General features: G+C 71.7%; 47 protein-coding genes and 2 pseudogenes (1 of these 49 only partly in view). 12 read left to right on the top strand and 37 right to left on the bottom strand.

Features of this window, described 5'->3' with window-relative positions:
• On the top strand, positions 1 to 798 hold the 3' portion of the coding sequence (locus ACFYWY_RS25495) for a DUF2252 domain-containing protein (RefSeq protein ID WP_389190332.1). It extends 621 nt beyond the left edge of the window; the window shows 798 of its 1,419 coding nt (coding positions 622–1,419); its start codon lies off the left edge, out of view; the stop codon is at positions 796 to 798.
• A 69-nt stretch (positions 799 to 867) separates the two neighbouring features.
• On the opposite strand, the gene ACFYWY_RS25490 is transcribed toward ACFYWY_RS25495, so the two are convergent.
• From ACFYWY_RS25490 to ACFYWY_RS25435, 12 genes are all read right to left on the bottom strand, one after another.
• Entirely contained in the window at positions 868 to 1,923 is a 1,056-nt protein-coding gene (locus ACFYWY_RS25490) for a cytochrome d ubiquinol oxidase subunit II (RefSeq protein ID WP_389190331.1), read from the bottom strand.
• The gene (locus tag ACFYWY_RS25485; protein ID WP_389190330.1) at positions 1,920 to 3,401 is read right to left on the bottom strand and encodes a cytochrome ubiquinol oxidase subunit I; all 1,482 of its coding nucleotides are present in this window, start codon (positions 3,399 to 3,401) and stop codon (positions 1,920 to 1,922) included. The genes ACFYWY_RS25490 and ACFYWY_RS25485 overlap by 4 nt, the downstream gene beginning before the upstream one ends.
• A gap of 35 nt (positions 3,402 to 3,436) precedes the next feature.
• Positions 3,437 to 4,276 carry an SDR family oxidoreductase gene (locus tag ACFYWY_RS25480; protein ID WP_389190329.1) on the bottom strand — a complete coding sequence of 280 codons (840 nt, stop codon included), beginning with the start codon at positions 4,274 to 4,276 and terminating at the stop codon, positions 3,437 to 3,439.
• A gap of 196 nt (positions 4,277 to 4,472) precedes the next feature.
• Positions 4,473 to 6,065, bottom strand: a complete 1,593-nt coding sequence (locus ACFYWY_RS25475; protein WP_389190328.1) for a GMC oxidoreductase — start codon at positions 6,063 to 6,065, stop codon at positions 4,473 to 4,475.
• A gap of 141 nt (positions 6,066 to 6,206) precedes the next feature.
• Positions 6,207 to 7,121, bottom strand: a complete 915-nt coding sequence (locus ACFYWY_RS25470) for a cyclase family protein (RefSeq protein ID WP_389190353.1) — start codon at positions 7,119 to 7,121, stop codon at positions 6,207 to 6,209.
• Positions 7,122 to 7,243: 122 nt separating this feature from the next.
• Positions 7,244 to 8,173, bottom strand: coding sequence for an aldose 1-epimerase family protein (locus ACFYWY_RS25465; RefSeq protein ID WP_389190327.1), 930 nt, complete (start codon positions 8,171 to 8,173; stop codon positions 7,244 to 7,246).
• Positions 8,174 to 8,317: 144 nt separating this feature from the next.
• A complete protein-coding gene (locus ACFYWY_RS25460) occupies positions 8,318 to 8,752 on the bottom strand; it encodes a hypothetical protein (RefSeq protein WP_389190326.1) in 435 nt (144 codons plus the stop codon).
• A gap of 130 nt (positions 8,753 to 8,882) precedes the next feature.
• Positions 8,883 to 10,265, bottom strand: a complete 1,383-nt coding sequence (locus tag ACFYWY_RS25455) for a chloride channel protein (RefSeq protein WP_389190325.1) — start codon at positions 10,263 to 10,265, stop codon at positions 8,883 to 8,885.
• A 34-nt stretch (positions 10,266 to 10,299) separates the two neighbouring features.
• On the bottom strand, positions 10,300 to 10,593 hold the full coding sequence (locus tag ACFYWY_RS25450; protein WP_389190324.1) for an SHOCT domain-containing protein: 294 nt from the start codon (positions 10,591 to 10,593) through the stop codon (positions 10,300 to 10,302).
• 68 nt (positions 10,594 to 10,661) lie between these two features.
• On the bottom strand, positions 10,662 to 11,117 hold the full coding sequence (locus tag ACFYWY_RS25445; protein ID WP_389190323.1) for a DUF6325 family protein: 456 nt from the start codon (positions 11,115 to 11,117) through the stop codon (positions 10,662 to 10,664).
• A gap of 145 nt (positions 11,118 to 11,262) precedes the next feature.
• Positions 11,263 to 12,552, bottom strand: coding sequence for an ATP-binding protein (locus ACFYWY_RS25440; RefSeq protein ID WP_389190322.1), 1,290 nt, complete (start codon positions 12,550 to 12,552; stop codon positions 11,263 to 11,265).
• Positions 12,553 to 12,679: 127 nt separating this feature from the next.
• On the bottom strand, positions 12,680 to 14,026 hold the full coding sequence (locus tag ACFYWY_RS25435) for a pyridoxal phosphate-dependent aminotransferase (RefSeq protein ID WP_389190321.1): 1,347 nt from the start codon (positions 14,024 to 14,026) through the stop codon (positions 12,680 to 12,682).
• Positions 14,027 to 14,103: 77 nt separating this feature from the next.
• On the opposite strand from ACFYWY_RS25435, the gene ACFYWY_RS25430 reads away from it, so the two are divergent.
• Positions 14,104 to 14,841 carry a class I SAM-dependent methyltransferase gene (locus ACFYWY_RS25430; protein ID WP_389190320.1) on the top strand — a complete coding sequence of 246 codons (738 nt, stop codon included), beginning with the start codon at positions 14,104 to 14,106 and terminating at the stop codon, positions 14,839 to 14,841.
• A gap of 48 nt (positions 14,842 to 14,889) precedes the next feature.
• Here the strand turns inward: ACFYWY_RS25430 and ACFYWY_RS25425 are convergent, their stop codons facing one another.
• The 5 genes from ACFYWY_RS25425 to ACFYWY_RS25405 all read right to left on the bottom strand — a co-directional run bounded on the left by ACFYWY_RS25425 (position 14,890) and on the right by ACFYWY_RS25405 (position 21,723).
• Positions 14,890 to 16,041, bottom strand: coding sequence for an XdhC family protein (locus ACFYWY_RS25425; protein WP_389190319.1), 1,152 nt, complete (start codon positions 16,039 to 16,041; stop codon positions 14,890 to 14,892).
• Between the two features lie 61 nt (positions 16,042 to 16,102).
• Positions 16,103 to 17,584, bottom strand: coding sequence for an NCS2 family permease (locus tag ACFYWY_RS25420; RefSeq protein ID WP_389190318.1), 1,482 nt, complete (start codon positions 17,582 to 17,584; stop codon positions 16,103 to 16,105).
• A gap of 229 nt (positions 17,585 to 17,813) precedes the next feature.
• Positions 17,814 to 20,222: a xanthine dehydrogenase family protein molybdopterin-binding subunit gene (locus ACFYWY_RS25415; protein WP_389190317.1), complete on the bottom strand. Its 2,409-nt coding sequence runs from the start codon at positions 20,220 to 20,222 to the stop codon at positions 17,814 to 17,816.
• 2 nt (positions 20,223 to 20,224) lie between these two features.
• Complete coding sequence (locus ACFYWY_RS25410) at positions 20,225 to 20,833, bottom strand: (2Fe-2S)-binding protein (RefSeq protein ID WP_389190316.1); 609 nt, start codon at positions 20,831 to 20,833, stop codon at positions 20,225 to 20,227.
• Positions 20,824 to 21,723 carry an FAD binding domain-containing protein gene (locus ACFYWY_RS25405; RefSeq protein WP_389190315.1) on the bottom strand — a complete coding sequence of 300 codons (900 nt, stop codon included), beginning with the start codon at positions 21,721 to 21,723 and terminating at the stop codon, positions 20,824 to 20,826. The genes ACFYWY_RS25410 and ACFYWY_RS25405 overlap by 10 nt, the downstream gene beginning before the upstream one ends.
• A 288-nt stretch (positions 21,724 to 22,011) precedes the next feature.
• Here ACFYWY_RS25405 and ACFYWY_RS25400 point away from each other — a divergent pair, with 288 nt between their 5' ends.
• Positions 22,012 to 23,733 carry a PucR family transcriptional regulator gene (locus ACFYWY_RS25400; protein ID WP_389190314.1) on the top strand — a complete coding sequence of 574 codons (1,722 nt, stop codon included), beginning with the start codon at positions 22,012 to 22,014 and terminating at the stop codon, positions 23,731 to 23,733.
• A 309-nt stretch (positions 23,734 to 24,042) separates the two neighbouring features.
• On the opposite strand, the gene ACFYWY_RS25395 is transcribed toward ACFYWY_RS25400, so the two are convergent.
• The 11 genes and pseudogenes from ACFYWY_RS25395 to ACFYWY_RS25345 all read right to left on the bottom strand — a co-directional run bounded on the left by ACFYWY_RS25395 (position 24,043) and on the right by ACFYWY_RS25345 (position 37,168).
• A complete protein-coding gene (locus ACFYWY_RS25395; protein WP_389190352.1) occupies positions 24,043 to 25,698 on the bottom strand; it encodes an ABC transporter ATP-binding protein in 1,656 nt (551 codons plus the stop codon).
• A gap of 284 nt (positions 25,699 to 25,982) precedes the next feature.
• Entirely contained in the window at positions 25,983 to 27,719 is a 1,737-nt protein-coding gene (locus ACFYWY_RS25390) for an ABC transporter ATP-binding protein/permease (RefSeq protein WP_389190313.1), read from the bottom strand.
• Positions 27,716 to 29,134, bottom strand: coding sequence for a nitroreductase (locus tag ACFYWY_RS25385; RefSeq protein ID WP_389190312.1), 1,419 nt, complete (start codon positions 29,132 to 29,134; stop codon positions 27,716 to 27,718). The genes ACFYWY_RS25390 and ACFYWY_RS25385 overlap by 4 nt, the downstream gene beginning before the upstream one ends.
• 7 nt (positions 29,135 to 29,141) lie before the next feature.
• Positions 29,142 to 30,509 carry a YcaO-like family protein gene (locus ACFYWY_RS25380; RefSeq protein WP_389190311.1) on the bottom strand — a complete coding sequence of 456 codons (1,368 nt, stop codon included), beginning with the start codon at positions 30,507 to 30,509 and terminating at the stop codon, positions 29,142 to 29,144.
• Positions 30,506 to 32,014, bottom strand: coding sequence for a CocE/NonD family hydrolase (locus ACFYWY_RS25375; RefSeq protein ID WP_389190310.1), 1,509 nt, complete (start codon positions 32,012 to 32,014; stop codon positions 30,506 to 30,508). The genes ACFYWY_RS25380 and ACFYWY_RS25375 overlap by 4 nt, the downstream gene beginning before the upstream one ends.
• Positions 32,011 to 32,889, bottom strand: a complete 879-nt coding sequence (locus ACFYWY_RS25370; RefSeq protein ID WP_389190309.1) for a hypothetical protein — start codon at positions 32,887 to 32,889, stop codon at positions 32,011 to 32,013. The genes ACFYWY_RS25375 and ACFYWY_RS25370 overlap by 4 nt, the downstream gene beginning before the upstream one ends.
• Before the next feature lie 78 nt (positions 32,890 to 32,967).
• On the bottom strand, positions 32,968 to 33,102 hold the full coding sequence (gene amiA, locus ACFYWY_RS25365) for a streptamidine family RiPP (RefSeq protein WP_389190308.1): 135 nt from the start codon (positions 33,100 to 33,102) through the stop codon (positions 32,968 to 32,970).
• A gap of 64 nt (positions 33,103 to 33,166) precedes the next feature.
• Positions 33,167 to 34,040 (bottom strand): annotated as a pseudogene (locus tag ACFYWY_RS25360) (ABC transporter ATP-binding protein).
• Between the two features lie 142 nt (positions 34,041 to 34,182).
• A complete protein-coding gene (locus tag ACFYWY_RS25355; protein WP_389190307.1) occupies positions 34,183 to 35,217 on the bottom strand; it encodes a FecCD family ABC transporter permease in 1,035 nt (344 codons plus the stop codon).
• The gene (locus ACFYWY_RS25350) at positions 35,214 to 36,191 is read right to left on the bottom strand and encodes a FecCD family ABC transporter permease (RefSeq protein WP_389190306.1); all 978 of its coding nucleotides are present in this window, start codon (positions 36,189 to 36,191) and stop codon (positions 35,214 to 35,216) included. Before ACFYWY_RS25350 ends, ACFYWY_RS25355 begins: the two co-directional genes overlap by 4 nt.
• Positions 36,188 to 37,168 carry an ABC transporter substrate-binding protein gene (locus tag ACFYWY_RS25345; RefSeq protein WP_389190305.1) on the bottom strand — a complete coding sequence of 327 codons (981 nt, stop codon included), beginning with the start codon at positions 37,166 to 37,168 and terminating at the stop codon, positions 36,188 to 36,190. The genes ACFYWY_RS25350 and ACFYWY_RS25345 overlap by 4 nt, the downstream gene beginning before the upstream one ends.
• A gap of 90 nt (positions 37,169 to 37,258) precedes the next feature.
• On the opposite strand from ACFYWY_RS25345, the gene ACFYWY_RS25340 reads away from it, so the two are divergent.
• Both ACFYWY_RS25340 and ACFYWY_RS25335 read left to right on the top strand, forming a co-directional pair.
• Positions 37,259 to 38,512, top strand: coding sequence for a hypothetical protein (locus tag ACFYWY_RS25340; RefSeq protein WP_389190304.1), 1,254 nt, complete (start codon positions 37,259 to 37,261; stop codon positions 38,510 to 38,512).
• 56 nt (positions 38,513 to 38,568) lie between these two features.
• Positions 38,569 to 39,423 carry a hypothetical protein gene (locus tag ACFYWY_RS25335; protein WP_389190303.1) on the top strand — a complete coding sequence of 285 codons (855 nt, stop codon included), beginning with the start codon at positions 38,569 to 38,571 and terminating at the stop codon, positions 39,421 to 39,423.
• 15 nt (positions 39,424 to 39,438) lie between these two features.
• Here the strand turns inward: ACFYWY_RS25335 and ACFYWY_RS25330 are convergent.
• The 3 genes and pseudogenes from ACFYWY_RS25330 to ACFYWY_RS25320 form a co-directional block, all read right to left on the bottom strand.
• A pseudogene (locus ACFYWY_RS25330) lies at positions 39,439 to 39,866 on the bottom strand (pyridoxamine 5'-phosphate oxidase family protein).
• 67 nt (positions 39,867 to 39,933) lie between these two features.
• On the bottom strand, positions 39,934 to 40,293 hold the full coding sequence (locus ACFYWY_RS25325; RefSeq protein ID WP_389190302.1) for a hypothetical protein: 360 nt from the start codon (positions 40,291 to 40,293) through the stop codon (positions 39,934 to 39,936).
• A 260-nt stretch (positions 40,294 to 40,553) separates the two neighbouring features.
• Positions 40,554 to 41,030: an RrF2 family transcriptional regulator gene (locus tag ACFYWY_RS25320; RefSeq protein ID WP_389190351.1), complete on the bottom strand. Its 477-nt coding sequence runs from the start codon at positions 41,028 to 41,030 to the stop codon at positions 40,554 to 40,556.
• Between the two features lie 152 nt (positions 41,031 to 41,182).
• On the opposite strand from ACFYWY_RS25320, the gene ACFYWY_RS25315 reads away from it, so the two are divergent.
• Positions 41,183 to 41,911 (top strand): SDR family oxidoreductase, encoded by a 729-nt coding sequence (locus ACFYWY_RS25315; protein WP_389190301.1) that lies wholly within the window; start codon positions 41,183 to 41,185, stop codon positions 41,909 to 41,911.
• Between the two features lie 115 nt (positions 41,912 to 42,026).
• Here the strand turns inward: ACFYWY_RS25315 and ACFYWY_RS25310 are convergent, their stop codons facing one another.
• Complete coding sequence (locus tag ACFYWY_RS25310) at positions 42,027 to 43,658, bottom strand: alpha/beta hydrolase (RefSeq protein ID WP_389190300.1); 1,632 nt, start codon at positions 43,656 to 43,658, stop codon at positions 42,027 to 42,029.
• Positions 43,659 to 43,793: 135 nt separating this feature from the next.
• A complete protein-coding gene (locus ACFYWY_RS25305; protein WP_389190299.1) occupies positions 43,794 to 44,621 on the bottom strand; it encodes a GntR family transcriptional regulator in 828 nt (275 codons plus the stop codon).
• 148 nt (positions 44,622 to 44,769) lie between these two features.
• Here ACFYWY_RS25305 and ACFYWY_RS25300 point away from each other — a divergent pair, with 148 nt between their 5' ends.
• Together ACFYWY_RS25300 and ACFYWY_RS25295 are read left to right on the top strand one after the other, a co-directional pair.
• Positions 44,770 to 45,615, top strand: a complete 846-nt coding sequence (locus ACFYWY_RS25300; RefSeq protein WP_389190298.1) for a (2Fe-2S)-binding protein — start codon at positions 44,770 to 44,772, stop codon at positions 45,613 to 45,615.
• A gap of 211 nt (positions 45,616 to 45,826) precedes the next feature.
• Positions 45,827 to 46,900, top strand: a complete 1,074-nt coding sequence (locus ACFYWY_RS25295) for a DUF2637 domain-containing protein (RefSeq protein ID WP_389190297.1) — start codon at positions 45,827 to 45,829, stop codon at positions 46,898 to 46,900.
• A 45-nt stretch (positions 46,901 to 46,945) separates the two neighbouring features.
• Here ACFYWY_RS25295 and ACFYWY_RS25290 read toward each other — a convergent pair whose 3' ends face one another.
• From ACFYWY_RS25290 to ACFYWY_RS25280, 3 genes are all read right to left on the bottom strand, one after another.
• Positions 46,946 to 47,404: an ATP-binding protein gene (locus ACFYWY_RS25290; RefSeq protein ID WP_389190350.1), complete on the bottom strand. Its 459-nt coding sequence runs from the start codon at positions 47,402 to 47,404 to the stop codon at positions 46,946 to 46,948.
• 137 nt (positions 47,405 to 47,541) lie between these two features.
• The gene (locus ACFYWY_RS25285) at positions 47,542 to 49,284 is read right to left on the bottom strand and encodes a pyruvate dehydrogenase (protein ID WP_389190296.1); all 1,743 of its coding nucleotides are present in this window, start codon (positions 49,282 to 49,284) and stop codon (positions 47,542 to 47,544) included.
• Positions 49,285 to 49,344: 60 nt separating this feature from the next.
• On the bottom strand, positions 49,345 to 50,775 hold the full coding sequence (locus ACFYWY_RS25280; protein ID WP_389190295.1) for a protein phosphatase 2C domain-containing protein: 1,431 nt from the start codon (positions 50,773 to 50,775) through the stop codon (positions 49,345 to 49,347).
• 263 nt (positions 50,776 to 51,038) lie between these two features.
• Here ACFYWY_RS25280 and ACFYWY_RS25275 point away from each other — a divergent pair, with 263 nt between their 5' ends.
• The 3 genes from ACFYWY_RS25275 (at position 51,039) to ACFYWY_RS25265 (ending at position 53,026) form a co-directional block, all read left to right on the top strand.
• Positions 51,039 to 52,031, top strand: coding sequence for a helix-turn-helix domain-containing protein (locus ACFYWY_RS25275; protein WP_389190294.1), 993 nt, complete (start codon positions 51,039 to 51,041; stop codon positions 52,029 to 52,031).
• 23 nt (positions 52,032 to 52,054) lie between these two features.
• Complete coding sequence (locus tag ACFYWY_RS25270; RefSeq protein WP_389190293.1) at positions 52,055 to 52,537, top strand: DUF456 domain-containing protein; 483 nt, start codon at positions 52,055 to 52,057, stop codon at positions 52,535 to 52,537.
• A gap of 120 nt (positions 52,538 to 52,657) precedes the next feature.
• Positions 52,658 to 53,026, top strand: coding sequence for a PPOX class F420-dependent oxidoreductase (locus tag ACFYWY_RS25265; RefSeq protein ID WP_389190292.1), 369 nt, complete (start codon positions 52,658 to 52,660; stop codon positions 53,024 to 53,026).
• Between the two features lie 270 nt (positions 53,027 to 53,296).
• Here ACFYWY_RS25265 and rsgA read toward each other — a convergent pair whose 3' ends face one another.
• On the bottom strand, positions 53,297 to 54,397 hold the full coding sequence (gene rsgA / locus ACFYWY_RS25260) for a ribosome small subunit-dependent GTPase A (protein ID WP_389190291.1): 1,101 nt from the start codon (positions 54,395 to 54,397) through the stop codon (positions 53,297 to 53,299).
• Positions 54,398 to 54,908: 511 nt separating this feature from the next.
• Between rsgA and ACFYWY_RS25255 the strand changes: the two genes are divergently transcribed.
• Positions 54,909 to 56,006: a sugar ABC transporter substrate-binding protein gene (locus tag ACFYWY_RS25255; RefSeq protein WP_389190290.1), complete on the top strand. Its 1,098-nt coding sequence runs from the start codon at positions 54,909 to 54,911 to the stop codon at positions 56,004 to 56,006.
• Positions 56,007 to 56,069 lie beyond the last annotated feature (63 nt).

The following is a 56,069-nucleotide window of genomic DNA, read 5'->3' as shown; positions in this document are numbered from 1 at the left end:
GGCCGGGAACGTCTGTCGGCGGCCATGACGAAGGCGCGGACCCGGGACAACCTCAAGGCGTACGAGAAGCTCACCGAGATCGTCGGCGGTGAACGCCGGTTCGCCGCCGATCCGCCGTTGGTCGTACCGATCGAGGACACCATGCCCGGCGTCGAACGCGACTGGATCCAGAACGAGCTCCGCGAGCTCCTCGACCGGTATGCCCGGACCCTGACGACAGACCGCAGGCACCTGCTGCGGCAGTACCGGTTGGTCGACATCGCGCGCAAGGTGGTCGGCGTGGGCAGCGTCGGGACCCGCTGCTGGATCCTCCTGATGCTGGGCAAGGACGACGAGGATCCGCTGATCCTGCAGGCCAAGGAGGCCGACCGGTCGGTGCTCGCCGCACACGTCGGCCAGAGCAGGTACGACAACCAGGGACAGCGCGTGGTCGCGGGGCAGCGTCTCATGCAGGCCGCCAGCGACATCTTCCTGGGCTGGGACCGGGTTCTGGGAGACGACGGCCGCCGACGGGACTTCTACGTCCGCCAGTTGCACGACTGGAAGGGCATCGCAGATCCCCAGAACATGGCGCCGAACGGTATGCGCGTCTTCGGCGAGTTCTGCGGCGCGACCCTGGCCCGGGCCCACGCCCGCTCCGGGGACCGGATCGCCATCGCCGCGTACCTGGGCGGCGGCGACGGTTTCGACCGTGCGCTGACGGAGTTCGCGGAGAGTTACGCGGACCAGAACGAGCGCGACCACCAGGCCCTGGTCGACGCGGTACAGGCAGGACGGGTGGCAGCCGCATTCGCGTGACACCCGCGTGACACCCCGCTGCACACGGGTCGCCGCGAACCTCCGTACCCTGCCGCGGGCGTCGGACGGTCAGTCGCCGTCGGCCGCGCCGCCGAGACCGGGCGCGTTCCGCTGCAGGTCGGCGTCGGTGAGGGGTTCCAGCTCTCCGTGGGTGTCCAGCCAGTAGAGCAGGACGAGGGCGGGCCCGATGAGCACCACGGCGACGAGCGTGACGAAGCCGAGCCAGCGCAGCGTCGTGGGAGCGCCGGCGCCTTCCGCCACGGTCAGGGAGGTGGGGATGAGGTAGGGGCGCTGGGCGACTCCCCAGGCGATGACGGCCGCCGCGACCGCGCCGACGGCCGTGACGCGGGACCAGGCGCCGGACGCCCGGAGCAGGAGCCAGCCCGTGGCGGCGGCGCACACTGCGGCCAGGACGACGAACGTGAGGCCGAGGCCGTCCGTGAGCCCGTTCCACACATAGGGGGCGTCGCCGCGGGTGACGGCGAGCGCGGCCACCCCCAGCAGGGTTACGACGGCGAGGCTGCCGAGGGCCCGCAGCCGGAAGTAGCCGACGAGGTCGGGCGCACCGAAGCGTACGGCGTCCTGGGCCAGGAACACGGCTGCGAGGAAGGCCGTCGATGCGACGGTGAGCAGCCCGAAGAGGATGGAAGTGGGGTTGGACCAGGCTTCCGTCGAGGCTTCGGTTCCCGGCGCCACCCGGCCGGAGGCGACGCCGCCGACGGCCGCGCCGAGGAAGAACGGGGTGAGCAGCGAGGCGACGGCGAACGCCGCCCCGAAGATGCGCCGACGGGCCAGTCGCCGGGCGGGTTTGCGCAGCGCGAACCCGGCGCCGCGCAGGACCATGCCGATGGCGGCGAGCGCCAGCGGCAGCCACATGGCGGAGAACACGGTCTGGAACAGCGTCGGGAATCCGGTCCACATGATGACGAAGACGAAGATCAGCCAGACGTTGTTGACCTCCCAGACGGGTGCCATGGCGTGGTCGATCAGCCATCTGGGGCGCTTGCCGCGTTCCGCGCCGCCGGCGGTCAGGTCCCAGAACCCGGCCCCGTAGTCGGTGCCGCCGGCGCAGGCGTAGGCGGCCACCGCGAGCAGCAGTACGGCGGCGATGACGTTCGCGGTCATGAGAGCCCGTCCTTGCCCGCTCCCGGCCCGGCGCCACGTGAGACGAGCGCGTCGTCGGCGGGCGGCCGGGAGCGGGGCCCGTAGGGCGTGTCCGTCTCCGGTCCCTCGCCCGGCTCCCCGGCCTCCCGGCGCTCGTCGGCAAGCCTCCAGCGGGTACGCATATTGAGCAGTACGGCGAGCAGTGAGCCGAAGACCAGCACGTACACCACGATGACCAGCCCAAGCATGATCCACAGGCTGGTGGACCGGGTCGCAGTCACCGCTTCGGCGACCCGCATGTTCTGGTAGACGATCCAGGGCTGGCGTCCCACTTCGGTCGTGATCCAGCCGCATTCGACGGCGACGACCGAGGCGACTCCCGCACAGGCCGCGCCGCGGAAGAACCACGGGGAGGCGGGCAGCCGGCGGTGCCGCAGCCAGACCAGGCCGTACCAGACTGCGAGGAGCACCAGCAGCGAGCCGATCACGACCATGATGTCGAAGGCCCAGTGGGCGATGGTGGCCTGAGTGGCCGTCGGCCGTGCGTTCGCCGGGACGGACGTCAGCCCCGTCACCTTGGTGTCGGGTCTGAACCCGGCGAGGATGGAGTCGAGTTGGGGGACCTTGATGCCGCCGGAGATGGTTCCGTCCGGGTGAAGGCGTCCGAACAAGTACTCCGGCACATGGGTGTCGGTCTTCCAGACGATCTCCATCGCGGCGAACTTCACCGGCTGCTTGTGGAAGACCGACCGTGCGATGGAGTCTCCCAGCATGAGCTGCACCGGGGTGAACGCCGCGGCAACGGTGAAGGGAAGGGTGAAACCCAGCCGGTGGTAGCGGTCCCTGCGGCCCCGCAGCCAGCCGACCGCGTAGACGCCGGCGACGACGTATCCCGCGGTCACCAGCATCGCCACGACGAAGTGCCAGTACTGCGGTCCGAACATCGGGGTGAAGATGGCCGACCAGATGTCGACGTCGACGGGGTTGCCGTCGGAGTCGAGTGAGAAACCCTGGGGCGTGTTCATCCACGAGTTGGCCGCCAGGATGCCGAAGGCTCCGAGCAGTGCGGCTGCGGGAAGCGGCAGGCCGAGCAGGAAGTGGGTACGCGGCTTCAGTCTGCGCCAGCCGTAGAGGTAGATGGCGATGAGCACCGCTTCGAGGAAGAAGGCCCACGCCTCGACGCCGAATCCGATCCCGAAGACGTCACCCCACTTGCCCATCAGGCCCGGCCAGAGCAGGCCGAACTCGAAGGACAGAACGGTGCCGGTGACGACGCCGACCGCGAACTGGACCGCCATGACGGCCGACCAGCGTCTGGCGAGGAGCAGGGCGACGGGGTCGCTGTGGCGCAGGCCGCGATAGTGCATCACCAGGGTGAGGAGCGGCAGCGCCACCCCCAAGGGCACCAGGATGATGTGGGAAGCGAGGGTGAAGGCCATGAGCTGCCTGGCCGGCAGCAGTTGGGCCGGGGCGTCCGCCAGCAGGAACGTGGTGTGCATACATGCCTTTGCTGCTCGCGACGTTCAGGAGAGGATCAGCCGCCGGTGGCGAATCCGGGGAAGAGGGTCATCCCGCCGTCCACGTAGAGGGTGGTCCCCACCACGTAGTCCATGAGGTCGGACGCGAGGCCGACGACCGCGTAGGCGATGTCCTCGGGGTCTCCGATGCGGTCGTAGGGGATCAGCTTCAGCAGATCCGCCTGGGCCTCGGGCGTCTCCCAGGCGCTGCGGTTGATCGGCGTCTTGATGGCTCCGGGGGCGACCGCGTTCACCCGGATCTTCTGCGGCGCGAGTTCCTGCGCCAGCGTCTGCATCATCATGTGCACGCCGCCCTTGGACGAGGCGTAGTTCACGTGCCCCGCCCAGGGGATGAGCTGATGGACCGAGCTCATGCAGATGATCTTCCCGGCCGCCCGCGACACCTCGGGGACGACACCGCGCCGCAGGAACTCCTTCGTCACCTCCCGGGCGCACAGGAACTGTCCAGTGAGGTTGACGTCCAGCACTTTCTGCCACTGGGCGAGTGTCATGTCGGTGAGCCGGGCGTCCCGTTGCAGGCCCGCGTTGGCCACCAGGATGTCGATCGTCCCGAGCTCCTGGACCATGGCCTCGACCATGGCGACGACCTGGTCCTCCTGGGAGACGTCGGCTTCGTACGCGGCGGCACGCACCCCGAACGCCTTGATCTCCTCGACGACTTGTTCGGCCGCGTCCCGGTCGGCCACGTAGTTCACGCCGACGTCGGCGCCGGCCCGGCCCAGACCGATGGCCGTCGCCTTTCCGATACCGGAATTGGCACCGGTGACCAGCGCCTTCTGGCCTTTCAGCAGCTGCGCGGTGATCACGCCCTGTGCCGCGCCGGTGTTGGGATTCACGATTGCCTGCCTCCTCGGTGCATGGCCCCCGGTCCCGCGGGCCGCAGCGCCGGTCGAGCCCGGCTCGTCACAGAATCACCGACGGGTGGGGGGTGACACGCTCTCCGGCTTCCCGTTGGGCCGTTGGGCCGACGATCTTCGCCCGGTCGGCCCAGCCATCGGCCCCCGGCCATCGCCAGGCGGTCAGGTCAGCCGGTCAGGTCAGCCGCTCGATGATGTGGTCGCCGACCCGCATGGCGTTGGCGATGGCCGTGAGCGACGGGTTGACCGCGCCGATGCTCGGAAAGAAGCTCGTGTCCACCACATAGAGGTTGTCGAGGTCGTGCGCCTTGCAGTTGACGTCCAGGGCAGAGCTGTGCGGATCGTCGCCGAACCGCACGGTGCCTGCCTGGTGCGCGGTGGCGCCGATGGGCATGCCCTTGTGCAGATAGATGCTGTGCGACAGCAGATGGTGTTCGTGCATGCCCAAGTGGCCGAGCATTCCCTGCAGTTTGTGCTGCAGGCGCTTCAGCCCGGCGACGTTGTTCTTCTCGTCGAGGGACAGGTGGATTCTGCCGTCCCCGTCCAGGGTGACGCGACTGTCCGGCAGAGGAAGATCCTCACCGCACAGCCAGAAGTCGACGGCGTGATGGGCCAGCACCTCGAACGGCATGTCAGGGGTCACGGCTCCGGCCCAGCGCGGGGCCTCGCCGTGGATCTGCTCGGCGTCCGATTTGCCGAGCATCTGGATGCCGCCCAGCGGGTAGTCCCAGTCGTCCGCTCCCAGGTACCAGTCGTGGAGCGCGAGGGTCTTCTGGAACTGCGTGTCGTTGGGTTCCTTCGACACGGCCATCAACGCCAGGTTGTTGTGCCGCATGTAGTGCCGGCCCACCACGTCGGAGCTGTTGGCCAGTCCTTGGGGGTGACGGTCGTTGGCCGATGCCAGCAGCAGGGCCGCGGAGTTGACCGCCCCGCAGGCGACGACCACGATGTCCGCCTCGAACCGGGCCTCCGAACCGTCCGCGATCCGGGTGACGACCGTGCTGACGCTGAGCCCGGACGGGTCGGTCTCCAGCCTGACCACCCGGGCGTTGATGATCATCTCGACGTTGGGGTGCCGCAGTGCGGGCTCGACGCAGATCACCTGGGCGTCGGACTTGCCCCGCACCAAACACGGGAAGCCATCCACCCGGTTGCAGCGGATACAGACGCTGGAATGGGTCGCCCGGCCGTCTCCGTCCTGGGTCAGATTGACGCCGATGGGCAGGTGGAACGGGTGAAGTCCGCGCTTCTCGAGGTCGTCGCTGAGCTGTTGGATGCGCGGCTCGTGGTCGACGGGCGGGTACGCGTACTGCGCGCTCACCGGCCCTTCGCCGGGGTCCTCGCCGTGCCGTCCGTGCACCAGGTAGAGGTGTTCGGCCTGGGTGTAGTACGGCTCCAGGTCCTCGTAGCGGATGGGCCATGCGGGCGAGATGCCGTCGTGGTGGCTCAGTTCGCCGAAGTCCTCGGGGCGCAGCCGGAAGAGGGCGGCGCCGTAGAACTTGGTGTTGCCACCGACGTAGTAGTTGACCTCGGGCGGGAACTCGTTGCCGTGCTTGTCCAACCAGAACTCCGGGGCACGGTACTTGCCCTTGACGAATACGGCGGTGGAGTCCCAGTTGTCCCGTTCACGCGGGAGGAAGTCACCGCGCTCGAGGATGAGCACGCGTTTTTTGGAGGGGGCGAGCCGGTGGGCGAGCGTACCGCCGCCGGCGCCGCTGCCGATGATGACTACGTCGTAGTGAGGGGCATCGCCCACGGGGACCACCATCCTTGCGCTCGCGGCCCTGCGCTCCCCGCCGGGACCTGTCACTGCGCGCTGCGGAAAAGCAGCCGTCCCACCCATTCGAACTTAGCGGCCCTTACGGTTCACGGCGACCGGAGAGGCGCTGCCGCGGCCGTCGGGCCGCGGTCACTGGACGGCGATCGGATTCACCGGAGAGCCGGTGGCGGCGGGCAGCCGCAGTGGGGCGACCACGCACAGGAAACTCCAGCGGCCCGCGCATTCGCACGCGGGAGCCAACTCCTCGAACTGCAGATAGTCCATCAGGTGCAGTCCCATGGCGTGTATGGCCAGCACATGCACGGGAAAGGCGATGTCCGCAACCGCACTTGGGGCGGTGTCGTTGTTGCCGTCGCCGCCGAGCACCGCGACCTCCCGCTCGGCCAGGAACCGCATCGCCGTCGGATGAAGGCCGGCTCTGGCCTTCGCCGCGTTCCAGGCCCCGAGCTCCCTGCGTCGGCGGCGGTGACCCACCCGGACGAACAGCAGGTCTCCCGGACCGGCCCGGACTCCCTGGGCGGCCTCGGCGGCGGTCAGGTCGGCGGCCGTCACATGATCGCCGGGCTCCAGCCAGGGCACGCCGCGCAGCCGTGGGATGTCCAGGAGCACCCCGCGGCCGACGATGCCGTCCCGGACGGTGTCGAGGGAGAGTGAACCGGCGCCGTCCGGTGTCACACTGCGCGCGGGAACGCCGTTGTAGAGCTCACCGTCGAACAGCACGTGGCAGAGCGCGTCGAGATGGCTGTCGGCGTCCCCGTGCACGTTCATCGTGAACCGGTCGAGGGCGAAGTGCAGGCCGCCCGCGCCGATGGCACCGGCAGCGGGTCCGGTCATCCGGTGGTCGGCGGGTTCAGGGTTGTCCGGTCCGGGCCGTGTCTCGATGGGCGCGGCGAGGGACACCGTACGGCCGGACCGGACCTCGGCGGCCGCCGCCACCACGCGCTCGGGCGTCAGATGGCCGAGCGCCCCGCGCCGGTCGCCGGGACCGCGCCGGGCCCCGTCGCGCAGGTGCTCGTAGAGCGCCCGGAAGGCGTCCGTGGTCATGGACTGCGGGGCCGGTGGTTGCGTGCGCGTGGCCATGAGGATGTGCCTCCCGCCGACGAGTTGTGCATACGGCCGTCTCATTGTCGATCGGCCGGTCCGGGGCCGCGACAGCGGCGCGGGCCTCAGCCGCCGGTCCCCCAGGGGCCGAGTCCCCACCGGAGCACATGGCTGCCGCCCGGCTCGAGGGTGGTGAGATCCCTGCCGCTGCGGAACGCGTCCGCCGGGCAGGACATGGCCTCCACGGCGACGCCGCGCCGCCGCCGCTCGGGCTCGGGCAGCGTGTCACCGGTGAACACCTGGACGTACCGGGTGCCTTCGCCGAGCCAGAGGTCGATGCCATGGCGGCCCGAGGGGTGGGCCAGCCGCACCACGGCCCGGCCGGAGCCGTCACGGTCGAGTCCGGCGAAGGCGGTGTCCAGCTGCTGGTCGCCGATGGGGCGGGCGGTGCGGAAGTCGTACGTCGTGCCCTCGACGGGTTCGCGGCCGGTCGGCAGGCCCTGCTCGTCGGTGCACAGCCGGTGGCTGGCGGGCACGGTCAGCAGTGCCGTGTCCACCGGACCGGTGCCCACGGTCAGATAGGGGTGCTGGCCCACGCCGAAGGGCGCCGCGGTGTCCCCCGCGTTGGTCGCGGTGACGGTGACCTCGAGGCCCTCGGGCCCCAGCCGGTAGTCGGCGAATACCTCCAGTTGAAAGGGATAGCCCGGCTGCGGGAAGAGGGTGGTGCCCACCCTGACGCCGTGGTCGCTGCGGGCGAGCAGCTGCCACGGGGTCCAGCGCAGCAGTCCGTGGATCGCGTTGCGCTTCTCCGGTTCGGTCAGCGGGAGTTGCAGGTCCTGGCCACCGAAGTGGTAGCGCCCGCCGCCCATCCGGTTGGGCCAGGGGACGAGAAGTTGCCCTCGGCCGCCGGTGATCCGCGCGTCGGCGGTGAACCCGTCCAGCAGCTGCCGGCCGTCCACCTCGTAGTGGCGCAGTGCGCCGCCCAGTTGAACCACGACGGCCCTCTGCCCGCCGTGGCGCAGCTGCCACTGTTCTCCGGTCGCGAACGGGGGCATGGGCGGCTCCTGGGTCGGTGCGGTGCGGGCGGCCGGTCAGGAGCGGATGAACTCCCGCGAACCGTGGACCGTGGACCGTGGACCGTGGGCCGCGAACCGCGGGCCGTGGGCCGTGGGCCGGCCGAGCCGGTGGAGTCCCGCGCGTCAGCTCTCCGAAGGACTCGGAGCCGCGCAGAGCGCCCAGATGATGAAACCGTCGATGGCGATCAGCACGATCGCCCAGAACGGCGTGTAGGGCAGCCACATGAAGTTCGAGATCATGCCCAGACCTACCAGCACCACACCGACGACCCTGGCCCATGTGGCGCCCTGGAACACGGCGAATCCGGCGAGGACGATCACGATGCCGAGGATCAGATGGATCCAGCCCCACCCGGTGAGGTTGAACGCGTAGACGTAGTTGTCGGTGGCGACGAACACGTCGTCGTTGGCGATGGCGGCGATGCCCGCGAAGAGCGTCATGAAGCCGCCGAAAACCATCAGGATGCCGGCGAAGACCAGCCACCCGCTCCCGAGGCCGCTCTTCGCCGTACTGCGCGCCTGGGCGCCCGTGTGGGTTCCGCTCACATGACTCGTCATGGTGCGCTCCTTCATCTCGTACGACCGGCCTGGACGGACTCCCGTACCGCCGATCGGGCTACCTCCAACATCGGTCCAAGTGATCGGGTTCGCACCTCGGGGACTGTTCCGCGGCGGTGCGACGCCGCTCTCAGGCCCGGTCGGCCGCGTCGGCGGGCACAGCTCCGGCGGGCTTGCCCACCGGCGCAACAGCGCGTCCGGGAGGAAGCAGCTCGGCGGTCACGAAGGCCACGACGGCCGCCAGGATCACCACGGGGCTCATGGCGGCACTGCCGAGCATCAGGGCGACGAGCACCACGCTGCTGACGGGCAGTCGCAGGGCACTGGCGGCCGCGGCCGCCATGCCCGCGGCCAGTCCCGGTACGAGCCCCAGACCCGGAAGGGGCGCGAGCAGCACGCCCGCCGCGGCGCCCAGGAACAGCGAGGGAAAGACGGGTCCGCCTCGCAGGCTGCCCAGACAGAGCGCGTAGGCCGCGCCCTTGCAGAGCATTACGGCGATCAGGGCGCCGACCCCCCAGGCGTGCGGATCGGCGGCGAGCCCTGCCATCATCGCCTGACCGGACGAGGCCACGTCCACGGGCGACCGGTCGGTGACGAGCGCGTACACGGCTGCGCAGGCGCCGGCGGCCAGTCCGCAGACGGCCGTGTGGACGACGGTACGCGTCGCGACGAACGCGGCGACCCGTCGGCCTGTGACCATCACCAGATGCACAGCGGCACCGATCGCGACGGCCATCAGCACCGACCAGACCACGTCTCCGGCGTCGAGACGCGGAAACGGTTCGCCCAGCTTCAGGGACAGACCACCGGTCGAGAGACCGGTCCACCGGCCGAAGCCTGTGAACACGAGCGACCCCACCCCGCTGGACAGCAGCGCCGGCAGCATGACCGCGAACAGTTGCGGACCGCCGATCCCCGCCACCTCCATGAGCAGCACCGCGGCGATCAGCGGGTTCCCGAAGATGGCGGAGAGAGCCGCCGCGGCCCCTGCCGCGCCGAGGAGCGCCGTGGTCGCCGGGGTGGCCGGCGCGCGCGCGAGGTCCCGGAACAGGATCGCCAGGCCACCGCCGAAGGCGATCAGCGGAGCTTCCGGGCCCAGGGTCGCGCCCAGCGGGAGGCTGGCCACGGCCGCGAGGACCACCCCGGGCAGGGCCCTGGCCGGGGCACCGCCCGCATGCAGTCCCGACGCGGGGATGTGACCGCCGGCGCCGGGCAGATGTGTGACCACCAGACCGACGCCGATGCCGGCCACCGGCAGCAGGGGCAGCGGCCACCACCACGGCGGGGTGTTCCAGCCCAGGGCCTGCGGCAGATCGGCCCACATCAGATGCTCCAGCTCGTGGAGCGCGACGAGGAACCAGAACGCGGCGAACGACACCGGAATACCGATGAGGGCGCAGAACACGAGCGTTTTCAGATAGCTCGGGTCGCGCAGCATGCCACGCAGCCGGTCCGCCTCCTCCGGCTGCGTTGCGCCGCCGGATGCGGCCGGCCGCGGGCTCGGCTCCGTCATGGGGTCGTCCCTTCCCAGTCCCCCATGTCCGGTGTCAGCCGAGGATCTGGCGCTTCTGCGCCTCGAATTCCTCTGCGGTCAGCGCCCCTTGGGCCTTCAGGTCGCTCAGCTGCTTCAGCTGGTCGATTTTGTTGGTCATGTCGTCGTCGGGGAGAGCCGGCGGCGGTGCGGCCTGGGTGGCAGGGGCCTGGGAGACGGGGGCCGAGGCCTGCTGGTCGTCCTGCTGTGCCCATCGGCCCGCCTGTCGCCGCGACACGCGATTGGACACCGCGGTTGCGGTGCCGGCAACGACGGCGGTGCGGGCGACGCCACGAAGAAGTCCGGGCATGTTCACTCATCTCCCACGGTGCGTACGGGGCGGACCGCCACGGCGGCGGTCCGCGGGTCGTCGCTCTCTCAGCCTGCGACCGGTCTGTCGGGCGCCGCCTCTACCGCGTCCAGCGAGGCCAGCAGGGCCTGGACGGGAATTCGGCCGCCCGCCACCAGCTGCGCACCGCTGCGCCGCATGGCGCGGGCGAAAGGTGCCGCCCAGAGGTTCTCGTACACCAGGATTCCCGCGGAGTTGCCCGGCTCCAGCGCGGCCCCGGCCTCGTCGATGTCGTCCTGGCCGAGCAGCCCGGACGAGGCGCCCTCGAAGACGGTCAGGTCGACCCCGTCGCCGAGGTCCGTCAGTTCCACCGCCGCTACCGAGCCGTCGCTGTCCTTGCGGACGAAGAGGAGGTCGAGGATGCGGATGATTCCGCGATCGACCAGATCGACGAGCAGGGGGAAGCCCTCGCCCGTCATGCGATTGCCGGGGAACTCGACAATCATGTAGTCGACGGGTCCCATCGCTTCGAAGTCGTCGCTCATCGCCACTCCTCACGAGCGGGTAGGGGTCCGGGACTCGCCCGCCGCTTGTGTCCCGCGGCGCTCGCCACGGCAGGCCGGTGGCGGACAGCCCTCCAGGTCATTGCAGCACCCCGTGGAGGGCTTCGCACTTCCAAAGGCCCTTGCGTCAGAACCGCGCGTGAGCCGTGATGTCCGCGCCGAACTCCTCGATCATCGCGGGCGTCACCGTCGGCCTGCACTGGGCGATCGCCGACAGATAGTCCTCCGTGCTCGCGCCGAAAGCCCGCTGGTCCCCCATGCCGCTGCCGATCGTCTCCAAGTCGCGCTCGAACGCCGTCTGGGCCGCGATCCGGGCGGCGTGCTCGATGTCGGCGGGGGTGAACAGTTCGGTGGCCGCCACCAGGACCGTCACATCCACGTCGGGGCGGCCGTCCGTGTACCGGGACCAGATCCCCGCTCGGGCCGCCGTGTCCGGGGTGCCGATCGGGATCAGGTAGTCGAATCGGCCGGGGCGCAGGAACGCCGGGTCGAGCGAGCGGATGGAGTTGGTGGCGCACACCAGCAGACGCTCGTCCCGCTCCCGGAAGCCCGGTATGAGCTTGAGCAGTTCATTGGTCACCCCGTGCATCCCGCCCGGCTGCGCGGGCTCGGTGCGTACCGGGGCGATCTCCTCGACCTCGTCGATGAAGACCAGGACCCGTTCGAGCTCGGCGATCCGGGCGAACGCGCTCCGCAGGGCGGCCGCCAGATTGCCCTCGTCGGCAAGGCGGGACGGGAGCAGTTCGACGAACGGCCAGCCGAGCTTGGAGGCGATACCCCGGGCGAACGTGGTCTTCCCGGTGCCGGGCGGGCCGAACAGGGCGATGGCCCGCGGCGGCCGCACCCCGTGCCGGGCGGCTCGCTCCGGTTCCGCGAGCGGCAGCACGACGCGCCGTTCGATGAGGTCCTTCTCCGCCTCCATGCCGGCGACCTTGGCCCACAGGTCGTTCGGCAGGAACCGGCCGCCGAGGTCCTCCAGCAGACTGGCCGCAGGGCCGTGGAGCGGCTCGACCTTCTCGAAGTAGGCCACTGCGGGCTGCCGCGTGTAGCCCGCGTTGAGCAGCCCCTCGCCGAGCAGTTCCTCCTCGGGCAGTACGTAGGCGACACGGCTCACCCGGGCGGCGACGAGCCGTCGCTCCAGCTCCACCAGGAGGGCGCTCGCCAGCCCCCGGCCGCGCCAGGCCGAGGAGATGGCGATACGCATCACCCAGGCGCGCTCACCGGCCACGCAGGCGAGGGCCGCGCCGATGGGGAGGCCCTGGTGGACGGCTACCACGGCGGGCTGCCGCGAGGTGAGCGCGCCGATGCATTCGGCGAGCGAGAACACCGACTCCTGGCCGAGTTCGGCCGTGGTGTCGATCAGGTGGACCACCGCCGCGAGATCGCTCTCGCGGTAGTCGTGGATGAGCCACTTCATCGGTACCGCCCCTCGTTGGTGGTGTTCCGGCGAGGCTAGGGGCGGCGGCGCGGCGGGTCCTGCTCCACTGTGCACAATGCCCGGCCCGGAACCCGACGTTCCGTCGGTAGCCAGGACGGACGGGGCACTATGCCTGGGCGATCAGGCGGTCCACCGCCGCCGTGCCCGTGGAACGGACCGCCCCGAGGCCCCGCGCCTCGACCGGCGGCTGGGCCAGCGCCAGCATCGGCATCGGCCCCGGCTGCTGCACCTGCACCTGTGGCTGCGGCAGCGGCAGCGGCTGCCGCCTGGGCTCTGGCGCCTGGGCCAGCATCGGCGCCAGCGGCTCCGGAAGCGGCTCTGGCACCTGGGTGCGCTGCCCGTACAGCACCTGCTCCATCGCCGACATCAGCCGCACCACATCCTGCTGCGGGCGCACCACCAGCCGCAGGAACCGGCTCGAACTGCCGATCTTGTTGCTGCACTCGCGCACCAGCACCCCGTGCTCGGCGAGCAGCCGGTCCCGCAGGACCGTCCCGTCCACGCCCTCCGGCAGGCGTACGTAGAGGAAGTTGCCCTGCGAGGGGTAGACGGTCAGGCCCGGCAGCTGGGAGAGCCGCCAGGTCATCTCCTGCCGGTCGCGGCCGGCCTGCTGAAGGCTCTCGGCGTACTCCTGGCGGTGCTCCTTCAGCATGAACACCACGGTCTCCGCGAAGGAGTTGAGGTTCCACTTCGGCAGTGCGGCCCGCACCTTGCCGGCCAGGCTGGGGTTCGACACGAGATAGCCGAAGCGCACGCCGTGCAGCCCGAAGTTCTTGCCCAGGCTGCGCAGCACGATCACATTCGTCCGCAGGACGGCCTCCGCTGCGACGCTCGGCTCCTGTTCTGCGTCCGAGAATTCGAGGAAGGACTCGTCGACGACGATCAGGTCCAGGTCCTGGAGCGCGTCGAGCAGAGCGATGACCTGCTGCTTGGGCAGGAAGCCGCCGTCGGGGTTGTTGGGGTTGCAGATGACCGCGGCCCGGGAGCCACGGGTCCGGACGAACTGTACGAAGGACGTCGGATCGAGGCGGAAGCCGTGCGCCTCGGGCAGCAGGAGCATGTCGACGCGCTTGCCGGTCTCCATCGGCTGGTCGGTCCACCGGCCGAAGGTGGGGACGGGCACGGCCAGCGACTCGTGCACCAGCAAGTGGTCGATCCAGGTGATCAGTTCGGTGGAGCCGTTGCCCATGGCGACGGTCTGCGGGTTGAGCCCCAGCACCTGGCACAGCTCGGCGGTGATGGTGTCGGCGCCGCTCGGGTAGTAGGTGAGGATCTCGCGCAGACTGCGGCCGAGCTGGTCGAACATCGCGGGGGTGGGGAAGTACGGATTGCACGGGATACAGAAGTCGGTGATCTCACCGGCGGGGCCACCGCCTGCCCGGTTCAGCGTGAAGTACGACGGGCTGTGCGCGGTGGACGCGCGGAAGAGTGCGGTGACATTGCTGCCGGCCATTGACCCTGCCTCCCCTGCATGGAACGGCCCGTACGGATGCGCAGGGACCCTCCACGTATACGGAGGAAGATGGGGTGATGTTCACTCCCTCGGGCCCCTCCTTCCGCGAGCTCGCCGTGCAGGCGCTCTCGTCCACCGAGCATGGTTACGACCTGCTCGCGCCCAAGTTCGACGAGACGCCCTTCCGGACGTCGGAGCGCCTGCTGGACGCGGTGGTTCACGCCGTCCGGCCGCTCGGCCCCTTCTCGTCGGGACTCGACGTCTGTTGCGGCACCGGCGCCGGTGTGGGCGTCCTGTCGCAGCTGTGCGAGGACCGGGTCACCGGTGTCGACTTCAGCGCGGGCATGCTCGCAGAGGCCAGGCGGTCGGCGCTGAGCCGGCCGGGCGCGCCGGACGGTCCGGCGGTGAGCTGGGTACGGGCCGACGCCCGCGCTCTCCCCTTCGAGCGGGCCTTCGACCTGGCCGTGAGCTTCGGGGCGTTCGGCCACTTCCTGCCCCAGGAGCGGCCGCTGCTGTTCGCCCAGGTCCACAGGGCCCTGCGGCCGGGCGGCCGGTTCGTCTTTCCCGTTCCGGCGCCGCCCCGGATCGGCTCGCGGCTCTACTGGACGCTGTGGGGTTTCGATGCGGCGATGCGCGTACGGAACCTGCTGTGGCGGCCGCGCTTCGTCATGTACTACCGCACCTTCCGGCTTCCGGATGTGCTGGCCGACCTGGGGCGGGCGGGGTTCTCGGTGGAGCTGCGGCCGATGAAGGATCTGGGCCGGTTGCCGGACGGCAGCCCGCGCTGCCGGCTGGTGGTGGCACGCCGCGGGTGAGGCCCGGGAGCGCCGGGCCGGACGCGGACCGCCCTGGCAGGGCGGTCGTCAGGCGACCGACCCGATCCGCCCCGTCAGCTCCTGCTCGGCGTCGTGGTGGATCGGGGTGTGTGCTCCCGTCAGGGAGACCCCGCTGCCGCCACGGCGGTTTGCCACGATCTCCGCCGCGATCGAGAGCGCCGTCTCCTCCGGCGTGCGCGCCCCCAGGTCCAGGCCGATCGGGCTGCGAAGACGGGCCAGTTCGAGTTCGGTGACGCCGACCTCGCGCAGGCGGGTGTTGCGGTCCTCGTGGGTGCGGCGGGAGCCCATGGCGCCGACGTAGGCGACGGGAAGCTTGAGCGCCAGTTCGAGGAGGGGGACGTCGAACTTGGCGTCGTGGGTGAGGACGCAGAGGACCGTGCGGCTGTCGACCTGAGCCGACTCCAGGTAGCGGTGCGGCCAGTCGACGACGATCTCGTCCGCCTCCGGGAAGCGGGTCCTCGTCGCGAAGACGGGGCGTGCGTCGCAGACCGTGACGTGGTAGCCGAGGAACTTGCCGACCCGTACCAGCGCGGAGGCGAAGTCGATCGCACCGAAGACGATCATCCGGGGAGCGGGGACCGAGGACTCCACGAGGAGGGTCAGCGGCTGCCCGCACCGGCTGCCGTCCTCGCCGATGACGACCGTGCCGGTCCGGCCGGCGTCCAGCAGGGCGCGGGCCTCCCCCGCCGCCGTGCGGTCCAGTCCGGGGTGGCCGCCGAGGGAGCCTTCGTACGTACCGTCGGGACGGACCAACAGCGCGCGGCCCATCACATCCGCGGGGCCGTCCGTGATCCGCGCGACCGCCGCCGCCTCACCTCCGGCGGCGGCGGACAGCGCGGCGGCGAACACCTCCCTCGCGGGCGCGTGAGCGCCCACCGGCGTGACGAGGATGTCGATGATGCCGCCGCACGTCAGGCCGACGGCGAAGGCGTCCTCGTCGCTGTAGCCGAAGCGCTCGAGGACGGTCCCGCCGTCCTCGAGCGCCTGCCGGCACAGCTCGTACACCGCGCCTTCCACACACCCTCCGGAGACCGACCCGATCGCCGTGCCCTCGCTGTCCACGGCGAGAGCCGCGCCCGGCTGCCGGGGCGCGCTCCCGCCGACGGCCACCACAGTGGCGACGGCGAACTCGCGGCCCTGCTCGACCCACCGGTTCAGCTCTTCGGCGATGTCCAGCATGTCGGTCTCCTCAAGTGTGTGTGAGGCGGGGGGAGTTGCCGGGCCCGCCCGGCTCCCGGGGCTACTTGACTCCCAGCCAGCCCTCGATCGGATGAAGGGCGAAGTAGGCCAGGAAGACGACGGACAGCACCCACATCAGCCAGCCGACGTCACGCGCCCTGCCCTGTACGGCCTTGATCAGGACGTGCGCGAGGACGCCCGCCGCGATGCCCGCCGTGATCGAGTAGGTGAAGGGCATCAGCACGGTGGTCAGGAAGACCGGGATCGCGGTCGCCTGGTCGTTCCAGTCGATGTGCTTGGCATTCGTCAGCATCATCGATCCGATGACGACGAGCGCGGCGGCCGCCACCTGCGTCGGGATGACCTGGGCCAGCGGGGTGAAGAACAGGCAGAGCGTGAAGGCAAGGCCGGTGACGACGCTGGCGAAGCCGGTGCGGGCACCGTCGCCGACGCCCGCGGTGGACTCGACGAACACCGTCTGGCCGGAGGCGCCCGCGAGGCCGCCCATCGCGCCGCCCGCGCCGTCGATGGCCAGGGCCTTGTTGAGTCCGGGCATCTTGCCCTTGTCGTCGGCGAGGCCCGCCTGCTGGCCGATGCCGATGATGGTGCCCATGGCGTCGAAGAAGCCGGCCAGTACGAGGGTGAAGACGATGACGCCGACGGTGATGCCGCCGACGCTGCCGATGCCGTCGAACGAGACGCTGCCGAAGAGGCCGAAGTCCGGCGTGCTGACGATGGAGCCGGTGATCTCGGGGGCGTTCAGTCCGCCCCAGGCCTTCCTGTCGAGCCCGGCGAACTGGTGGACCGCGGCGGCGAACACCGTGCCGCCGACGATCCCGATGAGGATCGCGCCGGGCACCTTGCGGACCTGCAGCAGGAAGATGAGCAGGACGGTGACGGCGAAGCAGAGCACCGGCCAGCCGGTGAGCATGTCGCTCGTACCGAGCTGGATCGGTTTGGCTCCCGCGATGCCGCCGTCTCCGGGCATGGAGGTGACGAAGCCGGCCTGGACCAGGCCGATGAGGCAGACGAAGAGACCGATCCCCATGGTGATCGCGTGCTTCAGCGCCAGCGGGATGGCGTTCATGATCAGTTCGCGCAGGCCGGTGACGACGAGCAGGACGATCACAAGACCGTAGATGACGCACATGCCCATCGCGTTTTCCCAGGTCATCTCCGGCGCGACCTGGAAAGCCATGACGGCGGAGACGCTGAGTCCCGCGGCGAGGGCCAGCGGCACATTGCCGAGGAGGCCCATCACGATGGTGGTTGTGGCGGCGGCGAAGACGGTCGCGGTGGTCAGCTGATCACCGTCGAGCCTGTGGCCGGCAGCATCGGGCACCGACAGGATCACCGGGTTGAGAAGGATGATGTACGCCATCGCCATGAAAGTGGTGATGCCGCCACGCACCTCCCTGCCGATGGTCGACCCTCGCTGGGTTATGTGGAAGTACCGGTCGAGCCAAGACCGGCCGGCAGGCAGGCGCGTACCCGCGCCGGCGTCCTCCGCCGTGGTCTTGGTCTCAAGGGACTGCTGGGTCATGGTGCCTACTCCCAAGGTTCACAGGGGCACCCGCGTGAGCGTTGTAGCTGCGGGATTTGGGATGGTGCGTGGGCTGCACGACCCGGGGGACGGCCCGAGACGAACTGGGTGAAGCTGGGGTACTGCGGTGTTGCTGGTGTTGCTGGTGTTGCGCAAGGACCGCGAGCGGTGCGGTACTTGAGTTCTCCGGGCGGTGGGGACCGCCCGGAGAGTTTGTGGGGGATGGGGATCAGGTGCCGGTGAGGTGCTCGGGGCGCACCGGTGTCCTGTTCAGCTCCAGACCCGTCGCGTTCCGGATCGCCGCGAGGACGGCCGGAGTCGAGGAGAGGGTCGGGGCCTCGCCGACGCCGCGCAGTCCGTACGGCGCGTGGTCGTCGGCGAGCTCGAGTACGTCGACGGGGATGGTCGGCGTGTCGAGGATGGTGGGGATCAGATAGTCCGTGAAGGACGGGTTGCGCACCTTCGCGGTCTTCGGGTCGACGATGATCTCCTCCATGACCGCGACGCCCAGGCCCTGGGTGGTGCCACCCTGGATCTGGCCGACGACGGACAGCGGGTTGAGCGCCTTGCCGACGTCCTGGGCGCAGGCCAGCTCGACGACCTTGACCAGGCCGAGCTCGGTGTCCACCTCCACCACCGCGCGGTGTGCGGCGAAGGAGTACTGGACGTGGCCGTGGCCCTGCCCGGTGACCAGGTCGAAGGCCTCGGTGGGGCGGTGGCGCCACTCGAGCTCCAAGTCCACCGCCTCACCCTCCAGGACGTCCACCAGGTCGGCGAGAACCTCGCCGCCGTCGGTGACGACCTTCCCGCCTTCGAGCAGCAGCTCGGCGGTGGCCCAGGCCGGGTGGTACGAGCCGAACTTGCGGCGGCCGATCTCCAGGACCTTCTCGCGGACGTTCTCGCAGGTGTGCTTGACCGCGCCGCCGGTGACGTACGTCTGGCGGGAGGCCGACGTCGAACCGGCGGAGCCGACCTGGGTGTCGGCCGGCTGGATCGTCACCTGCGTGACGCCGAGCTCGGTTCGGGCGATCTGCGCGTGGACGGTGACTCCGCCCTGGCCGACCTCCGCCATCGCGGTGTGCACGGTCGCGACCGGCTCGCCGCCCACGACCTCCATGCGCACCCGCGCGGTGGAGTAGTCGTCGAAGCCCTCGGAGAAACCGACGTTCTTGATGCCCACCGCGTAGCCGACGCCGCGGACGACGCCCTCGCCGTGCGTGGTGTTGGACAGCCCGCCGGGCAGGGCGCGTACGTCCGCCTGCTCGCCGGCCGCGAGCCACTGCTGCTCGGGCGGCAACGGCCTGGCCTTGATACGGCGCAGCAGCTCGGCGACGGGAGCCGGCGAGTCGACCGGCTGCCCGGTCGGCATGAGCGTGCCCTGCTCCATGGCGTTGAGCTGACGGAACTCGACCGGGTCGATGCCCAGCCGGGCCGCGAGCTTGTCCATCTGCGCCTCGTACGCGAAGCACGCCTGGACCGCGCCGAATCCGCGCATGGCGCCACAGGGCGGGTTGTTGGAGTAGAGCGCGAGCGCCTCGATGTCGACGTCGTCGAGGACATACGGGCCGACGCTCAGGGACGCGGCGTTGCCGACGACCGCCGGGGAGGCCGACGCGTACGCGCCGCCGTCCAGGACGATCCTGCACTTCATGTGCGTGAGCTTGCCGTCCTTGGTGGCGCCGTGCTCGTAGTAGAGCTTCGCCGGGTGCCGGTGCACATGTCCGAAGAAGGACTCGAACCGGTTGTAGACGATCTTGACCGGCTTGCCGGTACGGAGTGCGAGCAGGCAGGCGTGGATCTGCATCGACAGGTCCTCGCGGCCGCCGAACGCGCCGCCGACGCCGGAGAGCGTCATCCGCACCTTCTCCTCTGGCAGGCCGAGGACGGGAGCGATCTGGCGGAGGTCGGAGTGCAGCCACTGGGTGGCGACGTACAGCTCGACGCCGCCGTCCTCTGAGGGGACCGCGAGGCCGGACTCCGGGCCGAGGAAGGCCTGGTCCTGCATGCCGAAGGTGTACTCGCCCTTGACGATCACGTCGGCGCGCTTTGCCGCCTCCTCGGCATTGCCGCGGACGATCGGCTGGCGGTGCACGATGTTCGGGTGCGGGACATGGCCGATGTGGTGGTCGGTGCGGCCCTCGTGGACCAGGATCGCGTCGGGCGCTGTCGCGGATGCCTCGTCGGTGATGAGAGGCAGCTCGGCGTACTCGATCTTGATCTTGGCTGCGGCGCGCCGCGCGGTCTCCGGGTGATCGGCGGCGACCAGGGCCACCGGCTCGCCGTGGTGGCGGACCTTGCCGTGGGCGAGTACCGGGGTGTCCTGGATCTCCAGGCCGTAGTTCTTCACCTCGGTGGGGAGGTCGTCGTAGGTGAGCACGGCGTAGACCCCGGGGGTCGCGAGCGCCTCGGAGACGTCGATCGACTTGATCTCGGCGTGCGCGACCGTGGAGCGGAGCGTGTGACCCCACAGCATGTCCTCGTGCCACATGTCCGAGGAGTACGCGAACTCACCGGTGACCTTGAGCGTGCCGTCGGGCCGGAGCGTCGACTCGCCAATGCCGCCCTTGGTCTGGGAGCCCTGGGAGATGTTGGTGGGAGTGCCGGCCGGAGCGGTGGCGACTCTGGTGTTGCGTGCCATCGTCAGACCGCCTCTTCCTGGCGGGCCGCCGCGAGGCGGACCGCGTCGAGGATCTTCTCGTAACCGGTGCAGCGGCAGAGGTTGCCGGAGAGCGCCTCGCGGATGTCCGCGTCGGACGGCTCGGGATTGCGCTCGAGCAGTTCGTCTGCGGCGACCAGCAGGCCTGGGGTGCAGAAACCGCACTGGACGGCACCGGCGTCGATGAACGCCTGCTGGATCGGGGAGAGTTCTGCGCCCTCGCCGGTCTGCGAGTCCTGGGCCTGCGGGCGGAGCCCGCTGTCGGACGGCAGCGCCGCCCACTGCTGGGCGTCCTGGAGGGAAGTACCGCAGGCTCCGGTGCCGCAGCCGTGCTCGGCGCGCTGCTTGGCGAAGTCCGCCAAGCCCTCTACGGTGACGACCTCGCGGCCCTCGACCTGACCCGCGGCGACGAGGCAGGAGCAGACCGGCACGCCGTCCAGGCGGACCGTGCAGGAGCCGCACTCGCCCTGCTCACACGCGTTCTTGGAGCCAGGCAGGCCCATGCGCTCGCGCAGTACGTAGAGAAGGCTCTCGCCCTCCCACACGTCGTCGGCTTCCTGCTGACGACCGTTGACCGTGAAGTTCACGCGCACTGTGCGCCTCCCTTTGTGCCGTGGGCATTGCCCCGGTATGCCTCCCAGGTCCAGCCGAGGGTCCGGCGGGCCATGACGCCGACCGCGTGGCGGCGGTAGCTCGCGGTGCCGCGCACGTCGTCGATCGGGCTGCAGCCGCCGGATGCGAGCTGCGCGAACTGCTTGGCGATCGACGGGGTGATGATCTTCTTGCTGTCCCAGAAGCCGCCCTCTTCGAGCGCGGCGTTCAGGAACTCCTCTGCGGCCTTCGCCCGGACCGGGGTCGGGGCGGCCGAGCCGATGCCGGTGCGCACCGTGCGGGTCTCGGGGTGCAGGGCGAGGCCGAAGGCGCAGACCGCGATGACCATCGCGTTGCGGGTGCCGACCTTGGAGAACTGCTGCGGCCCGTCGGCCTTCTTGATGCGGACGGCGCGAATCAGCTCGTCCGCGGCGAGCGCGTTGCGCTTCACGCCGGTGTAGAACTCGTCGATCGGGATGAGGCGGCTGCCGCGCACCGACTCGACCTCGACCTCGGCGCCTGCGGCGAGCAGCGCCGGGTGGGCGTCGCCGGCCGGGGACGCGGTGCCGAGGTTCCCGCCGACGCCGCCGCGGTTGCGGATCTGCGGGGAGGCCACGGTGTGCGACGCCAGTGCCAGACCGGGCAGCTCGGCCCGGAGGTGCTCCATGATCTGGGTGTACGGCACGGAGGCGCCCAGGCGAACGCTCTCCTCGCCGGCCTCCCACTCGCACAGCTCACCGATGCGGTTCAGGTCCAGGAGGTACTCGGGCCGGCGGTGGTCGAAGTTGATCTCGACCATCACATCGGTGCCACCAGCAATGGGTACGGCAGTGGGGTGCTCGGCCTTGGCGGCGAGCGCCTCCTCCCAGCTGGCGGGGCGAAGGAAGTCCATGAGTGGCTCTCTTCTTCTTCATCGGACGCATCGGGGGTCGTTCGTCGCAAGCGGGCCCGGGACGGTTGGCCCTCGACTGGTTATTCATGTGCTGTTAACGCGGTGTGGCCCCAGTACACAAGCCGTGCCCCGCTCGGTGCAGTCACCGAAACCATGAAGGAGTTGGCTGGTCGCCTGTCTCGTCTTGTAGATTCGAACGAAAGGCGAGGCTCGGTAACCTCACCGTTTTCCCATGAAAACCGTGGCCACGGGCCACCGGCAACAACGAGACAGATCGGCGGCGACGAGATGCGGCTGCGCGCACTTCTGGAAACCGATGCGCTGGGGCTGCGGCTGCTCGGCGGCGAGGACGAACTCGACCGCGGTGTACGTGGCGTGATGACGACCGACCTGCGGGATCCGAGCCGGTACCTCTCTGGCGGCGAACTGGTGCTTACCGGTCTCGCCTGGTGGCATACGGCCGCCGACTCCGAGCCGTTCGTCCGGATCCTGGCGGGTGCCGGGGTGGCCGGCCTGGCCGCCGGCGAGGCGGAGCTCGGCGACATTCCCGGCGATCTGGTCGAGGCGTGTTCTCGCCATCGACTGCCACTATTTGCAGTCAATGAATCCGTTGCATTTGCGACGATCACCGAGTACGTCGTACGCCAGGTCTCGGGTGAGCGGGCCGGTGATCTCGCGGCGGTGGTGGACAGACACAGGCGGCTGATGACATCGGGGCCCGCGGGCGGCGGACCCGAGGTCGTACTGGACCTCCTCGGCTCCGACCTGGACCTGCGGGCCTGGGTGCTCTCCCCCACCGGACGTCAGATCGCGGGGGCGGACAAGCCGCTGCCGCCCGCGGTGAGCGCCGCGCTGGCGGGCGAGCATCTGGCCGCCACCCGCACCGGCCGCCGGGGGCCGCACCGGGCGACGATCGGCGGAGTCACGTACTCCCTCTTCCCTATCCGGAACACCGGGCGCGGGGCCGCCCCCGCCGCCAGGGACGTACGCGAGACCGTCCTGTCGGACTGGCTGCTGGCGGTCGAGGCGGACGCGAGCGACTGGCCCGCCGCCCGTCTTGACCTGCTGCAGGGCGTGACCCAGTTGATCGCCGTCGAACGGGACCGGCGCGAGGCGGCCCGTACGGTACGGCGCCGGCTCGCCCAGGAAGTCCTGGAACTGGTCCAGGCGGGCGCCGCGCCCGCCGAGATCGCGGCCCGGCTGCGGGTGGCCGCGCCGGTGCTGCTGCCCGGCCTCAGGACCGCGCCGCACTGGCAGGTCGTGGTGGCCAGGGTGGACTGGGGGCAGGACGCCGCCGAGGGTACGGGGGTGACGGCCGGGACGGCTACGGCGATCGAGGCCGGGCCGGTCGCCCAGTCCCTGCTCGAGGAGATCCTGGTCGACCCGGCGGCGGCCGGACCCGACTCCACCGACCGGATCGCGGTCGCCCACACCGGCGAAGAGGCCATCGCGCTGGTCCCGCTGCCTTCCTTGCCCGTCGACCCGGACGCGCCCGACGCCGGGTCCACGGAGGCCGGGCTGCACGCGGACGCGCTGCTGAGCTCCGTACGCGACCCGCTCTCGGCCGGCCTCGCCGACGACGGCAGGCTCACGCTGGGCGTCTCCGCCGCGGTCAGCTCGGCGGAGGGGCTGCGCGGCGCGCTGGAGGAGGCCCGCCACGCCCGCCGCGTCGCGGCGGCCCGCCCGGGCCGGGTCTGCGCCGCGGGCCACCACGAACTGGCCTCGCACGTCCTGCTGCTCCCATTCGTCCCTGACGACGTCCGCCGCGCGTTCACGGCCCGCCTGCTGGACCCCCTGCGCGACTACGACCGCCGCCACCGCGCGGAGCTGATCCCGACGCTGGAGGCGTTTCTGGACTGCGACGGATCGTGGACGCGCTGCGCGGCGCGGCTGCATCTGCATGTGAACACGCTGCGGTACAGGGTGGGCAGAATCGAGCAACTGACCAGCCGCGACCTGTCCCGCCTGGAGGACAAGCTGGACTTTTTCCTGGCGCTGCGGATGAGTTGAGGGCGCGGTGGGCGCGGGCCTGCGCTCGGTGCGGGCCTGCGTTGAGCGGGGTGCGGTGTTGCCCGGTGCCGTGCGGTGCGGGTTCCGGTGCCCCTCCGGGCTCGACTCCTCGGGGTCCGCGGCACGAAGGCGTCCGCATTGATCACCGGGTCCGGCCGCCGATCCCTGCGGGGACGACCCTGCACGGCCCCTCCCCAACGAGAGGCACCTGGTGCGGGCCCGCCCGGGCGGCGCGAAGCCGCCGCAGGCGGGGGTGCAGTGGCGTCGGCCCTGCTCTGGTCGGGCCGCGCGCAGCCGCCGCTCCCGGCGTCAGCGCAGCAGCACCCTCGCGAACGCACCCGCCCCCTCCGCCAGCTCCCCCCACACTCCCTCCTGCGCCACCCGCCCCGCCTCCAGCACCGCGATCCTGTCTGCCCTGCGGACGGTCGCCGGGCGGTGGGCGATCACCAGTGTCGTGCGGCCCACCGACGCCGCCGCCAGCGCCGCCGCGAGCTCCGCGTCGCCCTCCGTGTCCAGGTGCGCCGTCGTCTCGTCCAGGACCAGCACGCGCGGATCGGTGAGCAGCGCCCGTGCCAGGGCTATGCGGGAGCGCTGCCCGCCCGACAGCGTCGCGCCGCGTTCGCCGACCGCCGTCGCGTACCCCTGCGGCAGTGCCTCGGCGATGCGGTCGACGCCGGTGAGACGGGCGACCGCGTACATCCGCTCGTCCGTCACGTCCGGCGCGGCCAGCCGCAGGTTCTCGGCGAGCGTGCCGTGGAACAGCGGCGCGTCCTGGCCGACGACCGCCACCGCGCGGCGCAGCTCCGGCTCCGGGAGGTCCCGTACGTCCACGGGGTCCCCGTTCGCCGGGACCAGCTCCACGACACCCTCGGCGGGATCCCAGAAACGCGCGAGCAGATGCGCGCACGTGGACTTGCCGGCGCCCGAAGCGCCCACCAGGGCGAGGGTCTCGCCCGCGCGTACGGTCAGGTCGAGGCCGTCCAGCACGGCCGCGCCGCCGTAGTCGAAGCGGACGCCCCTCAGCCGTACGCCGAGCGGCCCCTCGGGCACCGGACGTGGCGAGGCCGGCGCGGGCGCTCCGGCCGGGGCGCGTACCGCCGCGCCCACCCGGGCCGCCGCCGCCCGCAGCCCGCCCGCCTGGCCCAGCGCGGCCGCCGAGTCGGCGACCGGCGCGAGCACGCCGAGCGCCAGCGCCATCGCCGCCGGGGCCCACGCGCCGGACACGGTGTGCGCGGCCGCCACGACGACCCCGACGACCGCCGCCACGACGAGCAGATCGCGCACCGCGGCCGCGTCCGCCTCCCAGGACTGCTCGGCCCGCTGTGCGTCGCCGAGCCTTCGCCCGTACGTCCGCAGCCGCTCGCGCCGGTCCTCCAGGGCCCCGAACGCGAGGAGTTCGCGCAGCCCGTCGACGCTCTCGACCGCCTCGGCGGAGAGCTCGGCCGCGGCGCCGCGGGTACGGGCGCCGCGCATCGCCCTGCCCCGCCCGTCCAGCAGCGGCGCGAGGACCAGCAGCGCGGCGGCGGGCAGTACGGCAGCCAGCAGCCACGGCTCGACGACCGCGAGGACCACCGAACCGCCGCCGAACACCACGCCGGAGGCGAGGAGTTGGGCAACGGCGTGCGCGTAGAAGAACTCCAGCGCCTCCACGTCCCCGAGCGCCGCCGCTGCGAGATCACCGCTGCGCCGCCCCGCGATGCGCGCGGGCGCGCTGCGGGCAAGACCGTCGAAGACCCGGATGCGGAGCTCGGCGAGTACCCGGTAGGCGAGGTCGTGCGAGAGGTCCATCTCGCGCCAGGTGGCGAGCGCCCGAAGCAGGACGAGTCCGATGAGCGCGGCGAGTGTGCCGGGGGCGGGCGCGGACCGTTCGACGATCGACGTTCCGACGGTGTACGCGGCGAGTGTGACCAGGGCGACGAGCGCGGCCTGGCCGGTGAGAGCGGCGAGGAAGGTGCGTACGGTCATGGACGTGTGCGCACCCAGGACGGGCAACAGGGCACGCAGAGCGCCTCGTTCGGGAACGGCGGAGCCGGTGTCGGCCGAGGCGGCCTCAAGGCCGAGACCATCGCCGACGTCGGCCGCGGCGGCCTCAGGGCCGGGACCGGCGACAGCAGGCGTCGTCGTCGCGGCGGCCGTCGCACCGGCCTCGGCGGCGCTCGCGAACGCGGCAGTCGCGACGGCCTCGGGGCCGTTCGCTCCGACCCCGCCGACCTCGCCGGCATCGGTGGCATCGGTGGCATCCGTAGCGGTCATGCGGCCCGGTCCTCCCTCGTGTGTCCGGCCTCGACCAGGCGTGCGTACACCCCGTCCGCTGCCTGCAGGCTCATGTGGTTTCCGACCGCCTCAACCCGCCCGCCGTCGAGGACGACGATGCGGTCCGCGTGGCGTACGGACGCCAGACGGTGCGCGACGACCAGGCAGGTGCGGCCGTGCGCGGCCTTCAGCAGTTCCTGGACGATGCGGGCCTCGCGGCGTTCGTCGACCGCACTCGTGGCCTCGTCGAGCACCAGGACAGGCGCGTCGGCGAGCAACGCCCGGGCCAGGGCGAGCCGTTGGCGCTGACCGCCCGACAGGGTCGCGCCCCGTTCGCCCACCTGCGTGCCGTACCCCTCGGGCAGCCGGGTGATCTCGTCGTGGATGCCCGCCGCCCGCGCCGCCTCGTGCAGCTCCTCGTCCGTCGCGTCCGGGCGGGCGAGCCGCAGATTGTCGGCGACGGATGCGTGGAAGAGGTAGGTCTCCTGCGAGACGACCGCGATCCCGCGCCGCAGCGACGCGAGGGTGTACGCGGCGGTCTCGGCCCCGTCCACGAGCACCCGCCCGCGGTCCGGGTCGCTGTGCCGCAGCAACAGCCCCAGCAGTGTGGACTTTCCCGCGCCCGACGGTCCGACGACCGCGGTCGTGCGCCCGGCCTCGGCGGTGAAGCTCACCCCCGCGAGGGCGGGCCGCCAGGCCCCCGGATGGGTGAAGTGGACGTCCTCGAACCGGACTTCGGGCGCGTCCGTCCAGTCGGCGCGCAGTCCACCCTTGTCCGGGACGCCGCCCTCGGCGGTGCGCAGCTCCGCGATCCCGTCCGCCGCCGAGACCCCCAGATAGCCGGAGTGCCACTCCCGCGACAGGTCGCGCACCGGCCGGAAGCACTCCGACGCCAGCATCAGCACGAGATAGGTGCCGGTCGCCGTGGTGTGCCCGGACGCGGCGGACGCGCAGGCGACCAGTGCGGCGGCCACCGTCCCGCCCTGCACGGCGAGATCGGTGATCCCGGTGTCGACGAGGGAGACGCGCAGCTTGGCGACGGTCGCGCGGTGCAGCGCGCCCGAGCGCTCCTGGAGCCGCGTTCTCGTACGCCCCACGGCACCGGCCGCGCGCAGTGCCGGCATGCCTTGCAGCGCCTCCAAGTAGTCGGCGGACAGGGCTTCGTACGCTCCCCAGTGCTGCTGTCCCCGCCGCTCCAGCAGCTTGTCCCACCAGCGGGGGGCGAACAGCGCGAGGACGAGGGCGGGGGCGAGCGCGAGCAGCGCCCACGGCTCCACGAACGCCACCGCGATCAGCAGCAGCGGCGGCATGGCGCAGGTGATCAGGAACTGCGGCAGATACCGCGACACATACGCGTCCACCCCCTCGACGCCGTCCACGAGCGTGGCTCGCACTGCGCCCGCGCGGGTGTCGGCCTGCCGCGGCGGTCCGGTGCGGCCCAGGCGTACGAGCAACTCGTCCCGCAGTCCGGTCCGTACCGTCGCGCCGGCGCCGACCGCGACCCGCCGCTGCCACCGGCCGAGCAGCGCCCGGACGGCCACGGCGGCCAGCACCGCGCCGAGCAGCGCGGCCAGCCCGTCGGTGGTGCCGCGGGCGATCCGCGCCAGCGCGAGAGCCAGCAGCACGGCCTGGACGAGATGGGTGACGGCCACGGCTCCGAGCAGCGCGGTGGCCGCGCGCAGGGGGCGGCGGGCGATGCGGGCCGCGCGCAGCAGCTCCGGGTGGAGCATCATGACGGGTCTTCTCCTTGTGTGTGGCGGCCCAGTGCGAGCCCGTGGATCACCCAGTCCCGGCCGGTCCGTTCGCCGAGCGCGGCTCCCAGATCGGCTCCCTGCCAGGACCCGAGCGGCCGGGCGGCCAGGCCGAGCGCGGTGGCGGCCGCCTGGGCGTGGCCGACGCCGTATCCGGCGAGGAGGTGGTCACGGCGTACGCGGGCGGGGTCCGCGTCGGAGGGGCAGCCGTAGGCGAGCAGTACGGCTCCGACGTCGGCGACCCAGCCCTGCCCCGCGGCCCAGACTGCGAGGGTGGGCAGTACATCGCCCTTCGCCATGACTTGGAGCCCGCCTCGCTCGTCGGATACGACAAGCCCCGGCTCGGGGCCCGAGACGGCGAGGCACCAGCGGGGTCCATCGGGCCAGGCTTCCTCTGCGGCGACGAGGACGGCCGCGAGGTCGTCCCGGGACGGGAGCCCTGAGAAGCCGGGCGGAGCGCTCCGGCGGGCGAGGAGGACGGAGTCCGGCACGGCGGTGGTGCTCTGGACGGGACGCCAACTGCCGGTTTCCTCACCCGACGTGGCGAGCGCGTCCAGGACGTGCCATGCCTGAACGAGGTCCGCCGGTGCGTCCGCGGGCCGGGCTTCGACGGAGGTGGCGCATGCGGCCCAGCGGTCCAGCGCCTCGGGGTCGGCAGGCGTCACCCGCACGGCGGCGAGCGGCAGCTCGGGCCCGACCGGGGGAACAGTCGTCCCCGCCGGCGTTTGAGGCGTGGGGGTCCCCCCACGCCCGCAGGCGTAGGGGGTGGGGGCACCTCCCATGCCCGAAGGGCTATGGGGGAGGTCCGGGACGGAGCCCCGGTTTCGGGATGGGGGTACCTCCCACGGCCGCCAGGCCGTAGGGGGAGGGCGGGGTGGGGGAACGTCCAGACACACCGCCTCCGCCCCCGCGAGGGCGAGCGCCGCCACCGCGTGCCCCACATCCAGCAGGATCAGCGGCCAGCCCCGGTGCCCGTAGTGCGAGACGGTACGCCGTGCCGTGACGCCCAGGACCGCGATCGCTCCCTCGGGCACGGGGTCGGGCGCGGGCCCGGCGCTGTGCAGCCGGTGGCGGCCCGGGTCGTACGCATATCGCCCCGGCTCCACCCCGCAGCCAGCCCCCACCAGCAGATACGTGTCGACCGGGTGCAGCGCCCCGGCCGAGGGCGCGGGACGCAGCCGGTCGCCCGCCAGCGAGAGCCTGAGCACCCGGTCCAGAGCGGGCGGTACGGGTACAGGTTGTCCTGGCCGGTCGGCCGGGGGCCCGGCCGGGAAGTCGGGACCGGGGATCTCGGCGGAACGGGCCCGTTCGAGCGCGTCACGTACGAGCGCATTGCGCACGAGCGCATCACGTACGAGTCCGCTGCGTACGAGCGCGTCGGCTGCGGCAGAGTTCATCGACGCCTCACATGTGCGGTGGCGGGGAGAGCGTGAAGTCGCCCGGCCCGTAAGGCACTTCGGTGCGCCAGCCGCGCTCCAGGGCCGCCTGCCCGAAGCGCGTGCAGCCGAAGTACCCGAATGCGGCGGGGGCGTTGGGCACCAGACCGGAGACGAGAGCGCGGGCGACCCGCAGTGGGGTCTCGGCCACGTCCTCCGTCGTGAGGTCGAGCGTGATCACCCGGTGGCCGCCTTCGGCGAGGCGCGCGTCGAGGGCGGCGCGGCTGCCGTGCGTGACCGCCTCGACGGGTACGACGCCGAGCTCCGGACGGGTGAAGCGCCGCGCCAGTGGCGTCATCCGCGGGTCGAGCCACACCTGGACATGCGCGCCCAGGTCCCGGACGGCCCCGAAGTCCGTACCGCAGTCGTCGAGATAGCTACGGTCGGCCCGGTGGTCGAGGTACAGCCCGCGCGCCAGCATCCCGGCCTCGATGGCCCGGAAGACCCAGCCGTCCGCGTCGACCGCGCCCTGTGTGAAGACCCAGGTGTGCACGGCTTCCAGGACGGCCTTGCGGGCGGCCTCGGCCGGGTCGTACCGGCAGGCGAAGCCCGCGGCGTGGATGGAGCGCTCGGCGTCGTACACCAGCGCGGCCATGCACGGCGCGAATTCGGACGGCATCTCGACGATGCTGACCTCCAGGCCGCAGCCTTCGAGGTCGCGGGCGAGACCGGGGACGGAGTCCGGGTCGATGCCGCGGGTGGGACCGTCGAGATGCCACCACAGCTCCAGGGCGTCGCGCTCGACGACTTCGAGGAGTCCGCGCTCGATGGCGTCGTCGAGGCCCTGGCCGGTGGCGATCCCGGCGTAGTTGAGATGGTGCGTAAGGGGGAACTCCCGCAGCTCTCCTTGCCGCCAGTTGAGATGGGTGAGCGCGGCGGGCGCCCAGCACTCCTCACCGCCCTCACTCGCGCGAGCCCACAGGGCGGGCGTGTCGGGGGTGAGCGGCCGGTAGGCGAAGCCCGGTCGCTCGTACTGCCAGTCGGCGTACGCCGGCAGGTCGCCGGGTCCGTACAACGTCCGTCCCTCGGCGCGGAGTTCGGCGGCGGTCGCCCGGCGGGGCGCGTCGGGGTGGCCGGGCGGCGGCAGCCGGTTGCCGCAGTAGCGCTCGACGGCCTCGGCGACGGCGGCGATCCTGGCGCCCGCGGGATCGCCGAAGGTGGTCCCGAGGGACACCCGGTCGGCCGGCCAGGCGCCGAACCGGCGCGCGTCGGAGACATCGGCGGTCATCGCGGTGTAGCGGGGCGGGGCCCCGTCCGGGTGCGGCACCGGCTCGACGGCGCGGATGAGCCCGCAGACGGGGTCCACGAGGGCGTCGAGGGTGAGGGCGCTGGTCAACTACACATCTCCTGTACGGGATCGACGCGCCGGCCGCGGCCGGCGGACAGCAGGAGCGTGCTGCCCGCCATCCGTACGGTCCGGCGCGAGGCGGCAAGCCGGGTGGCGGTCACCGGGTTCTCGCCGGTGTGCGGATTGCGGGCGTGGGCGGGGAAGTGATGGCCGGCGACCTCGACCCGCAGCCGGGTTCCGGCGGCCGCCCGCCGCGCCAGAAACCCGAGCGGAACGGTGAACTCCGAATCGGTCCCGATTGGATCGGCCCGGCGTACGACGCCGAAAGCGAGAGGCTCGGCCCGCCCGTCCGGATCGAGCGCGACCAGGCGTACGACCCAGTCGGCGGAAGGGGTGTCGGCGACGGCACGGAGGCGGACCTCGGCGTCCCCGAAGAGATCGAGCGGCCGGGGAAGGGGCGGTGTGACGAGGAGGGTGCGGTCGGGGGGCCCGGTGGGGTCGACGTCCAAGTGGTCGGAGTGGACGGGCTGTCGGGGGTCGGCGGTGAAGGTGTCACCGGAGAGGAGCCGCAGCCCGGCCCGGGTCCCGAAGTCCCACTCGGCGGCCGCGCCTCGCAGGTGCGCGTCCTGGGGACCTGTCGCGTACCAGTACTCGCTCCCACCCAGCGCCACCGCACCACGCACGGCCGTGCCACGCTCGCCGCCGAGCGCTGCCCGCGCCCACCGTACGTACAGCTCACCGAGGTTCAGCCGGTGGCCCGGGCGGGCCTCCGGGGCGGGGTCCGCGGTCAGGCCGTGGCCCCATGGCCCGAGCAGCAGCCGCGCCGGGCCGCCCCAGCCGCGCCACAGGCGCAGGGTGTCCGCCGCGAACGGGTCGCGGGTACCGCCCACCGCCAGCAGCGGCAGTTCCGACGCGCCGCCCCGCAGCGCGAGCTCGTCGCGGCGGCAGGACTCCCACACGCCCGGCCAGGACGGCAGCTCGCGGCCCAGCCGGTCCGGGAGGCTCGTCAGCGGTAGGTGTTCGAGCAGAAGGGGATCGTGGGCGAGCGCCTTGCCGAGTGCCGATTCGTCGGAGTCGGGGCGGTCGCCGTGCGCGGCCCACCAGCCAGTCCGGCCCAACAGCCGCTCCACGCCCGAGGGTTCACGCGCGGCTTCGGCGGGTCCGAGCGCGGGCACGGCCGCGATCACCGCGTCCGGTCTGGCCTCCGCGTCGTCGCCGACCGCCGCGGCCAGCGCGCAGTAGGCGCCGTAGGAGGCACCCGCCGCGACCACGCGCCCGTCGCACCATGCCTGCTGCCGGACCCAGCGCAGCGTGGCGGCGCTGTCCGTCTCCTCGCTGCGGTACGGATGCCAGTCGCCCTCGGAGCCGTACCGGCCTCGTACGTCCTGCGTGATTGCGGCGAATCCGCGCGCGGCCCAGCCCTGCGCCTCGGCACGGAGGCGATGCCGGTCGTACGGCGTGCGGACGACTACCGCGGGGAACGGCCCGGTGCCGTCCGGCAGACACAGCTCGGTCGCAAGACGGGCCCCGGGCACGGGTATGTGGAGGGTCATCGGCCCGGGTTCCCCGGCAGCGGGGCGACGTCGGGCACCGGCAGCACCGGGTGTTCGGTGACGGTGAGGTGGCGCAGGTCGATCCGGCGCAGCCGACGTCGAGCACCCGCCACGCCCGTCGCTGCCCCCGCGGTCGCCGCTTCCGCGCCCGTCGCCCAGGCGATCAGATCGGCGGTGAGCAGGGCCGCGGTCAGCGCCGCCGACGCGGCGGTGTGGCGCGGCCCGGTGTCGTCCGTGCGCGAGCCCGCCCAGTACGCGGCGAGTTCCCGGTACGCCGGGGTCGCCGCGAGCCGCCGCAGCCGTACATGCGCCGAGGTGACGTCGCCGGGTGCCGCGGCGAGCGGCTCGAGCCAGGCCTGGGCGCCCTCGCGGTGGCAGCGGAGCCAGCCGGTGCCGCGCGCGGGCAGCCGGTCGCCCTCGTCCCAGAGTCCTTGCGGCACAGGCGAGTCGAGGCACCAGACGAAGGCGGCCGACGGGTCTTGCACTGCGGTCGACGTATCTTGCGCTGCGGCCGCGGAGATCTCGCCCGGCTCGACAGACCGCACCTCGCCTCCCTCGGCCCGTACACAGTGGGCGAGCGGTTCGGTGAGCACCGGGTCACCGAGCAGGAGAACAGTGCGCCCGGCAAGCGGCCGCCGCGGGCCGTCCGGGGAGCGGATCAGATAGCCCGCATCCTCGAACGCCGTCGCCAGCCGGTCCAGTTCGGGATCGGACTCCCCCGTCGCCGGCCCTGCGGTAAGCCGGTCCACCAGCGCATCCTCGGCTGCCCCGCCGGTGTCGACGCGCAGGAACTCCCCGTCGGGCGTACGGATCGCGAGACCCTGGCCGGGGACGGTGACGAGGGCGACGCCGGGGGCGAGCCGCGCGGTGGGCACGAGATGTCTCCTGGTTTCTGGGGGTGGTGCGGGTCGGGCCCGCCCGGAAAGGCGCTCCGGGCGGGCCCGATGCGGGACTTACTTGTCGTTGTCCGCGCCGGTCTCGACGGCGTCGTCGAAGGGGTTCTCGACGAGCGCGTTGGAGTGGGTGGCGGACAGGTGCGCGAGCTGGCCCTGCTCGGCGATCGGGCTGAACACCTTGTGCTGCTCCATGAGTTGAGCCTCCAGTCAGTTGGAAATGAACGCCGCCGGTCAGATCGGCGCCGCGCCGCCGACACTAATGAATATGATTTTCATTTCGCAAGTCCCTCAGGGTCAGGGAGAGGGTGATCCGGGTAACACACCGGCCAGCCGCCCTCCGGATCACGTCCCACCCGGCCTGCCACGCCCAGGACTTGGGCCAGCAGCTCGGGCGTGACGACCTCGTCCGGCGGGCCGTCGGCTGCCACCAGGCCCGCCCGCAGGGCGACGATCCGGTCCGCGAACCGCGCCGCGTGCCCAAGGTCGTGCAGCACCATCACCACCGTCAGCCCGCGCTCCTCACGCAGCCGCACCACGGTCCGCATCACTTCCAGCTGGTGGCGCAGATCGAGATACGTGGTGGGCTCGTCGAGCAGAAGGACACGGGTGTCCTGAGCCAGGGCCATCGCGAGCCGTACGCGCTGCCTCTCGCCGCCGGACAGTGAGTCGACGGGCCTGTCGGCCCACTCGGCGACTCCGACGTCCGCCATGGCCCGCGCGCACACGGCGTCGTCGCCGTCGCGGAGCATGCCGAGCGGACCGCGGTCGGCGTAGCGCCCCTGCCGCACCAGCTGACGTACGGTGATGCCCGGTACGGCGGGGGCGGACTGGTGCAGCAGCGCGACTCGTCGGGCCGCCGCTCTTCGAGAGAGCCGGGCGAGGTCGTCGCCGCCGAGGAGCACCCGTCCGGCGGAGGGGCGCAGCAGCCCGGCGCCGAGGCGCAGCAGGGTGCTCTTGCCGCAGCCGTTGAGCCCGACGAGGGCCACCAACTCGCCTGCGGCTACAGACAGTTCGATGCCGCAGAGGACTTCTCGTCCGGGGTATCCGAAGCGCAGGCCTTCGACCTGGAGCGTCCCGGGTGGGCCGGCCCCTGCTGCCTCGGAGACGGGTTCGGTGTCTGTTGCGGTCATCTCTCCTCCATGAGGGTTCGCCCCTGTTCCCTGTCGTCGTTCCCTGTCGTCGATCGGGCCGGTGGACAACCGGTCGATGGCTGCCGCGCAGGCCCACAAGGTCCGCCGGCCAAGACGGCCGCCATCCATGCGGATGCCGCCGTCACTGCTCCGGCACCCCGCGCCGGGCCACCGCCAGTAGCAGCGCCGCCCCCACGCATGTCGTCAGCGCGCCCGTCGGCACGCTCAGCCGGTCCGCGTCCAGGGCATCGGCCAGCGCCCGGGACAGCCACTGCGCCCCCGCGTCCGCCCCGCACACCACCGCAGCCCCGAGCAGGGCCGCGCCCGGCAGCGCCGTACGCAGGTCCGCACCGAAGAGCGCGAACGCCAGGTGCGGCACCAGCAGACCCACGAAACCGAGCGCCCCCACCGCGGAGACCGCGCCCGCGGTCAGAGCGACGGCGCACACCAGGCCCGCCGTGCGGGCGCGGCCGGTGGCGAGGCCCGCCGCCGCGGCCTGTTCGTCGCCGCAGCGCAGCAGCGTCAGTGGTGCGGCGAGCGCATACGCGGCAACCGCCCAGGCGCCGGCCCACGGCCACAGCAACACCCAGTGCTCCCAGACCCGGCCCTCGGTGGAGCCGACCAGCCACTGCACGACGCTGCCCAGCTCGCCGGGCGCGACCAGCAGCACCATCGCCGTCAGCCCGGAGAGCACCGCCGATACGAGCACCCCGTGGACGGCCGTCTGCGCCGGGTCGCCCTGCTCCCTCCCCGCGAGCAGCCAGAGCAGCCCCGCCCCGCCGAACCCGCCGAGGCAGGCCGCGACCACCACGGCCGCCGGGGACTCCCAGCCCGCGAGGCCGAGCCCGGTGGCCGCCACCGCACCGAGCACCGCGCCGGGGGTGACGCCGGTGACCTCGGGACCGGCCAGGGGATTGCGCAGCGCGGCCTGGAGGACGATCCCGGCCAGCCCCAGACTCGCGCCTGCGGCGAGCGCCACCAGGGCTCTGGGGAGCCGGAGTTGGAGTACGACGTGGCGCGCGGTCGGATCGCCGCCGCCACGCAGGACCTCCCACACGTCTGCCGGTCCGAGCGCCCGCCCGGCGACCAGGTCGGCGCATCCGACGGCCAGGACGAGCAGCGCGAGCAGCATCAGCAGCCGCGCCCGGCCCGTATGCGTACGGCCTGAGACCTTCATGCGACCCCCGCCTTCCGTCCCGTCCTGAGCAGGGCGACCCCCGCCGGCACGCCGAGCAGCGCCGTCCACGCCCCCACCGGCGTCTCGATCGGCGCCAGCGCGAGCCGCGCCGGCGCATCCGCGCACGCCACGACAAGTGCGCCCCACACCGCCGACCAGGGCAGCCACCGCACCGCGTCCGCCTGAGGCCGCAGCCGGCGCGCCAGATGCGGGGCGAGGAAGCCGACCCAGGCGACCGGACCGCAGACGGCGACGACCGGGGCGATGAGCAGGACGGCGATGGCCAGCGCGGCGAGCCGGGCGCGCCGCACCCGTACCCCCAGCGCCCGCGCGTCGTCGTCGCCGAGCCGCAGCACAGAAAGGACCGGAGCGCACAGCACCAGCGCGGGCACGGCGGCGGCCAGCCAGGGCCAGAGTCCGGTCACATCGCCCCAGGTCCGTGCGGACAGACTGCCCAGCAGATAGCGGTAGATCAGCTGGAGGTCGAGCTGGTCGGCGAGGACCATCAGCACCAGCAGGGCAGCCTGGAGCGCCGCCGACACCGCCGCGCCGGTGAGCAGTACCGCCGATGGGCTGCGCCCGAACCCGGCGGCGAGCAGGGTGAGTACGCCCCCGGCCGCCGCCCCGCCGATCGCCAGCAGCGGGGCTACGGCGAGCGGCACCGACACGGACAGGACCAGCGGCGCGGCGACGCCGAGCGCCGCGCCGGAGGAGACGCCGAGCATCTCCGGGACGGCGAGCGGATTGCGCAGCGCCTCCTGGAGTACGAGCCCCGCCGCGCCCAGGCAGGCGCCGGCGATCAGCGCCAGTACGAGCCTGGGCAGCCGCAGTTGGGTGACGACGACGCCCGCGAGCCCGTCGCCGCCGACCGCTCCCGGCAGCTGCGGGAGCGGAACGTACGGCGTGCCGAGGCACAGCGCGCACACCACGGCCGTCGCCAACAGCCCGCTCGCCACGGTGAGTTGGCGGCTCACTTCAGCTTGGCCGTCGCCTCGTCGAGGACGATGCCGAGCGAACGGGTGCCACGGCCCTTGGCCCACACCTCGGAGTCGACTTCGTAGACCTTGCCGTTCTTGACGGCCGGGATCTGTGACCAGAGGGGGTTCTTGGCGAGCTTGTCGGAGAGCTTCGCGTCGGCGGGGCCGCCGAAGGAGAGCGTCTCCACGAACAGCACATCGACGTTGCGCGCCAGGATCTCCTCCATGCTGTACGTGCCCTCCACACCCCGGCTCTTCCAGGGGTAGTCGGAGATCTTCGGGAAGAGTCCGGCGGCGACGTCGTTGCCCGGCGTCGCGACGCCGAAGTTCTCGTCGCTGCCGAAGATGATCAGCGAGGTCTTCTCGCTCTTCGCCTTCTCCGCGCGGGCGAGCTTCTCGCGGAAGCCGCGCTCCGCCTTCTCGCCCTGCTCGGTACGTCCCGTCAGCGCGGCCAGGTTGCGCAGACAGCCCACGCTGTCCTGCCAGTTCGCGGGCTGCACGGGCCAGAAGACCGTCGCGCCCTTCAGCGCGGGCGCGAGCTTGCCGTGCGTGTCCTCAAGACCGATGACCAGATCAGGCTTGTGCGACAGGATCGCCTCGGCCTCGGGGCTGAGGAATCCGCCGGGCACCACCGGGATCTTCCCGGCCTTCTCCTTGCCAAGGAACTTCGGGTGGGCGAGCAGCGCCGAGTTGGTGGCGGCCGGGGTCATCCCGAGCTCGGCCAGGATGTCGTCGCAGAGCGCGACGAGACAGACGACGCGCCTCGGGGGCTGCGGGGTCGTGACGGTGACGCCCTTGGCGTCGGTGATCTTCCGGGCGGCGGCTATGGGTTCGACCCTGACGTCTGTTTTCGGCCCGGCACCGCCCGCCTTGTCGGAGGTGCTCTCGGCGGTGGCTCCGCAGCCTGCCAGCAGGGTCCCCATCACGGCGGCGGCGGCCAGTCGACGGACGGTCATCAGCGCTCTGCGCGACATCGCATCTCTCAGTTCAGCTAGGTTCCAGAATTCTCACATGATAATCATTATCAACAAGCTAGCCGACTGCCCACCCCACCGGAGGCCGCCATGCCACCCGCGACCACCCCACCCCCTCGGCTGCTCGTCGCCGACCAAGTAGCCGGATCCATACGGGTGCTGGACCTTCCCGACGGCCGCGAGGCGGGCCGGGCCGAGGGCCGCCATCTCGCCGAGCACGCGGGATTCCTGGCGCTGCCCGGGAGCCGTACCGCCTTCGTCGACGACCTCGCGGGCGAGCTCGTCGTACTCGATCCGTACGGACCCGAGGCGGACAGGCCGCTCGTCGAGGCGACCGCCCCGGTGGCGATCCCCGCCGAGCATCTGGCCGCCGACCCCGGCGGCCGGCTGCTCGCCGTCACCACCGGGCTCGGGCGCAACTGGGACGCGTGGAGCGACCTGCTGACCGCCGTGGACCTCGCAGCGCCCGGCGGACCGCGATCGGTGCGGGTCCGTACCCGCATGGGAGAACCGGGCGTCACCGTCTTCGGCGCCGGTGATCCGTCGGACGCCCTGGTCGTACTGCGCCACCGCGAACCCGGCTCGCTCACCGCCTACCGGCACGCCGATCTGATGGCCGCCGCGCCCGCGTGCCCGCCCGCCGAGGCCGTACACGAGGTGCCCCTGCCGGACGACGACGGACACGGCGACGCCCAGGACCCGCTCACCGGGCGGCTGTTCGCCGCCGCGAGCTCCGGCGTGCACCGTGCCCGCCGCGAAGGAACGGCCCTGGTGCCGGAGGAGCCGCTGCCGTGGGCCGGCGAAGGCCGCGGGTACTACCTGCGGCTCGATCCCGCACGCCGCACGCTCTGGTCCTGCGTGCGGGGCGGGCCGACCGACCCCGCGCGCTGGCCGGAGTGGACCAACGACGCCTGGTGGCACCAGCTCGACTCCGGCCACACCGGCCGCCTCCCCCTCGGCCCCGGGCTGGTCTTCCGCCTCGCGGTCGCCGCGCGCCACGTCGCGTACGCCAGGGTCCATCCGGACGGCGACGAACTGGTCCTCATCGCCGTGGACTCCGGCACACCGCGGATCACCGCCCGCCTGCCGCTGCCCGCCATGGACGGCGCGCCGCGCCCGGGTGGGACGCCCTGGGACGGCGTGCAGCGCCGGGCGATCGCCGCCTCCCCCGGCTCACCGTTCGTCGCGGTCACTCGTGGGGGTCATGGTGAGATCCACTTGGTTGACGCCGATGCAGCGGCCCACGTCACGACCCTGAGCGTGCCCTCACCGCTGAACGACGGGGGCCATCTCGCGCTGATCTCCCCCGGCGACGGCGCCCACGGCGACCCCATCGGGCGCTGAGCGATTGTGAATTCATTCACCTGACCTCTTGGCCAGGCATGCCCATCCATGCTGAGATGCGACAGACTCAACAGCTCAATGGCGTGCTCGGGGAGGGCAATGTGGCGCATACCGCCATGTCTGGTTCCGGAACCACTGCAGGTGACGATCCACTCCAGACCGCGGTATGGCGGCTGCGCTCGCGCGGCTGTTGGACCGATGCGGCAGCCCTGCTCATCCCGCACACGGCGGATCCCGCGGCCGCGCTGGAGCGGGCCGGACTGCTCGTCGAGCGCTGTCTGTTCACCGCCGACGGCTGGGCCGACGCGGAGGACGCGCTGCGTACGGCGGAGGCCGTGGCCCGGGACGACGAGGAGCGCGGCGGCGCGGCGTGCGAGCGCGGGCGGCTCGCGTACGCGGCGACCCGCCTCGGCGTACGCGACCGCGCCGACGAGGCCCGCTCCGCGCTCGGCCGCGCCGCGGCGCTGCTCGCCCCCACGTCGCCGGGACGCCCGCTGCTCGACTTCCGCCGCGGCCTGGTCGCCGAGCACATCGCGGACTCCCCGCAGGCCGCCGGTGCCGCCTACCAGCGCGCCCACGCCGGAGCCACCGCGCAGGGCGACCCGCTGCTGCTCTCCTTCACCTGGCACCATCTGGCGGGACTCGCCCTGCGGGACGGGGAGTTGACGGAGGCGCGGCACGGTTTCAGCGAGTCGCTGCGGATCCGGGAGGAACTCGGCTATCTGATCGGCACGGCCCCGGCGCTGGCCGCGCTCGCCGACTGCGAGACGGAGCCGGAGGCGGGCCGGCTACGGGCGGAGGCGGGCCGGCTGTTCCGCCTGCTGGGCGGCGTACCGGTGTGGCTGGCGGAGCAACTGCCCCCGACGGCGCCGGTCCGGACCTCGCCTCCGCAGTCCGAACCCGCGGCATGACCGGAGGCGGGCCGTTCACAACTCGCCGAGGTCCGAGCTGAGCCAGTGCTGGGGACGCATGCGGATGACCACGTTCTCGCCGTGAGCCTTCCAGGCGAAGTCGACGTAGGTCTCGACCTTTTCGGCGGGGAGGTAGCGGGCCGCGAGCTCCACGAGCTGATCGCGGGTGGCCGGGAGGGTCTCGATGACGGGCCCTTCGACGGAGACGTACCGGACGGTGGGCGCCACGCGGTCGACCATCAGGCTGAACCGTCCGGCCCGGCCGATCAGCGCGGCTTTGCGGGAGTCACGTCCCGTCATGACCCAGACGTCGCCGCCGGGCGCGTACTGGTACCAGATGGGCACGGTGAGCGGAGCCCGCCCGCCCTCGCCCGCGTCCACGGCCAGGGCGGCGATGTGGGGCTCGCCCAGAAACGCTCAGGCTCTTCACGGGTCAAGGCCATGGATGACTCCCTCATACGGATGGGGGCGCTCCCGGACGGAAGCCGCCTCCTGCCCAGCTTTGCCCTCCTAGCCGACCAGCCAGGAGAGCGACATGGCCGGATTCATCAGGACCAGCACGACCCCGACGACCACGAGCACCCAGAAGACGCCCCAACCCCTGCGCCGCCGCGCCTGCCGCCTCCGGGACGGCCACGCCCGCCACGCGTCGGGTTCCGCCCGCACCGGTCTCCTGCGCCTGCCCCAGCCCCGCACCTTGCCGTGCCGCCGCGCGGCCTCCTCGTCCTCACGCCGCAGCCGCTCGGTCACCATCCGCGCCCGCGCGGACGGCTCCTTGGGCGCGGCGAGGCGTGCGGGTCCTTCGCTCTCGCGCTGGAACTCCTCCCACGCCTCGTCGGGTATGGACGACTCGGGCAGTTCCGCGGACATGAATGACCCCCCACTCAATGGACACAACAGCTCTGGCCAAAGGTTAGCGGCGGGTTCGGCGCGGCAGCGTGAGCTCCGCCCGTCCGGTCTTCGCCGAGGCGTGTGGAGCTGAACCGCTGCGTGAACATACGTACAGTGACGGGAGTTTGACGCTTCGTCTGAGCCGGCATGCCCCGCGGTGGCGGCCTCGCGCATTTCCCGGCCTCGACGGCTACTTCGGCAGAGCAGGCGGCGAGCAGGCGTTCTCGTCCCCCGGGTCCTCAGGCTTCCGGCGCGGTCAGCCACCCGCCGATGCGGACCATCGCGGAGGGGCCGGAGGCGGAGGCGACATCCTGAACCAGATCGGCGATCGAGACGGCGCGCAGCGCTTCTCGCCAGGCCGCGTCCGCCCCGGTCATCGCGCGGGCGATCGGGCAGGGCACGGTGCACGACTCGGCCGGGGTGGCCAGCGGGCCCCGCTGGCGGATCTCCGTGCAGGTGAACGCCTGGCCGGGGCCGTCGACCGCTTCGACCACATCGAGCACCGTGATCGAGGCGGGTTCCCGGGTGAGTACGTACCCGCCCGCCTTGCCCTGGACCGAGCGCACGAGCCCGGCCCGGGAGAGCGCCTGCAGCTGTTTGGCCAGATAGCTCGCAGAGACGTCGTGCAGTTCCGCCAGCTTGGTCGCGGGGACGGGCTCCTCGACCGACGTGAGCACGACGCAGCAGTGCAGGGCCCACTCGACTCCGCCGGACATCTTCACTCGGCCACTCTAATCAGCCGCCTTGACTCGGACAATTTGTGTCCGTGTATAGTCTCGGACAAAACATGTCCGAGTTAGGTGCATGCCAGGCCCACATAGGGGTTGTTATGTCATATTCCGGACATACTCCCGACGAAAGGCATGTCATGAAGTTCGCAGTCATCGGCGGTACCGGGCTGATCGGGTCGCAGGTCGTCAAGATTCTCAACGCCGCCGGGCACGAGGCGGTACCGCACGCGCAGTCCACCGGAGTCGATGTCATCAGCGGCCAGGGACTGGACGCGGCGGTGGCGGGAGCCGACGTCGTCGTCAACCTGACGAACTCCCCGACCTTCGACGAAGCCTCCCCGGCCTTCTTCCAGACCTCGATGGACAACCTTCTGGCCGCGGCCCAGAAGGGCGGCGTCGGCCACTTCGTCATCCTCTCGATCGTCGGCGTGGACCAGGTGCCGGAGCTGGACTACTACCGGGCCAAGGTGCTCCAGGAGGACGTCCTCACGGCCGGGCCGATCCCCTACTCGATCGTCCGCGCGACGCAGTTCATGGAGTTCATGGACGCCGTCCTGTCGTGGACCGCCGACGGCGACACCGTCCGGCTGCCCGCCACGCCGATCCAGCCGATCGCCTCCAAGGACGTGGCCGACGCGGTGGCAGGAGTCGCCGCGGGCGCCCCGCTGGGTGGCATTCGCAACATCGCCGGCCCCGAGATCTTCTCCCTGGACGAGCTGGGCCGGATCACCCTGTCCCACAAGGGCGACAGCCGTACCGTCGTTACCGACCCCACCGCCGGCATGTTCGCCGTCGTCAAGGGTGACGTTCTCACCGACAAGGACGCCCACCGCGCCCCCACCCGCTACGCCGACTGGCTCTCCTGACTCGCGCGCCCGCTCAGGCGCGCAGACCGCAGAGAGTCAAAGCCTGGCCCCGTCGCGGAGTCACGCTTCCGACGGCGCAGCCAGGCCCGAGCGCGCCGCTCCCACGATGAAGGACTCACGAGACGACGTCGGCCATCCCGCCCCCGCCCGTGGTGACGCCGCCCTGTGGCTTGGGTGCGGGGAAGGGAGGCGTGTCCTGTTGGCACGTTGCTCCCTTCGGCGGGAGCGTGCCGTCGATGAAGTAGCGGCTCTCGTATTCGTTGACGCAGCTGCTGGGGTTGAGCATTGCGGTGTGCCCGTACCCGTTGTTGGTGAGCAGGCGGGCGTTGGCCAGTTCCTTGGCCATGGCCTGCGAGCCCGAGTAGGGAGTGGCGGGGTCGTACGTGGTGCCGACCACCAGGACGGGGTGCGCCGTCGGCTTGTTCCACGGGCCGCGATAGCGGTTGGCAGCTACGGCCGGCCAGTCGGCACACCCCTCTGCGGCCCAGGTCCAGAAGCGTCCGGCGTCGCCCGTACGGATGGCGCTGGCCTCCTCCATGGCGTGGTAAGCACCGGGGTCACGCGGATTGGGGCTGTCGCCGCAGAGCACCGCACTGGCCTGTTCATCGCCCGTGTACGGATTCGGATTCGGGACCGGTGGTGCGGGTGGGGGTGGGGACGGCTCCGGGACGCGGCCCAGCCACAGGTACTGCAGCCTGCCGGCGAGGTCCGTCCATCCGGGGTGGACAATGTAGAGGCTGCTCACTGCGTCGCTGGCCGTACGGCCATAGGTCCACGCGCCCACGGGATGTTCCCGGAGCCGCCGCAGCAGCTGGTCGAACTTGTCCCGGGTCGCTTTCGGGCTGCCGGCTGAGAAGGCGCAGCGGGCGGTGGTGGCGGACCCGCACAGGGCGAGGAACCTGTCCAGGATTGCTGCCGCCCCGCGGTCCGCGCCCATGCGCAGGAATGTCGTGAGCCGGGGGGCCTTGTTGGACGCGTGGTTCGTCCAGGCCTGCGGGTCGGTGTTGCTGTCGAGGGTCATGGCGCGGACCTTGCCGGGGAAGAGGTTGGCGTAGGTGGAGCCGAGGGTCGTGCCGTAGGAGATCCCGAGGTAGGTGAGTTGTGGGTCCCCCATCGCCTGGCGGAGCTGGTCGAGGTCGCGAGCGGTGTCGGCGGTCGACACATGGCGCAGGAGCTCGGGGTCACGCTGCTGGCAGCGCCGGGCCAGATCTTTGTACGCGGCGATCCAGGCCGTGCGCTCCTTCTCGCCCACCGGGAAGCCACCGGCCGGTTTGCCGGCACCCCAGGCGTCGGCTTCCTCGGGACTGCGGAAGCAGTTCACCGCTGTGCTGTTGCCGACTCCTCGGGGGTCCCAGCTGACGATGTCGAACCGCTCCCGCACCTCCCGGGGGAAGGCCTCGTAATTCTGTGGCATCTGCACCGTTCCGGGCCCGCCGGGGCCGCCCGGGTTGAAGAACAGGGTGCCGATGCGCCGTCCGGGGCCGGTTGCCTTCCGTTTGACGACCGCCAGCTCAATGGTGCGACGACCGGGGTTGCCGTAGTCCAGCGGCACCTTCGCGGTCGCGCAGTCGAACCGACTGCCCTGGACGCAGGGTCTCCAGTCAAGCTTCGGGGCGGGCACCGAAGGTGACGGCGCGCCATCCGCCCGTGCGAGGTCCGGCCCGGTGAATACCGTCGAGCAGACAACTGCCGCGGCGATGGCCACGGCACAACGCCGACCGCCTGCTATGGATCCGGGTATGGGCATGCTCTGTCCTTCCGCCTTCACGGCTGAGCGCCCGATGCCCCAATGCCCTGGAGTCGGCACGCATCCGCATCAACAGCACCGCGGCCCGACAAGGCGCACAAGCCGGCCGCGGCCGAATGTGCCGAGCTGTTGCCGTCAGCCGTCCGCGCCCGTGAAGTGCTCCCGTACCAGCGACTGCACAACCGCCACGTCCTGCGCGATCAGCGCCTCCAGCAGCGCCATGTGTTCCGCCGCGTCCGCCAGCAGGTCCGCCCGGCGCATGGCCGGGGCGCTCGTCAGGGGCCATTGGGAGCGGCGGTGGAGGCCGTCGGCGACCATCACCAGTTGGTGGTTGCCGGACAGCGCGAGCACCGCGCGGTGGAAGGCGCGGTCCGTTTCTGCGTATGCGGCGCGGTCGCCGATGGCCGCGGCCGCGGCCGTGGCCTCGGCCAGGGGGCGCAGGGCGGCCCAGCGGGCGGCCGGAACCGTGCGGGCCAGGCGGAGAATGACCGGGACCTCGAGCAGGGAGCGGACCTCTGCCAGGTCGGCCAGTTCGCGCGCGCTGCGCACCGTGACGCGGAAGCCGCGGTTGGGGACGACCTCGACCGCGCCCTCGTTCGCCAGTTGCTGCATCGCCTCGCGTACGGGCGTCGCCGAGACGCCGAAGCGTTCGCCGAGGACGGGGGCGGAGTAGACCTCGCCGGGGATCAGCTCGCCGTCGACCAGGGCGGTGCGCAGGGCTTCGAGGATCTGGCCGCGAACCGAGTGGCGCCGGACCGTGCGGGGCACGGTGCCCGGAGCGGGGGGCTCGCTGTGGGTGTGCTCGCCTCGCGCACCTTCCGGCGCGCGGGCCTGTACCGGAACCTGTGCCGGAATGCGTGGCTGCGCCGGGCCCGGGCGGTCGGGCGGGCCTGCCTGCTCGGGGACACGGGCGGAGGCGTACGGCTGCGGCAGCGCGGCATCGCGCGCTCGGGCCTGCTCCACTCGGGTCCTCCTCCGGCATGGCGCCGGGCCCGGCATCAAGCGCAGGGCCCCTGTGCACCATAGGCGGAGGGGGCCGCAGTTCAAACATCGAATGCGTCGGGTAAGGTAAGGCTAACCTGCCAATGATCGCGATTCGGTGGTCCCCAGCATGACCGTTCCCGCCCTGTTGCCCGCGCTCGCCTCGCCCGTCGGCGAGGCGTACGCGCGCCTGGCCGAGGTCTTCCCCGGGCTGCGGTTGCGGGAGCTCACAGAGGGCGAGCGGCTTCCGTCCGGCGCGGGCTGGGTGAGCGCGGCCGAGCTCGCCCACTCAGGCCCCACTCTCGACGCCTTTCTCGCCTGGGACAACGCTCAGGTCCTGCGCGACTACGGACAGCAGGCCCGACCCGACGTGATCGCAAGCTTCGGTCTGCACCGCTATGCCTGGCCCGCCAGTCTGCTGATCACGGTCCCCTGGTTTCTGCACCGCCGGGTGCCGCGGGCACCCGTCGAGGACGTCGCCTTCCACCGCGCGCTGGGGCAGATGGCGGTCCGGGTGACAGAGTTCGCCTGCCTGCCGGACGACCCCGCGGCACAGCTGCCCGGTGCCCGCGTCGTACCCGACGAGGAGGCCCTGCGCGCCGAGGTCCGAGCAGCCGTCGCCGACCACATCGGGCCCGTCCTGGACGGCTTCGGGCCGCGGATGCGCCGGGGCAAGCGCGCGCTGTGGGGTATGGCGACCGACGAGATCGTCGAAGGCCTTTGGTACGTCGCGCATCTGCTCGGCGAAGAGCAGCGGGCCGTCGCGGAGCTCGATCAGCTGCTGCCGGGCGCCACCAAGCCGTACGTAGGCACCGCCGGTTTCCGTGAGCTCGCCGGACCGGCCGGCGAGCCGCTGCCGACCCGCGACCGGGCGAGCTGCTGCCTCTTCTACACACTGCGGCCCGACGAGACCTGCGTCACCTGTCCGCGCACGTGCGACGCCGACCGCGTGAGCAAACTGCGGCCGAACGCCTGATCTCCCGCATACCCGCCGTCACGTCACCTGACCAGGTGGCGTAATTCGAACCAACTCCCCTTTTTCGTAGGGCAGTTCGACCGAAACGCACCTATCCGTATGCGATGCGGCCCCGTTGGTGTTCTATCGCCCCGAAAACCCCTTGAGCGCGCCGGGAGTTCGGCCAATATGGCGGCCGAAACGCCCTACCGCGATGCAAGGGACACCGCCCATGAGACTGACCGGCATATCACTGGACTGGCTGCTTCCCGGCGGCGTGATGCTCGTGGGAGTCCTGGTGGCGGTGGCGGTGCTCGCGCGCGGCAGGCGCGCCGGTGACAAGGCCGCGGCCGAAGACTCCTGGGAGCGCAGCGAGGAGCGCCGAAGGCGCAAGGAGGCGATCTACGGCACGGCCTCCTATGTACTCCTGTTCTGCTGCGCGGCCGTCGCCGCCGCGCTCTCCTTCCACGGTCTGGTCGGCTTCGGCCGGGAGAATCTCAGCCTCACCGGAGGCTGGGAGTATCTGGTCCCCTTCGGCCTCGACGGCGCGGCCATGTTCTGCTCGGTGCTCGCGGTGCGCGAGGCCAGCCATGGCGACGCGGCACTCGGCTCACGGCTGCTGGTGTGGACCTTCGCGGGCGCCGCCGCCTGGTTCAACTGGGTGCATGCGCCACGGGGGCTGAGCCACGCGGGCGCCCCGCAGTTCTTCGCCGGTATGTCGCTGTCGGCCGCGGTGCTGTTCGACCGCGCGCTGAAGCAGACCCGCAGGGCCGCGCTGCGCGAGCAGGGCCTGGTGCCCCGCCCGCTGCCGCAGATCCGGATCGTACGGTGGCTGAGGGCGCCCCGGGAGACCTTCGGCGCCTGGTCGCTGATGCTGCTCGAAGGCGTACGCACTCTGGACGAGGCGGTCGACGAGGTCCGCGAGGACCGGCGGGAGAAGCAGCGCAACCGGCTGCGCAGGCGGGACAGGGAGAAGATGGAGCGGGCGCAGATCAGGGCACTGAACCGACAGCACCGGGCCTGGGGACGCGGTCACGGCGACCGCCGGGCGGAGCTTCCCGCCCTCAGCTCCACGGCGGGATCAACTCAGGCCGCCTCCGGCGGCGTCGGGACCGTCGCGGAGCCTGCCATAACCGAGCCTGGGCAGCTGCCGCTTCGATCCCGGCCCTCCCTCCAGGCCGTGAAGGCGGCCAACGGCACTGAGCCGCGCACAGTCGACCTCACCGCCGAGGACGACACCCTGACATTGCCGCGTCTCGACTCCCTGGAGCGGAAGCTCAGAGATCTGGAGCGGCAATACGGGTAATGGCCGAGAGCCACCGACACTCACGCGAAGGCCGGTCTGCGACTGTCAGGCCGGGCTTTCGTGCAGCTCGAACCAGACCACCTTGCCCACGCCGTGCGTGCGCACGCCCCACGCGTCCGCGAGGCTCTGCACCAGGACCAGCCCCCTGCCGTGGGTGCCCAGGTGCGCTGCCAGCACCTGCTGCACCGGCAGCCCGGCCATGAAGTCCCGTACCTCCACGCGGAGTGTGGAGGCGGCGACGGTGGCCGTGACCACCGCGCCGTGATCGGTGTGCACCAGCGCATTGGTCACCAGCTCGCTGGCGAGCAGCTCGGCCACCTCCGCTGTGTCCTGCTTTCTCCAGTGCCGCAACAACTCCCGCAGCGCATGACGTACTTCAGGGACGGCGGTGAGATCCGCGCAGCCTAATCGGCGGCGCAGCCGACCGCCCGGGTCCCCCTCCGCCCCAGGTTCTCCGCCGTGCCCGCTCGCGGCAGGCCCAGCCCCTCCCTGACGCCCAGTCATCATCCCCACCCGCACGTCGGACAGCCCTCTCTTCGGAACGACCCCGTGTGTCGAATATGTACACGGAAATGCATGCCCCACGCGGAGAGCGCCACTCATGTCGATTCAAGTCGAATCCTCAAACAACGGCCGCGGCGTCAGAGCCTCGGTACGTTCCGCAGATTGGAGCGCGCCATCTGAACCATCCGGCCTACGCCCCCGTCCAGCACGATCTTGCCGGCGGAGAGCGCGAAGCCCGACACCATCTCCGAGCTGATCTTCGGCGGGATGGAGAGCGCGTTCGGGTCGGTGACCACATCCACCAGGGCGGGGCCCTTGTGCCGGAAGGCGTCCTTGAGCGCGCCCGCGAGCTGCTTGGGCTTCTCGACCCGTACGCCGTACGCCCCCGCCGCCTGCGCGATCGCCGCGAAGTCCGGGTTGCGGTTGGTGGTTCCGTACGACGGGAGTCCCGCGACCAGCATCTCCAACTCCACCATGCTCAGTGAGGAGTTGTTGAACAGGACGATCTTCACGGGCAGGTCGTACTGGACGAGAGTGAGGAAGTCGCCCATCAGCATGGTGAAGCCGCCGTCTCCCGACATCGAGACGACCTGGCGGCCGCGGTCGATGAACTGGGCGCCGATGGCCTGCGGCAGGGCGTTCGCCATCGAGCCGTGGCTGAACGAGCCGATGATCCGGCGGCGGCCGTTGGGCGAGATGTAGCGGGCCGCCCAGACGTTGCACATGCCCGTGTCGACGGTGAACACCGCGTCCTCGTCCGCGAGTTCGTCCAGTACGGAGGCGACGTACTCGGGGTGGATCGGGACATGCTTCTCCACCTTGCGGGTGTACGCCTTGATGACGCCCTCGAGCGCGTCGGTGTGCTTCTTCAGCATCTTGTCGAGGAACCGGCGGTCCGTCTTGGCCCGCACGCGCGGGGTGAGACAACGCAGTGTCTCGCGCACGTCGCCCCAGACGGCCAGATCCAGCTTGGACCGGCGGCCCAGGTGTTCGGGCCTGACGTCGACCTGAGCGATCTTGACGTCGTCGGGGAGGAAGGCGTTGTACGGGAAGTCCGTGCCGAGCAGGAGCAGCAGGTCGCACTCGTGGGTGGCTTCGTAGGCCGCGCCGTAGCCGAGCAGGCCGCTCATGCCGACGTCGAAGGGGTTCTCGTACTGAATCCACTCCTTGCCGCGCAGCGCGTGCCCGACCGGCGACTTGATGCGCTCGGCGAACTCCATGACCTCGGCGTGCGCGCCCGCCGTGCCGCTGCCGCAGAAGAGCGTGACGCGGTCCGCCTCGTCGATCATCCTGACCAGCTTGTCGATCTCCGCGTCTCCCGGCCGCACGGTGGGACGGGAGGTGACCAGGGCGTGCTCGATCGACTTCTCCGGGGCGGACTGCGAGGCGATGTCGCCGGGGAGCGAGACGACGCTGACGCCGCTGCGGCCGATCGCGTGCTGGATCGCGGTCTGCAGCAGGCGCGGCATCTGCTGCGGGTTGGAGATCAGCTCGCTGTAGTGGCTGCACTCGCGGAACAGCTGGTCGGGGTGGGTCTCCTGGAAGTAGCCGAGGCCGATCTCGCTGGAGGGGATGTGCGAGGCGAGGGCGAGCACGGGGGCCATGGAGCGGTGGGCGTCGTACAGCCCGTTGATGAGGTGGAGATTGCCGGGGCCGCAGGAGCCGGCGCAGGCCGCGAGCTTCCCGGTGATCTGGGCCTCGGCGCCCGCCGCGAAAGCGGCGGCCTCCTCGTGCCTGACCTGGACCCAGTCGATGGAGGAATTGCGGCGGATGGCGTCGACGACGGGGTTGAGGCTGTCGCCGACGACTCCGTACAGCCGCTGGACGCCGGCGCGGACGAGGATGTCGACGAACTGCTCCGCCACATTCTTCTTGGCCATGGGATGTGTACCCTTTCGCGGCTTGGGGCCTGAACGTCCATCAACCCATGGCGGGCCCGGTTACGCCTCCCAGACTGCGACAGCCGTACGGTCGTCGGCGTATCCCTTCACCCTCAGCTGGGTGTCGGCGAGGAACGCGGCCAGGCCCGGTGGCTCGCCCTGCGCCCAGCGGCCGGCCAGCTCCTCGGCGAGGGCGGGCTCGCCGCGCAGCGGTTCGGCCAGGCCGGTGCTGCACAGCAACAGGGTGTCGCCCGGGTGGGCCACGGAGGCGCGGAACCGGAACGGTTCGGCGGGGGGCGGGGGCGGTGCCTCGATGTACGGGGACGGGGGCGTAGGGATCCCAAGATCCATGGTGAGCCGGTCGCCCTCCGGGGTCTCGGAGGGTGGTGAGCCGTATCCGACCACGGGTGCGCCGGTGACGGCCGCGGGCTCGGGAAGCAGGGGCTCCAGGTCCTGCCAGGCACCGTCGCGGAGGCGGAAGAGACCGCCACCGCCCACGCCGAAGAACACGCGGGTACGGCATGCGGGGTCGGCGGAGAGCAGCAGGCACCGCAGGTTGGCGGTGTACTCCTGCGGCTCCACGCCCTGTTCGGCGGCGCTGGCGCGCAGCTTGCCGAAGCTGCGGTCGGTGAGCCGGTGCAGCCCCGATTTGAGGTCGCCGCGGCGGCCTGCCCTTATGTCCTCGGAGAGACGGGCGTGGCTGCGGCCGACGGCTTTGCCGATCCAGCGGCAGGCGTCGGTGGCGGCCCGATGGGCCCCCTCGGCGGCGCGTGCGCCGCTGGCGACGGCGACCAGGACGAGCGCGGCGTCGCCGGTGCCGAAGCGCGCGGTGAGCAGGGCGTCGCGGCGCGGTTCGCCGCGGTAGCGCGCGGAGTCCCCGCGGATGGAGACGGCGCGCAGGGTGTACGTGCCGTAGCTCGCGCCGTCGAGCACGGTGTCGGCCACGAGCTCGTCCAACTCCTGGGGCTGGGCGGCGGGCAGGGCGGTGGGCTCGGCCTCGTAGGTGGGCGGGCCGTCTCCGACGTGCGCGACGCGCGGGCGCGCGACGCCTGTCTGCTCCAGGACCGCCGGGGCGGGGTCGGGCCTGGGCGGCTCGGACGGCTCGGACGGCTCGGGCGGCGGCAGTGGCGGTAAGGCGGGCGGCCGTTCGGGGGCGGCCGTCGGCGGTCCCCACGGTGCGCGCTGCCGTGGGGGCGCGGGCGGCCGGTCCGGGGTTGCCCGCGCGGCCGCGTCCGTCTCCCACCAGGCGCGCGGACGGGCTGGGTCCGGCGCCGCCTCCGGCGGGTCCGGCGGCCTGGGCGGGTCGGGCCGGTCCGGCGGCCTGGGCGGGTCCGGCGGCTCGTCCGCGGCCACCGCATCCGCCGCGGAGTCGAAGCGGTCGTCCAGCGTGTCGCCCGCCCTCGCCGCGGGGCCCGTGTCCGGGGCGGACTCGTCGTACAGCCGGTTCCACCAGTCGTCCTCGGTGGCGGGCCTCTCCCCCTGCTGACTCATGCCCTTTATTGTCCACCGCACGGGCGGTACGAAAACGGGGCATCCGGAAAAAGCACGGTACGACAAGTGGTCACGGATTTGACGTTGGCGTCCGTCAGTTCGGCCCTCAGAGTGGTGGGGCCGTCCGCGCCCTGCGCCGCGGCGTCGCTGTCGGGCATATGGCTCTCCCCACCCGAAGCAGGGATGATGTACGCGGCGGGTATCCGCCGTGGCCGATTTCCGCCACGGCGGCCGGGGAAGTGCACGTCCGGGGAGGGGTCTTGGTGCTGGGAGCGATAGGTCTCGACGAGAGACAGGAGTCGGCGTACCGCGCGCTGGTCGCGCTCGGGGCGGCGGAAGTCACCGATCTCGCCCACCGTCTCGCTCTGCCGGAGACGGACACCGAGCGCGCGCTGCGCCGGCTGGAGCGACAGGGGCTGGCGGCGCAGTCGTCGGCCCGCACCGGCCGCTGGGTGGCGGCCCCGCCCGGCGTCGCGCTCGGCGCGCTGCTGACCCAGCAACGGCACGAGCTGGACCGGGCGGAGCTGGCGGCGGCGCTTCTCGCCGACGAGTACCGCGCCGAGGCCACCGAGCCCGCCGTGCACGACCTGATCGAGGTGGTGACGGGCGCAAGCGCCATCGCGCACCGTTTCCTCCAGCTCCAACTGGGCGCGGCCGAGGAGGTCTGCGCCCTGGTCACCGGAAACCCGATGGCCATCACCGCCACGGACAACGAGGCCGAGGAGAAGGCGGCACAGCGCGGGGTGACGTACCGCGTGGTCATCGAACGGGCTGTGATTGCGGCGCCCGCGGGCATCACCGAGCTGACCGCGGCGCTGGGCCGTGAGGAGCAGGTACGGGTGGTGGACCGGGTGCCGACCAAGCTTGTCGTCGCCGACCGCGCCCTGGCGATGCTGCCGCTGACGGCGCGCGGGACCGAGCCCGCGGCGCTCGTCGTCCATGCGAGCGCGCTGCTGGAGTCGCTGATGGGCTTGTTCGAGGCGGCGTGGCGGGAGGCGCTGCCGCTGAGGCTCGGCGCGGGCGGCGGGGTTTGCGAGGAGGCTGCGGCGGGGCCCGACACCACGGATCTGGAGATCCTTTCGCTGCTGCTCGCCGGGATGACGGACGCGAGCGTGGCCAAGCAGTTGGACCTGGGGCTGCGGACCGTACAGCGCCGCGTGAAGGGGCTGATGGAGCTGACCGGTGTGACGACCCGGCTGCAGCTCGGCTGGCAGGCGTACGCGAAGGGCTGGGTGGCTCGCGACCTGCGGCAGTGATCCCGATCCTGCACCCTTGGCAGATGGGCGTGTGGCAGCTCCTGATGGTCGGCCTGGTGATGCTGCTGGGCCTGTTCGGGATACTCGTCCCCGGCGTGCCGGGACGCTGGCTGATATGGGCCGCGGTCCTGTGGTGGTCGGTGCACGTGAAGTCCGGTCTGGCCTGGGCGGTGCTGGTGGCCTCGACGGTGGTACTGCTGATCGACCAGGTCGTGGTGTGGCAGCTGCCGCCGCGCCGGCTGCGGGGGGTGGGGGTGACCCGGCGCATGGTGGTGTGGGCGGGCGCGGGGGCGCTCATCGGTTTCATCCTGGTGCCCGTGGTGGGCGCGATACCGGGATTCATCGGGGGGATCTACGTCACCGAGCGGCAGCGGCTCGGCGGGCACGGCCCGGCGGTGGCTTCCACCCGGTCGGTGATGCGGGCGGTGGGGACGAGTGTGCCGGTGGAGCTGTTCGCCTGTCTGCTGGTCGTGGGGGCGTGGCTGGGCGCGGTGATCCGGGGCTGACGGCCAGACCCCTCCCGATAACGGCGCGTTGAACACCGTCCAGATGGGCTGAGGTCCTAGGACTCGCCTAGGTCCCGCATCCGATGCGGGAGGCGAGGTACGCGTGTGAGGCTGTTGTTCATGACCGAATTCAGCGAAGCCGAGCGCGCGTACCTCTCGTCCCAGCGACTGGGCCGGCTGGCGACCGTCGACCCGCAGGGGCAGCCGCAGGCGAACCCGGTCGGCTTCTTCCCGCAGGAAGACGGGACGATCCTGATCGGCGGCTATGCCCTGGGCACGACGAAGAAGTGGCGCAACCTGCAGGCGAATCCGAAGGTGGCGCTGGTGGTCGACGACATTGTGAGCTTCCGCCCGTGGAAGGTACGCGGAGTGGACATCCGCGGCGAGGCGGAACTCCTGACGGGCCCGCACGAGCTGGGGCCGCACTTCAGCGAAGAGCTGATCCGGATCCACCCGAGGAAGATTCACAGCTGGGGCTTGGAGGAGTAGGGGTTGTTCCCCACCCCGCCCCTTCCCCCTGTTTCGATTCGCGGCTCCGCCGCGTGGTGGAGGCTGCGCCCCCAGACCCCGGTAGCCCTTCGGGCGTTGTCCGAGGCGCGGGGCCCGGGCCGCGCAACCGATCCCGCCTTGCCGACGAGACTTTTCAGCCCCTCCGGCGATTGAGGAGTGGGGGTCCCCCCACGCCCGCAGGGCGTGGGGGGTGGGGGCACCTCCCATCCCCGAAGGGCTATGGGGGAGGTCCGGGGCAGAGCCCGACATTCAGCGGACGCGGCCTCGCTTCGCCTGCATCGCCGCGCGACCCTCCGCGCCCTTCTGCTTCCAGTCGCGCAGAATCTCCGCCCGCAGCCTCGCGTCCGTCTTCGCTACGATCCGCTGGTTCTCCCGCAGCAGCTTGCGGTAGCTCTCCAGCCGCCGCTCCGGCAGCGAACCGTCCTCGATCGCGGCCAGCACCGCGCACCCCGGCTCCGCATCATGCGCGCAGTCGTGGAAGCGGCACCCCTCCGCGAGCTCCTCGATCTCCGAGAAGACCTGGCCCACACCGGCCTCCGCGTCCCACAGCCCGACCCCCCGCAGGCCCGGGGTGTCGATGAGCACGCCCCCGCCCGGCAGGGCGAGGAGGTTGCGGGTCGTCGTGGTGTGGCGGCCCTTGCCGTCGACGTCGCGGATAGCCTGAACATCCATCACGTCCTCGCCGAGCAGCGCGTTGGCGAGCGTCGACTTGCCCGCGCCGGACACCCCGAGCAGCACGCTCGTACCGCCCGACACGACTGCCGCGAGCACGTCGACGCCCTCACCGGTCGCCGAACTGACGGGCAGTACCTGAACTCCCGGCGCGACCGTCTCCACGTCCTGGACGAGGTACGAAAGCCCGGTCACATCAGGTACGAGATCAGCCTTGGCGAGTACGACCAGCGGCTGCGCCCCGCTCTCCCACGCCAGCGCGAGGAACCGCTCGATCCGCCCGAGGTCGAGCTCGACGGCGAGCGAGACCGCGATGATCGCGTGGTCGACGTTGGCGGCGAGGATCTGTCCCTCGGAGCGGTTCGACGAGGTGGAACGCACAAAGGCCGTGCGGCGCGGCAGATACGTCCGTACGAAACGGGGGTCGCCGTCCCGGTCGACGGCACCCCAGTCACCGGTGCAGATGACCCGCAGCGGATCGTGCGGCGTCACGAACGCGGTGTCGGCGCGGACCGGCCCGTCGGCGGTGACGACATCGCACTGGCCGCGGTCGACCCGTACCACCCGGCCGGGCAGAAGCCCCTGCTCGGCGTACGGAGCGAACTCCGCCTCCCAACCCTCGTCCCAGCCGTACGGAGCGAGAGGGTGCGAGGCAGCCTGAAGAGAAGAGAAAGACAAGGGGAAACCCTTCACAAGGGTGGCCCCGGCACGCGCACTTCGGCGCGGAGAAAGAAGGAGAGGTCAGCCGGAGACCACAGGGGTGGGATTGATGATCTGGACCTGGGCGGCGCCCAGCGCAGCGACAGTCATCACGGTCCTCACCTCCTGCTCATCTCGCCTCACGTCGGGGGGCCGAATCGCCCCCTTCGAACGAGGAGAACCATAGTCGGGGCCGGTGCCTCGTCGTCAATCGATTTTCACGCGCCGCCGTTCCAGGCACCGGGCGCCGACTCGGGGAAGCCCCGCTGCGCTGGAGTTGCCGGGCCCGGTCGCGCACCTGCCGCGCGCCGAGTGGGGACAGGGCATTAGAGCAGTGACGGCACCCAGCCCCCGGCTGCCCTGCGGCGACATGCGGGACCCGGCCCTGCCCGACAGCCAACGGCGTCACTGTTTGAAGATTTCCCATACATTGGGTTTTATGTCGATTCGGCTCCAGACGGTGCACTGCCGCGGGAGACGTGGCAGGAAGATGACTCGGACGAAGAACTGTCCGGGTCGTGCTGTCGTCGCCGTGACAGCGGCGTGCGCGCTCGCCGGTGTCGCCGGCTGCGGGGAGGCCGGCGAAGCAGGCGACGACGGGGGCGGCTTCACGATCGGGCTGCTGCTCCCGGACACTCACACCGCGCGCTGGGCCACCGCCGACAAGCCCCTGATCGTCGAGAGGATCAAGGCGCTGTGCCCCGACTGCCGGGTGACCCACGCCTACGCCTCAGCGGACGTGGCCACCCAGCAGCAGCAGATCGAATCCATGATCGCGAACGGTGCCAGGGTCCTGATCCTTGATCCCGTCGACGACAAGGCGCTCCGCTCCTCAGTCGCCAGGGCCCGCGACGCGCACGTCCCCGTGGTCTCCTACGACCGCCTCGCCGAGGGACCCATCTCGGCCTACTCCAGCTACGACTCGGAGGAGATCGGAAGGATGCAGGCCGAGGAGCTCCTGAAAGCGATGGGGCCCAAGGCGCGCGGCGGACAGATCGTGATGATGAACGGTGACCCCACCGACCCGAACACGAGGGCCCTGATGAAGGGCGCGCTCTCCGTTCTCAAGGGCAAGGTGAAGATCGGCAGGTCGTACTACACCGCCGGGTGGATACCGGAGAACACGGTCAGGAACATGTCGGCGGCCATCGCCGAGCTGGGCGCGGACAGGATCGACGGCGTCCTGTCGGCCAATGACGGGCTCGCGGGCGGAGCGGTCACTGCGCTCAAGGCCGCCGGTATCAGGCCGCTGCCCCCCGTCACCGGCCAGGACGCCGACCTCTCGGCCGTGCAGCGGATCGTCAAGGGCGAGCAGTACGTCACCGTCTACAAGTCCTTCGAGGCAGAGGCCAACGCCGCCGCCGAGATGGCCGTCGCCCTGGGTCGTGGCGAAAAACTCGACACCATCGCTACGGACCGCGTCAGCAACGACACAAGCAACGAGATCCCGGCCGTCCTGGGCCCCCTCGTACCCGTAACCGTCGGCACGATCAAGGACACGGTCGTCAAGAGCGGTCTCTACACAGTCAGCCAGATCTGCACCCCGACGGTCGAAGCCGCCTGCCGTAAGGCCGGACTCACCGAATAGACCGCCCGACGCCGCACCTCCCGCACGTCGTGTGGCGTCACCGGCCGGGGAAGACGAGACGGG

This window comes from Streptomyces sp. NPDC002870 (assembly GCF_042888505.1).
Lineage (GTDB): Bacteria > Actinomycetota > Actinomycetes > Streptomycetales > Streptomycetaceae > Streptomyces.
The sequence above is the reverse complement of the archived record's forward strand: the minus strand, read 5'-3'. Positions and strand labels throughout refer to the sequence as shown.

What these genes read in the sequence shown, in the direction of transcription:
- ACFYWY_RS25425 (WP_389190319.1), bottom strand. Translation starts at nt 16,041, where the DNA reads ATGCTGGACATCGCCGAAGAGCTGAACCGGTGGGTCGAGCAGGGCCGC.
- ACFYWY_RS25320 (WP_389190351.1), bottom strand. Translation starts at nt 41,030, where the DNA reads ATGTCCGGCGGAGTCGAGTGGGCCCTGCACTGCTGCGTCGTGCTCACG.
- ACFYWY_RS25280 (WP_389190295.1), bottom strand. Translation starts at nt 50,775, where the DNA reads ATGAGTCAGCAGGGGGAGAGGCCCGCCACCGAGGACGACTGGTGGAAC.
- ACFYWY_RS25290 (WP_389190350.1), bottom strand. Translation starts at nt 47,404, where the DNA reads ATGACTGGGCGTCAGGGAGGGGCTGGGCCTGCCGCGAGCGGGCACGGC.
- ACFYWY_RS25270 (WP_389190293.1), top strand. Translation starts at nt 52,055, where the DNA reads ATGGGCGTGTGGCAGCTCCTGATGGTCGGCCTGGTGATGCTGCTGGGC.
- ACFYWY_RS25355 (WP_389190307.1), bottom strand. Translation starts at nt 35,217, where the DNA reads ATGAAGGTCTCAGGCCGTACGCATACGGGCCGGGCGCGGCTGCTGATG.
- ACFYWY_RS25310 (WP_389190300.1), bottom strand. Translation starts at nt 43,658, where the DNA reads ATGCCCATACCCGGATCCATAGCAGGCGGTCGGCGTTGTGCCGTGGCC.
- ACFYWY_RS25420 (WP_389190318.1), bottom strand. Translation starts at nt 17,584, where the DNA reads ATGACCCAGCAGTCCCTTGAGACCAAGACCACGGCGGAGGACGCCGGC.
- ACFYWY_RS25430 (WP_389190320.1), top strand. Translation starts at nt 14,104, where the DNA reads ATGTTCACTCCCTCGGGCCCCTCCTTCCGCGAGCTCGCCGTGCAGGCG.
- ACFYWY_RS25435 (WP_389190321.1), bottom strand. Translation starts at nt 14,026, where the DNA reads ATGGCCGGCAGCAATGTCACCGCACTCTTCCGCGCGTCCACCGCGCAC.
- ACFYWY_RS25285 (WP_389190296.1), bottom strand. Translation starts at nt 49,284, where the DNA reads ATGGCCAAGAAGAATGTGGCGGAGCAGTTCGTCGACATCCTCGTCCGC.
- ACFYWY_RS25340 (WP_389190304.1), top strand. Translation starts at nt 37,259, where the DNA reads ATGCCACCCGCGACCACCCCACCCCCTCGGCTGCTCGTCGCCGACCAA.
- ACFYWY_RS25470 (WP_389190353.1), bottom strand. Translation starts at nt 7,121, where the DNA reads ATGACCACGGACGCCTTCCGGGCGCTCTACGAGCACCTGCGCGACGGG.
- ACFYWY_RS25490 (WP_389190331.1), bottom strand. Translation starts at nt 1,923, where the DNA reads ATGACCGCGAACGTCATCGCCGCCGTACTGCTGCTCGCGGTGGCCGCC.
- ACFYWY_RS25335 (WP_389190303.1), top strand. Translation starts at nt 38,569, where the DNA reads ATGCGACAGACTCAACAGCTCAATGGCGTGCTCGGGGAGGGCAATGTG.
- ACFYWY_RS25315 (WP_389190301.1), top strand. Translation starts at nt 41,183, where the DNA reads ATGAAGTTCGCAGTCATCGGCGGTACCGGGCTGATCGGGTCGCAGGTC.
- ACFYWY_RS25400 (WP_389190314.1), top strand. Translation starts at nt 22,012, where the DNA reads ATGCGGCTGCGCGCACTTCTGGAAACCGATGCGCTGGGGCTGCGGCTG.
- ACFYWY_RS25450 (WP_389190324.1), bottom strand. Translation starts at nt 10,593, where the DNA reads ATGCCCGGACTTCTTCGTGGCGTCGCCCGCACCGCCGTCGTTGCCGGC.
- ACFYWY_RS25485 (WP_389190330.1), bottom strand. Translation starts at nt 3,401, where the DNA reads ATGCACACCACGTTCCTGCTGGCGGACGCCCCGGCCCAACTGCTGCCG.
- ACFYWY_RS25390 (WP_389190313.1), bottom strand. Translation starts at nt 27,719, where the DNA reads ATGATGCTCCACCCGGAGCTGCTGCGCGCGGCCCGCATCGCCCGCCGC.
- ACFYWY_RS25345 (WP_389190305.1), bottom strand. Translation starts at nt 37,168, where the DNA reads ATGTCGCGCAGAGCGCTGATGACCGTCCGTCGACTGGCCGCCGCCGCC.
- ACFYWY_RS25300 (WP_389190298.1), top strand. Translation starts at nt 44,770, where the DNA reads ATGACCGTTCCCGCCCTGTTGCCCGCGCTCGCCTCGCCCGTCGGCGAG.
- ACFYWY_RS25375 (WP_389190310.1), bottom strand. Translation starts at nt 32,014, where the DNA reads ATGACCCTCCACATACCCGTGCCCGGGGCCCGTCTTGCGACCGAGCTG.
- ACFYWY_RS25405 (WP_389190315.1), bottom strand. Translation starts at nt 21,723, where the DNA reads ATGGACTTCCTTCGCCCCGCCAGCTGGGAGGAGGCGCTCGCCGCCAAG.
- amiA (WP_389190308.1), bottom strand. Translation starts at nt 33,102, where the DNA reads ATGGAGCAGCACAAGGTGTTCAGCCCGATCGCCGAGCAGGGCCAGCTC.
- ACFYWY_RS25455 (WP_389190325.1), bottom strand. Translation starts at nt 10,265, where the DNA reads ATGACGGAGCCGAGCCCGCGGCCGGCCGCATCCGGCGGCGCAACGCAG.
- ACFYWY_RS25465 (WP_389190327.1), bottom strand. Translation starts at nt 8,173, where the DNA reads ATGCCCCCGTTCGCGACCGGAGAACAGTGGCAGCTGCGCCACGGCGGG.
- ACFYWY_RS25325 (WP_389190302.1), bottom strand. Translation starts at nt 40,293, where the DNA reads ATGTCCGCGGAACTGCCCGAGTCGTCCATACCCGACGAGGCGTGGGAG.
- ACFYWY_RS25255 (WP_389190290.1), top strand. Translation starts at nt 54,909, where the DNA reads ATGACTCGGACGAAGAACTGTCCGGGTCGTGCTGTCGTCGCCGTGACA.
- ACFYWY_RS25445 (WP_389190323.1), bottom strand. Translation starts at nt 11,117, where the DNA reads ATGAGCGACGACTTCGAAGCGATGGGACCCGTCGACTACATGATTGTC.
- ACFYWY_RS25440 (WP_389190322.1), bottom strand. Translation starts at nt 12,552, where the DNA reads ATGAAGTGGCTCATCCACGACTACCGCGAGAGCGATCTCGCGGCGGTG.
- ACFYWY_RS25295 (WP_389190297.1), top strand. Translation starts at nt 45,827, where the DNA reads ATGAGACTGACCGGCATATCACTGGACTGGCTGCTTCCCGGCGGCGTG.
- ACFYWY_RS25395 (WP_389190352.1), bottom strand. Translation starts at nt 25,698, where the DNA reads ATGACCGTACGCACCTTCCTCGCCGCTCTCACCGGCCAGGCCGCGCTC.
- ACFYWY_RS25265 (WP_389190292.1), top strand. Translation starts at nt 52,658, where the DNA reads ATGACCGAATTCAGCGAAGCCGAGCGCGCGTACCTCTCGTCCCAGCGA.
- ACFYWY_RS25415 (WP_389190317.1), bottom strand. Translation starts at nt 20,222, where the DNA reads ATGGCACGCAACACCAGAGTCGCCACCGCTCCGGCCGGCACTCCCACC.
- ACFYWY_RS25475 (WP_389190328.1), bottom strand. Translation starts at nt 6,065, where the DNA reads ATGGTGGTCCCCGTGGGCGATGCCCCTCACTACGACGTAGTCATCATC.
- ACFYWY_RS25385 (WP_389190312.1), bottom strand. Translation starts at nt 29,134, where the DNA reads ATGAACTCTGCCGCAGCCGACGCGCTCGTACGCAGCGGACTCGTACGT.
- ACFYWY_RS25460 (WP_389190326.1), bottom strand. Translation starts at nt 8,752, where the DNA reads ATGACGAGTCATGTGAGCGGAACCCACACGGGCGCCCAGGCGCGCAGT.